Below are 56990 nucleotides of genomic sequence, written 5' to 3' on the forward strand. Positions count from 1 at the left end.
GGCGGAACGGCACGGGGCCGACGCCGAGGTGTGGACCGTACGGCAGCGGACCGACGAACTCGTCTGCCGCGTCGGCACGGTCGAGCGCCACAGCGACGTCAGCACCGGGTCGACGGCCGTCACGGTCTGGGCCGACGGCACCGAGGGCTACGCGGTGCAGAACGTCCCCGACTCCGCCGACCCCGCGCTGGTCACCACCGCCCTCGCCGTGGGCCGGGTGCTCCGCACCTCCACCACCGCGCCGCCACCCCCGGCCCCGGAGCTCCGGCCGGTTCCGGACGCCCCGGAGCCGTACCTGGACGCGGAGGTCACCGAACGCCTACGGGTGTGCAGCGAGGCCGACGACGACCTGGAGGTCGAGCTCCGCGCCCGTGCCGATCGCACCGAGGTGCTGCTGCACCGCGCGGGCTCCCGCCCCACCGGGTACCGCACCGGAGTGGTCCAGCTGCACTCCAGGGTGACCGCCCGCGGCGACGGCATCGGCTACATCGGCCACCAGTCCTACGGCCGCTCGGCGCGGTCCCTGCTCGACTCCCTCGAGCGTGAGGAACTGCCCGAACTGCGTGACCTGGCCCGCGTCCTGGCCGCACGGCCCGTACCGCGTCTGGAGCACGACGACCTCCTGGTGGACGGCCGGGTGCTGGTCAAGCTGCTGTCCCTGGTCGTCCCCGCCTTCCTCCTCGACTCCGTGCTCGAAGGCCGGTCCCCGCTGGCCGGCCGGACCGGTGAGCGGGTGGCCTCGCCCGGCGTCACCCTGGTGGACGACCCGACCGCGCCCGGCAGCCCGCTCCCGGTTCCCTGGGACGGGGAGGGCATCCCGTGCGGCCCCACGCACCTGGTCGAGGACGGCGTCCTGCGCGGCTTCCTCAGCACCCGGCGCACCGCCGCCGAGGCCGGCACCCCCGCCACGGGTTCCGGGCAGCGCGGGCCCAACGGCGAGATGTCCACCGTCCAGCCCGGCTACCTCCTGCTCGGCCACACCACGGACCTCGGTACGGAGTACCGGGAGGGCCGCACCGTCCTGCACGTCGTCCAGGCGAACGGCGCGCACACGTCCAACCCGATCACCGGCGACTTCTCCATCGGCGCCAACGCCGTGGTGGTCGCCCCGGACCGCACCCGGCGGAACGCGGGCAACATCACGCTCGCCGGAAACGTCTTCGAGCTGCTCAGGAGCATCGACGGGCACGACGGACGGGTGCGGGTCAACCGCGGCCACAACTCCTTCGTCGCGGGCCCCGGTATCTGGACCACCAGCCTCACGACCGGCCGCTAGGCCCGCTAGGAACCCGTATGTCACTGCTGAAGAGTCACGATTTCCGGCTGTTCTGGGGAGCCCAGACGGTCAGCATGATCGGGACGAACATGAGCAGGACCGCCCTCCCCCTCCTCGCCGTCGCGACACTGGCGGCGACTCCGCTGCAGATGGGGGTGCTGCAGGCGGCGCAGACTGTCGCGTTCCTGATCCTCGGCCTGCCCGCCGGTGTCCTGGTGGACCGCTCCCGGCGTCGTCCCGTGCTCATCGTCTGCGACCTGCTGCGCGCCGCCTTGATGGTGCTGATCGCGGTCGGCTTCTTCCTGGACCGGATGACCTTCGCGGTGCTGCTGGGGGCCTCGCTGCTGACCGGTTTCGCGACCGCGTTCTTCGAGATCGCCTACCAGGCCTACATACCCGTCGTGGTGGGCCGGGACCGGCTCGTCGAGGGCAACGCGCGGCTGGAGAGCACCAACGCCGTGTCCAGGACCGCCGGTCCCACCCTCGGCGGCACCCTCGTCCAAGTGGCCAGTGGCGCGGCGGCCGCGTCCGTACAAGCGGTCGGGCATCTGGTGTCGGCCTTCCTGCTGTCCCGTATCCGCACACCCGAACCTGTCCCGGAGCGGCCACCGGGACGGCGCATGGGGGCCGAGATCCGGGAGGGCCTCCGGTTCGTGCTGCGCGACCCGGTGTTCCGGGCCATCACGGGCTCGGCCGCCACGTACAACTTCTTCTACGCCGTGGCGCTGCCCCTGGTGATGCTGCTGCTCGTCGACGAGGTCGGCCTCTCGGGCACCCTCGTCGGCGTGCTCATGGCCGTCAGCGGAGTGGGCGGGGTGCTCGGCGCGGCCTTCGCCGGCCGCCTGGCTGCCGCACTCGGCCAGGTCCGGGCGATGTGGCTGGCCTACCTGTTCACCGTCCCCACCGCACTGCTGATCCCGCTGACCGGCGAGGGCTGGGCGGCACTGCTGTTCGCCGTCCCCTGGTTCGCCATGAGCTTCGGCATCATCGTCTACAACGTCGGTCAGGTCAGCATCCGGCAGGCCCTGTGCCCGCCGGACATGCTGGGCCGGATGAACGCCAGCGTGCGGTTCCTCGTCTGGGGCATCCTGCCGCTCGGCTCGGTCGTCGGCGGAGCCCTCGGCGAATGGCTGGGCATCCGTACGGCGCTTCTCGTCGCCGCCGTGGGCATGAGCTCCGGTGTTCTCTGGCTGGTCTGTTCGAGGCTGCGGACCATGCGCGACATCTCCGCGCCCGAGGAATTCTCCTCGGCGCGCACCACTCCCGTGAGCAAGTGAATGGAGAAAGACGTGTCTTCCCGTTTCGTGGTCTTCATCGACTCGCCGTGGACCGGCGCCGGTCAGGACTGTGCCCGCTTCCTGCTGGAACAGGGCATCACCCCGATCATCCTGGCCGCCGACCCCGCGGCCCTCCACCCCTCGCTGCTGCACGACTACGCCGCGCTCGGCGTCGACATCCGGGCGTGCGACGTGGACTCCGCGGACGCGATCGTCGCGTTCTGCCGTGAGCTCGCCGAACAGGGCGAGGTCGTCGGCGTGACGTCCGTGTACGAGTACTACTGCGACATGGGGGCGGAGGTCGCCTCCCGCCTCGGGCTCGCCGGACCCGACCCGGCCGCCGTCGCCATCTGCCGCTCCAAGTCGTCCATGCGGGAGGCCATGGCGGACACGCCCGGCCTCAACCCGCTCTTCCGGGTGGCCGGTTCACCCGCAGAGGCCGTGGACGCCGCCGAGGCCATAGGTTTCCCCGTCGTCGTCAAGCCGTTGGACCTGACGGGCAGCCTCTTCGTGCGCCGCTGCGAGTCCGCCGCGGAGGTCGCCGCGATCACCGAGGAGGTGACGCGTCTGGGCGAGTACCTCGGCCACACGGTGACCCCGGAGGTCATCGTCGAGGAGTATGTCACCGGCGCCGAGTACTCGGCCGAGATCGTGCACGGCAAGGTCCTCGGGCTCACCGAGAAGATCGGCAGCGAGCCGCCGCTCTTCCTGGAGATGGGACACATCTTCCCCGCGTCACTGCCCGGCCGTCAGGAACGGCTGCTCATCGAGAAGGCCGAGCTGGCGGTCAAGGCGATCGGCGTCACCTGGGGTCCCGCACACGTGGAGCTGAAGCTGACCGCGGACGGCACCGACGCCCGCGTCATCGAGGTGAACGGGCGGATCGCGGGCGACCGGATCCCCGAGGCCGTCCGGATCGCCAGCGGCGTCGACATGTGCCGGCTCCACATGACCGCGCTGCTCGGCGGCACCCCCGACCTGACCGTGAACTGCGACCGGACGGCTGCGATCCACTTCCTCATGCTGCAGGCGAGCGGCCACCTCGACGCCATCGACGGAGTCGACGAGGCCCAGGCCCTGGAGGGCGTCCACGAGGTGCACATGCGTCCGGGCGTCCAGGCAGGCATCACGTACGAGGCCAACGGATCGAACCGGGACCGTGCCGCCTGGATCATCGCCGAAGGAGCGGACCGGGACGAGGCCTTCGGGCGGGCCAGGGACGCGGGCGACAGGCTCACCTTCACCTGGTCGGCGACCGCCGCCGCACGGGCCTAGCCGCCGTGGCACCCCGACACGGCCCGGCGGACGTGGGCGGCACCCCCGCGGGGCGCACTCTCTGCGTCCCCTTCGCGGCGGGCGAGGCCCACGAGGCGCCGCTCACCTGGAGCCAGCAGTACTACTTGGCCGAGATGGACGCAGCCCGCCCGTACGGCCGCGCGCTCGCGATCCCGCGGCTCTACGAGCTGCGGGCAGGGGTGCGCGAGCCCGAGGTCACGGACGCGCTGCGTGAACTGGTGGAGCGGTTCGAGTCGTTGCGCAGCCGGGTGGTGCGGGGCGGTGCGGGGGGTGACCCGGGCCCGGGCCCGGGCCCGGGCCCGGGCCCGGGTTCGGGTTCGGGTTCGGGTTCGGGTTCGCGCGAGGGTGGGACTGGGGGTGGGGAGGGCGGCGCGCACGGTGACGCGGCCGGCACCTCGGTTCCGCGTCAGCGCGTACACGCGCACGGCGCTCTTCGGGTCGCCGTCCACGGCACGGTCCCGGACGTTGCCCCGTCGGCGGGCGCGGCGGGGGCCGACGGGCTCCTGGAGGTCGCCGAACGGGTCCTCGCGCAGCTCGCCGGGAGCCCTTTCGAGGTGGACCGTGAATGGCCGGTCAGGGCCGCGATCATCGGCGACGGGAGCCGGCCGCGCTTCCTCGCCCTCGTGTTCAGCCACGTCGCCGTGGACGCGTTCGCCCTGCTGCCGGTCAGCGCCCACCTCGTCGACCGGTGCGCGCTGGCCGACCCCGTCGCCCGGACCGCGCCCCGCTCCGACGTGCCCGGCCGGCAGCCGCGAGAGCAGGCCGAGGCGGAGGCGTCCGAAGCGGGACGGCGGGCCGCGGACCGCGCGCTGCGCCACGCCGGAGACGTCCTGCGCCGCATGCCCGTGGCGCAGGACGCCCCCGGCCGCACCGTGACGGGCGAACGGTTCCGCTTTCTGCGCCGGCGCTCGGCGGCACTCGACCTCGCGGTGGGCGCACTGGCCGCCCGCAGCGGCGAGAGCCCGGCCGCGGTGCTTGCGGCCGCGGTGGCGTCCCTCGACGCCGGGCGCACCGGCACGCGGTACGGATTCGTCCAGCTCGTCACGGCGAACCGGCTGCGCCCGGAGACCGTCAACGCCGTCGTGCCCTGCTCCCAGGTGGTGCTCTGCTCGGTGGACACGGAGGACACGTCCTTCGTCGAGCTCGTGCGCAGGACCGCGTCGGCCTCCCTCCGCGCCTACCGCGCCGCGGCCGGCCCCCCGGACGAGCTGGCGCGGCTGCGCATCGCCGTGGAGGCGGAGCGAGGCGCGCGCGTGGACATGCCGACCACGCTCAACTACCGCCCCAGAGCGACCACGTTGCCCGTCCGGGAGACCGACGCCACCGAACTGTCCCGCGCCGCCGGGGACGCCACGACCCGCTGGGTGGACAGCGGCCTCCTCTGGCAGGCCGACCGCTACCTGAGCGCCGATGTGGACGCCTCGGGAATCCGGCTCGTCCTCCAGGTCGACACGGCGGTCCACGCGCCGGAGTGGGCCGAGCACTGGCTGGCCGGCCTGGAACGCCTGCTGTGTTCCGCAGCGTCGGGCGAATCCGTACCGCGTGATGCCGGGGCGGGCGGCGCAGTCACGCACGGCAGCGAGGCGCACCTACCCGGACCCTCGGCCCGACCCCCGATCCGTACGAGTCAGGAAGTGCCCACATGGCAAACAACCCACAGCAGCAGCGAACCGTCGTCCTGATCGGCGCCGGAGTCATGGCCGAGGGATACCTCCACGCGGCACAGGCGCTGGGACTGCGGGTCGGCGTCGTGGAGACGCCCGCCCGGCACGCCGCCCTGACCGCGCGCTTCCCCTGCGTCGTGGACTTCGAACCGGTCGACGAGACCGCGGCCGTACGGGACGAGTCCTGGCTGGCGCCTGCCATGGAGCTCGCCGGGCGGCTGTCCCCGGACGCCGTGTGGGGCTTCGCCGAGGTGCACGTCATGGCGACGGCCCTCGTCCAGCACCGGTTCGGACTGCCGGGCCCCGGGCTCGACGCCGCGACCGTCTCCCGCAACAAGGCGTTCCAGCGGACCGAGTTCCGGCGGGCCGGCCTGCCCCAGCCGGGGCACCGCCACACCACGCGCCTGTCGGCGGAGCGGGACTGGGCCCTCGACCGGCTTCCGGTGGTCGTGAAGCCGGTGTCGATGCAGGGCAGCCAGGGCGTGGAGCGGATCGCGACCCCGCAGGAGTGGGACGACGTCGTGGCCCGCCGCGACGGCGAGGGCGCGCTCCTGGTGGAGGAGTACGTCGAGGGGCAGGAGTACAGCGTGGAGGCGCTGGTCCACCGTGGCCGCGTCCTGTTCACCAACCTGACCCGCAAGGAGACCACCGGCCCCCCGCACTTCGTCGAGCTGCACCACGAGGCCGGCCACGGCACCGGCCACCCGCTGCTGCGCAAGGCCGCGGACGAACTGTGCGAAGGGGTCGTGGCGGCACTGCACTTCGCCACCGGAATCGTGCACCTCGAATTCCGGGCCCGCGCGGACGACGACCCGGTGATCATGGAGGTCGCGGTACGCACCCCGGGCGACCACATCCTCGAACTCGTCGCGCGCGCCCACGGTTTCGACGTCTTCGAGGCCTGCCTGCGCCTTGCACTCGGCGAGCTTCCGGCCGTACCCGACGGCCGGAGCCCGGCACGTGCCGCGGGCAGCCTGTTCCTGTCGGCGGAGCGCGCGGGGACGCTGGTATCGCTGGGTCTGGACGACTGGGCCTCCTCCCCGGGAGTCGCCCGGTACGACACCCGTCTCGACGCCGGGACACGGGTGCGTCCCGCGCAGAACTCGGGAGACCGCCTCGCCTGGGCGGTGCTCGACTGCGCCACGCCCGAAGAGCTGCGGCAGCTGGTCCGACGGCTCGTCACCGGAGCCGTCGTGGACATCGACACATCGGCCGCGTCCCACTGAGGGGACCGCGCCTCCCACTGAAGGCACCGTCCGCGTCCCGCTGAGGGACCGCACCCGGCCCCGGTCGGGCCGTTCGGCCCGCACCGCACACCTCGTCATGCGAAGGAGCTACATGTCCCGGCAGCGCGTTCTGATCGTCGGCGGGCGGATCGAGAACATCCGCAAAGCGAAGGAACAGGGGCTCGGCGTCGTCTGTCTCCAGCGGCCCGAGCTGTTCACGGCGGAGCACTCGGCCCTGGTGGACGCCGCACTCCTGGTCGACTACGCGGACTGGGACCTCCTGAAGCCCATGATCACCGCGGCTCACCAGGCGTACGGCTTCACGAGCGTGGTCACCACGAGCGAGACCGGGGTGGAACCCGCCGCACGGATCAGCGACCTGCTCGGGCTCGGGGGCGTTTCCCACGACGTCGCCCTGCTGCTGCGCGACAAGCTCCGCATGCGGCGTCACCTGGAGACCGCGGCGCCGGAGATCACCGTGGCCGCGCAGGAGGTCACCGACCGCGCGAGCCTGGAGACCTTCGCGGCGGCGCACGGCTATCCGTTCATCGTGAAGCCGGTCGACGGCATCGCCAGCCTCGGACTGCAGCTGATCGGGTCCGCGGACCAACTCGACGAGGCATGGGAGACGATCGGCCGGCTGCGCGGGGTGGAGCACCAGTTCGCCAAGGCATTCCCCCTCGAACGGTTCGTCATGGAGGAGTACGCCGACGGCCCGGAGTTCAGCGTCGAGGCGTTCACCTTCTCCGGCCGGCACGTCGTCGTCGCGATCACGGAGAAACTCACCTTCGACAACTTCGTGGAACTCGGCCACGTCGTTCCCGCCCGGCTGCGCCCGGAGGAGGCCCGGGCGGTCGAGGCCTGTACGACCACGTTCCTCGACGCGATCGGACTGAGTGACGGGCCGAGCCACACCGAGGTACGGCTCTCCTCGCGCGGCCCACGGGTGATCGAGTCCCACAACCGGCCGGGCGGCGACCGCATCAGGGACCTGGTGGAGGCCGCCTACGGCTTCGACCTCGAGCGCTACAGCGTCGCCTGGCCCAGCGGGACGCTGCCCCCGCTGGAGGAGCGCCCCGCGTTGCGCCAGGCGGCGGTGACCCGCTTCCTGAGCGCCTCGCCGGGCACCGTGACCGCGATAGAGGGGCTGGAGGAGGCCAGGGAACTGGAGAGCGTCCTGGACGTCGATCTCGGGGTCGCCGTCGGAGACACGGTGCGACCCCTCAGGTCGAGCTGGGACCGCATCGGCCAGGTGATCGCCGTCGGGCCGGATGCGGACGCCGCGCTCGCACTCTGCGAAAAGGTGTGCGCGGCCGTGGTCGTCCGTACGGAGGAGCCGGCCGATGTCCCCGAGTGACCGGGTCCCGGCCCCGCCGGAGAGCCCACAGTCGTTGAGTACGGAGGAGCCGGCCGATGTCCATGAGTGACCGGCACCCGGCCCCGCCGGAGAGCCCACGGCCGCCGGAGAGCCCACGGCCGTCGGAGTCGTACGCGGACCAGGAGGAAATCACCTCCGAGGAGGAACTGCTGGGCCTGATCGGGGAGCCGAATCCGGTGGTCCACAGCAAGGCCACCCGGGTGCTTGGCACCTTCGAACGGGCGTGGATCCGCCACACCCCCCTCTGTCTCCTCGCGACCTCTGCCGCCGACGGCACCTGCGACGTCTCCCCGAAGGGCGACCCACCTGGCTTCGTCCACGTCCTCGACGACTCGACCGTCGCCATGCCCGACCGGCCGGGAAACCGGCGGGCCGACAGCTGGCGCAACATCCTGCAGAACCCCCATGTGGGCATGATCTTCGTCATCCCTGGGCGGGGCGACACCCTGCGGATCAACGGCCGTGCCCGGCTGGTCCGTTCGGCTCCGTTCCTCGACCACATGGTCGTCAAGGGAAACCGGCCGAAACTGGCCCTCGTCGTGGACATCGACGAGGCCTACTTCCACTGCGCCAAGGCGTTCATGCGGGCCGGAGCATGGGACCCGGCGTCGTGGGCCCCGGAAGCCGCCCCGTCCAGGGCCCGGATCGCCAGGAGCACCGAGTGGACGGACGTCCCGCTCGACGTGCTCGAAGAGCGGTACGGGCCGAGCTATGAGAGCCGCCTCTACCCGTGACCTCTCGTGCCCCCCGGGTGCACACGCTGTGGAGCCAAGGCAACGACACGGTGAACATTGAAAGCCTTGCCAAATCTGTCAAGTCATTGCCAAGTCGTCTGTGGCCGATTACCGTCATCTCTCGAGCGGGCCACAACGGGGGCAAGGTGATCCGTGTCGCCGGGGGGCGGTCGAGGGTGATCGCACCCACCCCTGCCTGCACTGGTATGCAAGAACAAGGGAACGATCATCGTGAAAGCTGTACTCGGGGGACTCGTCGCGCTCGCGCTCGCACTGCTCCTGCAGGGGGGGCCGGCATCGGGCCAGTCGGCGGCGGAGATATCAATGGCAGGTGCCCCGGTCGGGTCCCCCGCCGAGATCGACTGGCCGTGAGGTGACGGGGGATCGCCTGCCTTGCCCATGAGGTGACGGGGATCGCCTGCCTTGCCAATAGTGGGCAATCTTTGCCACACTCTGTGAAGGGGGAGCTGCTGGGCGGCTTCCCCTTCCGGCGTCTGCGCGTGCGCCTCGCGGGACGAATGACGTTGAGACCCTCTAGGACGGTGGCCTTACATGCTCGAGCAGCCGGGCTTCGGCCGACGCTTGCGCCAGTTGAGACTGCAGCAGGGAAAGTCGCAGTCGGAGCTCACAGGGCCCGGCATGTCGGCGGCCTATCTGTCCAGACTGGAGTCCGGAGCCCGCCGCCCGACGGACCGTGTGGTGGCCTACCTCGCCGAGCATCTCGAAGTGCCGGTGAAGAGTTTCGCCGAACACACCGAGAACGATCTGACCGACCTCGTCATGACCCTCTCGTCGCGCCCGGACGGTGAGCGCGATGCGGAGATCCGTGACCTGCTCGACAACGCGCTGAGCGTCGCGACGGAGGTCGACGCCACGACCCGCTGGGAGGCCTTGGCCCTCTTCGCCCGTCAGCACGCGGTGCAGGGGGAGTTCAGGGAGGAGCAGAAGGTCCTCGACGAACTCGCGGTGATGAGCCGGGACCTGAAGCGCCCGGCCCTCCAGGTCCACGTTCTCCAGCGCATCGCCCGATGCAGTCGCAGCCTGGGCAACATGGAGAACACGCGCCAGGCCGCACGGGAGGCTCTGGAACTGAGCCGTCGGCACCAACTGCACGTACTCACAGCGGATCTGGTCCGCATCAAGCTGTTGCTCATCTCCGCCGAGGCCGAGCTGGGGAATCTGGCCGAGGCCGCCCGGCTCAGCGCCGAAGTGCTCGAGAGCCTGCCCCGCCGCGAAGGCGCACTCGCCGCGGAGGCCTACTGGACGGCATCCACGGTCAGCACCCGCCAGGGCAACTTCGCCTGGGCACACGAGTGCATCCAGGAAGCACTCACGGCCCTGGACAGCCACGAGGACCTCACCCTCTGGATGCGGCTGCGCCTGGCCGCCGTGTCCCTGTCGCTCCAGTCCGTACCGCCCCTGCTGGACGAGGCCCAGGAGCTGCTGGCCGAGGTGGAGCCGGCCCTCCAGCTCGCCGGAGTGCCGCGAAACCTCCAGGAACTCCACCTGCTCAAGGCCCAACTGGCCTTCCAGCAAGGAGATATGACAGGCGCTTCGACAATCGTCGAGAGCGCCGAGGGCGAGCGGCATCTGCTGACCTACCGGGACCAGATCCGCTTCAGGATCCTGCGGGAGCTCCTGGCCGGTCGCTCCGGAGACCCGGATGCCGCCCGCCGCCTTCGGGAACTCGCCACCCAGGTACAGGCGGCTCGCATGCCGGATCTCAGCGCGGAGGTCTGGCGCGCCGCAGCCGAGAGCGCCGCGGACCCGGGCAGCCCGCCCGCTCGCGCATCCGCCTGACGTGTTGCCCCGGGACCGGCCCGGCAGCACCCGGCCCTCAGGACCGACGCGAACCCCGGCAGCCTCCCGCTCCGCCGGGCTTCGCCACGTCAGCACGTCAAGCTCTCCGGCGTACGCGCAGGGAGTACGCAGTCCCTCCGGGGAGTACGGAGCCCCTCCGGGGAGCGGGTAGCAACGTGCAGATGTTCAGTTCAGGCTGTCCTTTGAGTAGGCGTACTCAGGTGCTCTTCAGGGGTGCTGCATGACGTCGCAGGATGGCCATGGAATCGATGCGGCAGGCTGCCGGCTCGAAAGCAAAGCGCGGCGGCTACATGGTGGGCAAGGCGTTGTTCCGCGCGTGGCTCGTTCTCACGTACCCCCTACCGGAGCAGGCTCGTTGGTTTCCTCTCTGGCTTGGGGCCCTGATCTGGAACGGAAGCAAACGCGGCGTCAGCTGTGTGCGTCGCCTGCGCAGCTCGACGCGTTAGGTGGGGGGTGTTTCGCCCAGAGCCAATAGGCTGCGATCGCCACGTGTCGCCTCGAAGTCGGGCCGTGCCGTCACCGGGGCTCGGTTGGATCTGGCGGCGGCCGCGATGGACCTTCCCTCCGGGGTCCTGTCGGACGGTGAGGGAGTGGTCTACCGGGACGGCCGCGGAGACGCACCGCAGCGTGGCTGAAGATCAGACATGCGGACACCGTGGACGCCGTGGTGGTGGGCTACACCGGTACCCGCGCCTACCCGGTGGCGCTTGTGGTGCGGCTGCCCGAGGGCCGGGTGACGCTCTCCCGCCGCCTCACCGCACTGGTGCGCCGCGACGTCGCTGCGCACCTGAAGAGCCAGGAGCCTGGCCCGTCCGCGCGCACCAAGGACGGCGACCAGTACACGCTCTGCCCGCCAGGGCTCCTGGTCGAAGTCCTGGCCGCCCCAGATCGCTCTGGGCACCCGTTGGGGGCCTGCTCGCTCTGCCATGCAAGACGGAGGTCTTTGCCGTTCGGCAAAGAAAGTGCATACGCCAGGCGCATGTTCAGATTCTTTGGGGGTAGCCCGGCGATCTTGTGGATTTTCTGTGTCAGGGTGCGGGTGACCGGTGGCCGCTCTGGCCGTACCGGAAACCACATTCCCTGGGGGGAAGTTGACGCTCAATCACGCCCAAATTCGGGCGAGGCGCTCACTGACGGTGGCACTTGCGGTTCTGGCTCTGGGAGCCGGTGCTCTGCCGACCGCGACGGCTGATCCGGCGGTACCGCCGCCGGTGCCCGCGAACTCGGTATGGGGCAAGGAATCGGCGAAGCTGCCTGTCCCCCCGGTGAAGGTGGGCGAAACAGCCCCGGTGGCCCCGGTCGCCGAAGCGACACCGTCGAAGGAACGCGCCGCTTGGCGCAAGGCGCAGGAGGCACGCACGGAGTCCGGTCAGAAGGCCCGCTTCGCCGCACCGTCCGCAGCAGCCGCCCCGCTGGCCGCCGAAGTCCCCGAGGGCCAGGGGGCGGTGCCGTGGCACAAGATCTCCGACTTCCGCATCACCGACTCCCTCGTCGCCCGGGTCAGCTACTCGACCGGCAACCTGATGCTGGCCGGAACCGACTTCGACGTCGCGGGAGTGGGCCAGAGCCTGCAGCTCTCGCGTACGTACAACTCGATGGACGCCCCCTGGGGCAAGGTCTCCCAGCGCTGGTGGCAGGGCTACGAGCGCTACGCGCAGATATCGGACACCGAGTTCGTCCTCTACGACGCCACCGGTGCTTCCGTCCGGTTCGCGAAGAAGGCGGACGGTACCTACACCGCGCCTGCCGGGTACTCGAAGGACCTGAAGGAGAACGCGGACTACTCCTTCACGCTCACCGACCGCAAGTCAGGCTCGAAGGACACGTACAACCAGTACGGCACCCTCACCAAGGTGAGCGACCGCAACAACGGCACCATCACCGTCACGCAGCACGACGACGGTACGGAACACAGGGGCTTCAAGCTCACCGAGACCCGCTCGGGCCGCTGGATCGACCTGGTCAAGACGAACGCCTCGCAGTGGCAGGCCAAGGACCACACCGGCCGCACCGCCGTCTTCGACCTCAACGCGGCAGGCGACCTGGTGAAGACCACCGACACAGCGAACAAGGCGACGTCGTTCGCGTACGACTCCTCACGCCGGCTGACCCGGATCACCACCCCGGACGGGCGGGTGACCAACTTCGGCTACGACGCGCAGAACCGCGTCACCTCCATGCAGCGCGCCACCGCCTACAACGGCACCGGCCACACCGGCCCCACCTACACGTACGCGTATGAGGCCGGCAAGACGAAGGTCACCGACCCTGAAGCGCACACCACCACCTACGAGCTGAACCAGGACGGCGGCGTCACCAAGACCACCGACCCGCTCGGCCACACCCGCGCCACGTCCTACGACGCGAACCACAACGTCAAGACGGCGACGGACGGCATGGGTGTGGGCACGACCCCGGGCAACGAGACGGCGTACGGGTGGGACGCACGCAACAACGCCACCTCGGCGAAGCTGCCGACCGGGGCGACCGGGCTGGCGGGCGGGTACGCGACGAAGGCGGGCATGGACGTCCCCGGCAACCAGGAGAGCCCGGACGGCGAGAAGACCAACTACACGTACGACGCGGCGGGCAACACCGAGTCGGTGGCCGTCTCGGGCACGGGCGGCGGCACGGAGAAGTTCACGTACAACAAGGCGACACCGACCTGCGGCGGCTTCGAGGGCCAGCGGTGCACGGCTACCGACGCCCGGGGCAAGGTGACCACGTTCCGTTACAACGGCCAGGGAAGCCTCGTGGAGGTGACTCCGCCGGCTCCGCTCGGGAAGACCACGTTCACGTACGACGCGGCGGGCCGCATCGAGACGATGGTCGACGGGCGCGGGGTGAAGGCGGTCTACACCTACGACAGCCGCGACCGCATCGCCGAAGTCTCCTCGACCTCCACCACGGTGTCCTACGTGTACGACGGTGACGGCAACCTCTCGCAGCGCACCGACGACACCGGTGTCATGAAGTACCAGTTCGACCCGCTCTCCCGCGAGACGATCCGCACCCTGCAGAACGGGTCGCAGACCGAGCTGACGTACACGGCGGCGGGCAACGTCGACACGTACAAGGACCCGGCGGGCCTGACCGACTACACCTACGACGCGGCCAACCGGCTCACCGCGCTGAAGGACCCCTCGGGCAGGACGACGACGTACGCCTACAACGCCAACGACAAGCGTACGAAGACCACGTACCCCGGCGGCACGGTGCAGGAGGTCACTCCGGACAAGTCCGGCCGCCCGACCCTGATCAAGGCGACCTCTCCCAAGGGGACGTTGACGAACACCTCGTACACGTACTCCTACGTCTCCGGCACGACGACCAAGGACGGCACGAAGATCCGCACCACCACCGACGGGATCTTCGGTCTCAAGCGTACCTACGAGTACGACAGTGCAGGCCGCTCCTCCTACGCCACGGAGATGAAGGGCACCACCCTCGCCGCGTCCTACCAGTACTGCTACGACGCGGCAGGAAACCTCACCTCCCAGGGCTCGGTCAAGGGCTGCCCGGTTGCGGGCACGGCCTACACCTACAACGACGCCTCCCAGATCACCTCACGGGGTGGCTCGACTGCGGGCTGGTCGCATGACGCCGCGGGCAACGAGACCGCGGGCAACGTCAGTGTGGAGCGTGCGCGTACGGGCGGAGTCTGGTCGGACCACTCTCAGCAGACGTCGCTGACGGTGGCAGGCAAGACGTACTCGGGCACCTACGGTTCCACCGACCAGTCCGAGCGCCTCTACTACGGCGACACCACCATGCACAACGGCCCCCTCGGCCTCTCCGGGAAGACCGACCCGACCGGAGACATGGGATTCAACCGGGAGCCCACGGGCACCCTCAACTCCATGACCACCGGGGGCAAGTCGTACTACTACCTCACCGATGCGCTCGGCTCCGTCCTCGCGCTCGCGGACGAGACCGGCACGAAGGTGGACGAGTACCGCTACAGCCCCCGCGGCGTCGACGGCACCTTCACCGAAAAGGCCCCCCAGCCCTACCGGTTCACCGGCGGCTACCAGGACCCCACCGGCCTCTACCACCTCAAGGCGCGCTACTACGACCCCCGCGTCGGCCGCTTCACCAGCCCCGACCCCTCCGGCCAGGAGAAGAACCCCTACCTCTACGCTGAAGGCGACCCTGTCAACCGCATCGACCCCAACGGTCTCGCGGCGGTCGACGCACTGGGCCCGGTCGGTGACCTCATCCAGGCCGGCCAGCACCTTGCTGAAGGGGATACCAAGGCCCTGTGGGGTGACGTGGCAGGTGCCGTCGTGGGCGGCGGCATAGGCACAGCATGCGGAAGCATGATGCTGGCCGCACCTCTCACGCTTGGTGCCTCCCTTGGCTTCGGCCTTGGCTGTTACGCAGCCAGCTGGGCCGGAAGCCAGATCGCTCAAATGCCATTCAGCTGAATCCGAACAGATAACCCATCGGTGGACATCCGATGATGATGAGAGGCGATGCAAGGTGCGCCAGGTAGGAGTCTCCGTGCAACGACAGGCACTGGCCAAGCGGCTGCTGACAGCCACCTACGTCTTCGGCGTACTCGGTGTCATCCTCTCGATCGCCCTGCTGTTCATGGGCATGACGGCCGGAGGGCTCACCGTCCTCGCGATGACCGTCCTCTTCGTGGGCTGGGCAGTCATAGGAGCACGAGTCAACAAGAAGAACCAGCTGTAAGCACGATGGTGGCCTTCCGCGATCCCTGCGGGAGGCCACCACTGCGTAGACCCTCACCAGTGCATCCTGCGCACCAGACCGCCGTGTGCCAGCGAGGTGTCCAGGAGGACGCAGGGAACGTTGCCTGCTACCGCGACCGGCACCCTGGCGGCGAACCGGGCCACCACATCTACCGCGCCGGGCATCGGCCGGAACGGGCAGCGCCTGTTGGCCTGCTCGTCCGTCAGCCGCCGGGAGTTCAGGCACGTCACCTTTCTCCCCTGCTGCTGGAGGGCGAGCCGACGACGATTTCCACGTCGCGGTCGGCACTTCTCTCGGTCAACGTGCTTCCGGTGGGCAGCGAGCGGATCCGCTCGGAGAGCCCTTGCTGCGCGAGCTCGGCGTACCGGACGGCAGACCGTTCCCTGACCGCGAGATAGGCCAGATGCACGAGGTGTCCCCGTACCAGCGTTACCCCCGACACCCACATGGCCAGGAGATCCATCCCAGCTCCTCCACCATCACCAAGTACGCACTCCGTGTCTCGCCTCGCAGCGCAACTCGGAGGGCGAAGCGTGAAAACTGCAGGTGAGACCGCGTCGGCAGGCGGTGAATCCCTGTGGGGTCTATCGGTAGCAACCTGGGCCGGCGGAGGGAACCGGGGGGCACTCCCGAGTCTGGGAACGGTCCCGCCCCCGTTGTGGCCACTCGCCTTGCCCGTGGGCCAGAACGTTCACCGGAGGGTGTCGACCGCAGCCGTGCACTGGGCCAGCCACGGACAGAAACGGTTACGAGGACGTATTCCGTAGGGCGAGAACTGCGCGCAGGCCAGTGGCTGAATGCCAGGCGGGGCTGCTCGGCTCAGCGGTGTACCAGCTTTGCCGCGCGAGGCAGTCAACCTCGCTCAAAGAGCCTGAGGCTCGGCGCCGTTTCCCCCCCCCGGAAGGGACGCCGCCTTCACCTCCGCCTTCCCGTAGGGGTGGGGCCGGGGTGGAGGTGTCTGTGCTGGGTGCTGTGTATGAGTAGCATCCGGCTATCCACGTGCCCCCTTTTGTGAGAGCGAGCGACGATGTCGTTGAGTACCACCCCGATCCAGGACCAGTACATGCAGCAGCTGGCGGATGACCTGGCGAGGAACGCCGAGGAGCAGGAGAAGGCCCGAGCGCAGGTGGAGGAGGCGCAGAAGCGTCTCGCCGTCCTGGCGCAGGAGTACACCTGGCTCGAGACCATGCGCGCCCAGGCCGCAGCCGCCCACGCCACCGCCGCTGAAGCTCCGCCCGCCGACGACGCTCCTGCGGCTCCCGCCGCCGAGGAAGTTACGGCCCCGGCACCGGTGAAGGCCAAGCGGGCCCGGAGGAAGGCCACGAAGCCGCAGACCCCCACCGCCGCTACGGAGGTACCGGCGTCTGCGAATGCCCCCGCGGAGAACTCCGGGCCGGACGCCGCCGAGGCGATCGGGACGGCACCCGCGGACGCGCCCGAGAAGCGGGCCGCAAGGAAGCCGGCGGCGAAGAGGGTTCCCGGCCAGCGGGCCACCACAACGAAAGCGGCTCCGGCCGGGCGGACCAAGCGGGGCCCGTCCCTGGCCGACCTGGTCGCCCCGCTGCTCAGCGCGGACACCCCCCGCTCGACGAAGGAAATCGTCGCCGCGTTCAAGGAGCACCACCCCGAGCGCTCCACCAGCGACCAGCTGGTCCGCAACGCCCTCAACACCCTGATCAGCCGGAGCAAGGCGCAGCGGCTCCAGCAGCAGAACTCCGTGTTCTACACCGCCGCCCCGCCGCAGGACGCGGGCGTGCAGGCGGCCGCACGGTAAAAGGACAACCGGCTCGGCACCGCGGCTGAGCGGAAGTGGTCAGCCGCGAGTGTGCTCTTCCTCGGCGAGGAGTTCCCTGTGCACGCGCAGTGCCGCCCTCCCGTACTCCACGGGCGTTGCGCCGTTGCTCTGCACGCTGCTCATTGCAGCCAAGAGGTGACTGGCGGCCCGTCAGTACCCGCCGGACCGAGCGCGTTGCAGTGGGAGGGGCGCCGGCGTGTGTAACGCATCAGGGGTGGGCGGTTGCGCGGTGGTGGCCGACGCCGAGGCGACGGGCGGTGCGGGTCACTAGGCGGGACATGCGGGAGGGCAGGGCGTCGGGTGCGGGAACGGCGATCGGCCGCACCCGGCCGTTGTGGATTGCGGTGATCTTCCAGCCCTGGTCGGTGTGGACCACGACGACGCTTTGCCGTGACAGGCGGCGCTTGGGCAGGCGGGAGCGCCAGGGCATGAGGACTGACGCGGTGCCGTGGATGATCGCGACGCCCGGGGCGATGTGCCGGATCGACTCAAGCTCCCCGATCAGGGCCGAGTCGGCCAGCACCCCGCGAAAGAGCCGGTCGTGGTTGTCCTGGTGCTGGACACGACCGACGGCGCGGGTGCCGTCGTAAGAGACGTAGTCGGAGTCCTCGGTGAAGCATGCGCCGAATGCCAGGGCGTCGCCTGCGGTCCAGGCCTGCATGAACTGCTCGAAAAGTCGGCGGATCTGGCGGTCGTCGTCGGTGCCGGGCCGGGTGCGCACAGGTGCCTCCACAAGGAGTATTATTTCGCTTGACGAAACTTACGGTAACAGGAAGCTTCGAATGTCGAAAGATGCCAAGAGTGACATCGCGATGCAGTTGCGGCTGCTCCAGCAAAGCTTCGACGCCTTCGATGAAGCCGTCGCCGCTCGCCTCGGGCTCAACCGCACCGACCTGCGCTGCCTGGACGTAGTGCTGGGCTGCGGGCCCCTGTCGGCCGGTGAGATCAGCACCGCCGTCAAGCTCAGCCCCGCGGCGACGACCACGGCCATCGATCGCCTCTCTCGCGCCGGCTACGTCTCCCGCAGCCGCGACGACGACAACCGGCGCCGGGTGCTCGTCACCGCCACCGATGAGGCCCGCGCCGTCGAAGCAGAGATCTTCCGACCCGTCGGCCATGCCGGAGCACAGGCCCTGAGCCGTTACAACGAGGACCAGTTGGCAGTCATCCTGGACTTCCTCCAGACAGCCCGCCGAGTGCAGCATGCCCAGACAACTCGCCTCACTATGACTCCGACCCCGCCGGGCTGACGACGGGTCGCACGGGCACTTCGGCACCGTCCAGGACGAATTCGGTCACCGAGCGACCAACTCCAGCGGCACCTCCGCGACCGCGGCGAGCGCGCTGACAGCACGCCCATCGTTCTGCCCGGCTTCCTCCCCGACGTGCTTGACTCATCACGTACGCCGAGGACACCGGAGACGTCACCTCCGGCTCGTGATCCTTCTCCTGATCGGCGCTCGCTCCATGCCCGTTGCTGCGGCCCGCCCGATATCCCTGAATGGGGCCGCAGCGAGGCGGTTACGCAGTCGGTGCGTCGACCGAACCAGTCATGGATCCTGATCGGTTCCACTGAAGAACGACCCGTGGAGACGCTCGGGCAGGAAACGACCGCCGAGATCCTCGCGCTCGCCGACGTGGTGGATCTGCCTGCCGGACCGAAGCCCAGTTGAGACCAGGGCCTGTCTGAAGTCGTGATCACTGGAGGCTCTGTAACCAGATCACGGGTCAAGGGTCATCGGAGTCGAGTTAAACCAGACGTTCCTCCAGGTCGGCGAGCATGTGGGAGATTTGCAACGCCTGTGCGGGAGGCCCAAGGGCAGGATCCGGCTCGGTCGACCTACCCAAACGCCTCGGGGAAGATCACCCAGGGACAGTTGAGTGCCTGTACTCACGTGCCGTCGATCCGGCGCGCACAGGATGTGCACATGAAGCGAATCCTCGGCATGCGCCGTTACCTCATCTCCGCAACTGCCTTGTGCGCACTGGCCCTCACCGCATGCGGCACCACCCAGGACGACGGCAGCGGCCCCGCGACGGCGGCCAAGCCCGCGAAGGGCGTCGGCGCCGCGGCGGCATCGAAGCCGGATGCCGAGCCAGGCCCCGGGGAATCCGCTCAGCTGCTCACCTTCATGAAGTTCCTGAACAAGGTCGCCGAGCCCTGCTTCCCCGGCCTTCCCAAGGAGCCGCCGCTCGCCGACGAAGCGCCCGCCACTCCGTCGGCCTCTCCGCCGCCGCCGCCCATCCCCGACGGGCCGCCCTCGCCCGACGAGTTGAGCCCGGGTTCGTACAAGAGGACCGAGGAGGACAAGAAGGCGGAGGCGGAGCTGGGGACCGGAAACAAGTGCGTCACCCAGGCGCACACCGGCCGCGTCACCAAGGCGGTGCAGGGCCTCAAGGCCCCTGCGCAGGTGCGCGGCTCGCTGAACCGCAGCGGATACGTGGACAGCGTGCTGAAGACGCGCGAGCAGCCCGGCACCGGGACGCGCTTCAGTCTGGACCTGGGCAGCGTGTGCCTGACCGGCACGGCCGACGGCAGCGCGTCCCCGTCCGTACGGGGCCACGAGGTGCTGGACCCGGAGAACCCCTGCCCCCGCCTCTGACTGGCCTCGGAAAGACCCCTGCCCCCTGCCTCCGACCGGCCAGGCGGGACGCCGGCCTCCGACCGGCCCCGTCGAGGCCCGGACGACGAGTTCCGGGTTGAGGAATGCTCCCCGGTGGGCACGTCCCGGTTCCTGACCGGCGCGATCACACTCCGACTGACCCCCAGGGCCAAGCCGGTCTGGCCGGTCTGCCGGCCTGCGGACCGTCGTCAGCGCAGGATCGGCAAACCTGCCCTCCAGTACGGGACCGCTGAGGGGCGAGGTCCGACATACCTCGCGCGGGGAGTTCGCCGAGAAGGCGCCGGCCGGTGCGCGCAGGGAGGGGCCTCAGCGGGTCGGTTCGTCCCGGGGGAGCCGGGGCGCCGGGCCGGCGATGCCGCCCTGACCGGTATGACCTCAGCCTCCGGGGAAAGGAGACTCATGTTCCCCACCCCGGGCGAGAGGAGTCCACCGATGGCAGCCGACGACGTGGGGCACGCCGAGGACGCGTGGTGGCGGTCCGCGGTGGTCTACCAGGTCTATCCGCGCAGCTTTGCCGACTCCGACGGTGACGGCGTCGGCGACCTGGACGGCCTCACCGGACGCCTGGACCATCTGTCCGGGCTCGGCGTCGACGTGCTCTGGCTGTCGCCCGTCAACCCGTCCCCGCAGGCCGACAACGGGTACGACATCAGCGACTACCAGGACATCGACCCCGTCTTCGGTGACCTGGCGGCCTTCGACCGGCTGCTGGGCGCCGTGCACGAGCGCGGGATGAAACTCGTCATGGACCTGGTCGTCAACCACACCTCCGACGAGCATCCGTGGTTCCAGGAGTCACGCGACCCGGCGAGCCCGAAGCGCGACTGGTACTGGTGGCGTCCGCCACGTGAGGGACGCGAACCCAACAACTGGGGCTCCTTCTTCTCCGGTTCCGCCTGGGAGCTGGACGCGGCGAGCGACGCGTACTATCTCCATCTCTTCTCGCCGAAGCAGCCCGACCTCAACTGGGACAACCCCCGGATGCGTCGGGCCGTGTACGAAATGATGCGCTGGTGGCTGGACCGGGGCGTGGACGGCTTCCGGATGGACGTCGTCAACCTCATCTCCAAGCACCCCGCCCTCCCCGACGGCGAGCTGCACGAACAGGGGCCGTACGGTGACGGCTCGCCCTACTTCGTCTGCGGACCCCGCATACACGACTACCTCCAGGAGATGCACCGCGAGGTGATCGCCCGGTACCCGGGCCGGCTGTTGACCGTGGGGGAGATGCCAGGGGTGACGGTCGAGCAGGCCCGCCTGTTCACCGACCCGGCGCGTGCCGAGCTCGACATGGTCTTCCAGTTCGAACACGTAGGGCTCGACCACGGACGGGGCAAGTTCGATCCCCGCCCACTGCGGCTCACCGACCTCAAGGCCTCGCTCGGCCGCTGGCAGTCCGGCCTCGCCGACGTCGGGTGGAACAGCCTGTACTGGAACAACCACGACCAGCCCCGGGTGGTCTCTCGGTTCGGTGACGACGGACCGAGCCACCGGACCCGGTCCGCGACGATGCTCGCGACCGTGCTCCACCTGCACCGGGGCACGCCGTACATCTACCAGGGCGAGGAACTCGGCATGGCCAACGCGCCCTTGCGCACCATCGAGGACTTCAGGGACATCGAATCCCTGAACCACTACACCGAGGCGCTGCGCGCGGGGGCGGAACCCGAAGACGTCCTCCCGGGACTACGGGCAATGGGCCGCGACAACGCCCGCACACCCATGCAGTGGGACGCGTCCCCGCATGCGGGGTTCACCACGGGCACCCCGTGGATCCCCGTCAATCCGGACCACACCGAGGTCAACGCCGAAGCGGCCCTCGCGGATCCCGGCTCCGTCTACCACCACTACCGTCGGCTGATCGCCCTCCGGCACCGGGAACCGGCCGTCGTGCACGGGGACTTCACGATGCTGCTGCCGGACGACGAGCGGATCTACGCCTTCACCCGCCGGTACGGCCGCACGGTGCTCCTGGTCGTCGGGAACTTCACCGGCGACACGGCCTCCGCCGTGATGCCCGCCGGATGGGACGGCGCCGAACTCGTCATGGGCAACGGCCCGTCGGTCCCCCCGAGGCCCGGCCGCCTGGTGCTTGCCCCGTGGGAGGCGCGGGTGCACCGGCGCAAGGACTGAGCAAAGCGGGCAGGGACGGCGACCGATGATCCCTCCCGTGCCGGGTACGCGTATCCCATGACCGTCTATGGATTCCACGCCTCCCATGAACAAGTACCTCCCGCCGACCTGCTGGCAGCCGTCGTACGCGCGGAAGGCGCGGGCTTCACCGCCGCGATGTGCTCGGACCACTTCTCACCGTGGAGCGTCCGGCAGGGTGAGTCCGGCTTCGCCTGGTCCTGGCTCGGCGCGGCGCTCCAGGCCACCGACAGAATCCCCTTCGGAGTGGTGAACGCCCCGGGCCAGCGCTACCATCCGGCGATCGTCGCGCAGGCGATCGGCAGCCTCGCCGCAATGTACCCAGGCCGCTTCTGGACGGCGCTGGGAAGCGGTGAGGCGTCCAACGAACACATCACCGGCGACCGTTGGCCGCGTAAGGACGTCCGGAACGCGAGGCTGCTCGAGTGCGTCGACATCATCCGGGCGCTGCTGCGCGGCGAGGAGGTGAGCCACGACGGGCTGGTGACCGTGGACCGGGCCAGGTTGTGGACCCGTCCGGAGACGGTGCCGCCGTTGGTGGGGGCCGCGTGCAGCGAGGCGACCGCGCGGTGGTGCGCGGAGTGGGCGGACGGCCTGATCACGGTGAACGCGCCGCGCGAGACACTGCGCCGGATCGTGGACGCCTACCGTTCGGCGGGCGGAGTCGGCCGGCTGCACCTCCAGGTGCACCTCAGCTGGGCCCCCGAACTGGAGACCGCCCGGGAACTCGCCCATGACCAGTGGCGCACCAACGTGCACGGGCCGCCGGCGAGCTGGGACCTCGACTCCGCCGAGCTGTTCGACAACGTCAGCGAGCACGTCTCTCCGGACAGGGTCGCGGAGTCCGTCAACATCTCCAACGATCTCGGCCGGCACGCGGCCTGGCTCCAGGAGTACGCCGACCTCGGCTTCGACGCCGTCATGCTGCATCACGTCGGCAAGGAGCAGAGCGCCTTCATCGACGCGTTCGGCGCGAAGGTGCTGCCGCAGCTGGACGTCACCCGGCCCCCGGCCGCCGTCGCGGAGGGTGTCCGATGAGGCTGACCCGCACCTCCGACCTGTGGTGGAAGAACGCGGTCGTCTACTGCCTGGACGTGGAGACGTACCAGGACTCCGACGGCGACGGCACCGGCGACTTCGCGGGCCTGACACAGCGCATCGACCACTTGGTGCGCCTCGGCGTCACCTGCGTGTGGCTGATGCCGTTCTACCCGACGCGGGAGCGCGACGACGGCTACGACATCACCGACTTCTACGCCGTCGATCCCCGGCTCGGCACGCTGGGTGACTTCACCGAGTTCGTGCGCACCGCCCGCGACCGGGGCATCCGGGTCATCGCCGACCTGGTCGTCAACCACACCTCCGACCACCATCCGTGGTTCCAGGATGCCCGCTCCAGCCGCACGTCGAAGTACCGCGACTGGTACGTCTGGTGCGACAGCCCGCCGGAGGAAGGCCCCGAGGGCGTCGTCTTCCCCGACGTCGAGAAGAGCGTGTGGGAGCACGACGAGACCACCGACCAGTACTACCTGCACCGGTTCTACAAGCAGCAGCCCGACCTCAACGTCGCCAACCCGGCGGTCCGTGACGAGATAGCGCGCATCATGGGCTTCTGGACGCAGCTCGGACTGTCGGGATTCCGGGTCGACGCGGTGCCGTTCCTGCTGGAGACCGACGGCCAGCAGGACGCGGACCAGCTGCCCGACCCGCACGAGTACCTCGCCGACCTGCGGGCCTTCCTGGGACGTCGCAGCGGAGACGCGGTGCTGCTCGGCGAGGTGAACCTGCCCTACCCGGACACCGCGAAGTTCTTCGGCGACTCGGAGTCTTCCCGCGGTGACGAGCTGACCATGTGCTTCGACTTCATCGGTATGCAGCAGATGTACCTGTCGATGGCGCGGGGCGAGGCGGCTCCTCTGGCGGCGGCCCTCCGGGAGCGCCCCGCGGCGCCCCGCGACGCGCACTGGGCGACGTTCGTCCGCAACCACGACGAGCTCACGCTCGACAAACTCGACGACGACGAGCGCGCCGAGGTGTTCGCCGCCTTCGGCCCCGACAAGGACATGCAGCTCTACGACAGGGGCCTGCGCCGCCGCCTGCCGCCGATGGTCGACGGCGACCGGCGGCGCGTGGAACTGGCCTACAGCCTGCTCTTCTCCCTGCCCGGCACACCAGTGCTGTTCTACGGCGAGGAGATAGGCATGGGCGAGAACCTCGCCGCCGAGGGCCGGCAGGCCGTCCGCACCCCGATGCAGTGGACGCCTGACAAGAGTGGCGGATTCACCGCGGGGGAGGGAGTGGAACTGCCGAATCCCGTCGCGACGGGTGCGTTCGGCCCGACGAAGGTCAACGTGCACGACCAGGCGCACGACCCGGCTTCACCGCTGGGCCGGATGCGGACGCTGATCGAACGCTACCGGGAGACCCCCGAGCTGGCCTGGGGCGACTACCTGGTCATCGACGCGGACGATCCGGGCGTGCTGGCCCACCTCAGTTCGCTGGAGGGCGGCGCGGTGCTCGTGCTGCACAACTTCTCCGAGCGGTCCGTCACCGCCTCCGTCGAGGTCCCGGGACTGAGGGGCGGCCGGCTGCTCACCGACGTCTTCACCGGTGACACCCTCAAGTCGGCGGCCGCCGGCCTCGTCGATGTCGCGCTGGACCCGTACGGCTACCGGTGGCTGAGGGTCAACACCCCCCTTGACGACCCGGATCGGGCGACAGCGGTGTGACCCCGCGCGCGAGGTGTCCGGCCGCACGGACGGGGAGCAGGCGGAGGCGGTCTTCGACCTGGTGCCGGTCGGCGAACGGCGCCCGGCCCGCTGCCGGCGCCGCCTGATGGCGCGGGCCGCCCGCCGGGGGCCGTCCGCGTACGGCGAGCGCCTGACCGGCGGCCCGGGCGGAGGCGGCTTCCGGGGCTCGATGACCTCGGCCTGGTCCGGTGGCGCCGACGCCTCCAGCCCCTGCGAGCGGATCCCGCGGCAGACCGATCTGCGCGACGGCGTCGGCAAGCTGCAACCCGCCGCGGGGGTGGTGTTTGCTGTGCAGATCCTGCTGCGTACCGAGGCCGCCCATCCGCAGCTGGCCCTGGCGCGGATGCGCCAGTTGACCGCGGCGCTGTCGATGACCTCGGGGGAGAACCACGTCAAGGTCCACCGGCCCCGGCCCCGGCGCTGGTCGATCGGCCGGTCCGAGCGCCGCACAAGTCGTGCCGCCGATCCGGCTGGTCCCGGGTCGTGGGTGCGCTGACGCGGTGCTCAGGATTGTCCCCCGGTTCGTGGATACTCACGCTGCCGCAACCCCCCTGTGCCCCTCAGCACGCCCGTGGCGGGAGACGGGTCACGGACGCTGGCTGGCCTGCCTGATCGGGCTCGTGCGGGTGGAACGGGTGGCCCACCGGGCCCCGGGGTGGCCAACGTCCATCCGGGGGACGCGGCTCTGTCGCTGCCCGCGGGCCGTCACTCGATGGGACTGCGCAGGCTCGCTGCGGTGGAAGCGGCCCACACGTCCGCTACGTCCTGGACGAGAACCCATAGGTTTCTGATCAACAGCGCCGCTCTGAGTGCTTCCCGATCAGTCGTGCAACTCCACGGCATACGCCTCGATCCGGACCTCTAGGGTTCGGCTGCGGGTGCAGGGGTAATCGGAATGCCATGACGGCAGGGGAGAGCTCCCAGGGGACAGGGAAGTTGGTCACGGCCTTTCTGAACCTTTTCTTATTCCTAGTCCTTATTGTGGCGGCCGTGATATTCGTGATCCATAAGCTCCGGGGGCGAACATAGCCCCCGGTCCTGCCGGGAGGCAGGTCAGGGGCGGTCCTCAGGAAGCACCCACGGTTCACCCTCCGCGAAGCCCCCATCTCCAAGACCGAGTGAGCATGTGGGATGGGCCCCTTTCATCGCGTCAGGCGCAACGGGTACGAGGTCTGCTTCGTACCTGATGCGGGAGAAGACCGCGCGTCCAGCACCGCTGTGGACAAGAGCGCGAAACGCAGCCTGAGCCCTGACGGTGTACCCAGTGGATCACTGGTGAGTTCGGTCGGTGGAGGACCACCCGCCGACGGCGCCACTGCACCCGGCACCCCCGGCTCACCTCCGAGGGCGACCGGTTGCGGACCGATCTCCAAGTCCTGCTGCCCCAGCTCGAAAACGCGCTCCAGCCGACCGAGCCGCAGCCCTCGCTGCGGCTCCGCTACGCGTGGGGCTTCCCCCGCCGGCGCGGCCGGCAGGCGCAGGCCATGCTGGAGGAGCGGCACCACGCCCTCGTACATATCGGGCGCAGGGACGACCGCACCGCGGGAGTGCGCGACGACCGCACCGCGGGACTGCGCGACGGCTGCGTCCGCGGGACTGCGCGACGAGTGCGTCCGCGGGACCGCGCGACGGGCCCGTCGACGCGGCGCTGCTCCGGGTGACGGTGCGCGACCCGCGGCTGGTGCCCACCGAGATCCTGCGGGAACCGCGCAGCGCGACCGTCTCCCGCAGCTTGACCCTGGCCGCGCGCGACCGGGTCGTCTGGCGCGACCCGGGGGCGCCGCTGTCTGGTCGTCAACACCGTCAGCTGCTCGCTCACCCCGCAGGACTGGCCCGCCGGCGCCACCCCCCGAGATCGGCGCCGAGGCCGCCAACATCGAGGAGTACCTGCACGCCATCGCCGCCCGGCGCGGGGCCGGCCTGCTCCCGGTGTCGGTGGCCGCGCAGCACCCGGACCCGGACATCCTGTACCTGCCGCTGACGGGGACCCCGCCCGCCGTCCTCACGTACGCCTGTCCGCGCAGCAACCCGCACCCCTCGGCGGCTGTCTTCGGCCGCGCGCTGCGGGAGGGCCGGACCGCCGAACGGGCCCCAGTTCGGCCCGATCTGCCGGAGGCCCGGCTGACGGCCCCGGCGGAGGCGTGAGGGGAGCGCCGGGCCGGGGCTCGCGTGCCTCACCCCGCAAAGCGTTCGGACGCCCGGCTTCCGCGATGACGGCGCTCAAATCGCTCGCAAGGGCGCGATCAGGACGACCGGTCGCGCATCCGATGGTCGTACAGGCATCCGCCCCTCCCGCCGTCCCGGCCGGCCGGGGAAACCCGCAGTTGGGGCCCGGTGCCGCCGCCGAACGATCGCCATCGCGAAGAACGGGTGTGCGAGCGAGGGGAGTTCCCCGCCCGCCGGCCTCCGTACGAGCCCTGTCCTGATCTCCACGGCGGTCCTGTCCTGAATCGCGTTGTTGATAGTTGGTGGGCACAATCGTTTCCGCAGATCAGGCGCATCGCTCCTCACGTACGCCTCTCCCGTGCGCCCGCCCGGCCCGCGTTTGTGCTGGCAATGGCGAGTTTCCGTCCTGTGGAGCCCAAGATCCGTCCGTCAGGATGATCGTGACGGGTCGGCGGCAGGCACGCCGACGAGTGGAGGAACGGTGCAGCACTCGTCCGGGTCCGCAAGGAAAAGGGCTGAGGAGCCCTTCTTCCCCCGGTCCGACCCGTGCATCGACCAGTTGCGTTCCCGTTCCATTTGCTCGGCAAAGTCGTTCCGTCAGTCAACCGCGCCTGAAAACAGAGTGGACACACGAATGACAACGTTTCCCAGCACGGCCATTCACGACTCGGTCACCACGCTCATCGACGATCTGGACCGGCACCCGGTCTACGAGAACGAGTACTTCAAGCTCCTTGAGGGAACGCCCTGGACCGGTGACGCGTTCGACTTCCACCGGGCGAACTTCTACCACCGCACCGAAGGCACCGTGAAGGGCATAGCCCACGTGTGCGCCCAGGCCGCGGCGCACGACGACATGGACACCCTCGTCCTGTTCTCGCACATCCTCAACGAGGAGACCGGCGACGGAAACCGGGCGCACTGCCACGAGGTGCTGATGGAGAACACCCACAACCTGCACGGCCAGGTCGAGTTCGGGGTGACTCCGATGCTGGTCAAGGAGGCACGGGAGAGCAAGCTCGTCATCCCGGAGACCCTGGAGTACCGGCAGCGCACGTTGGACCTGCTGATGGCCGGCTACCACAGCATGCTGGGCGTCGCGATGGCTTTGGAGTCCCACGCCGACCGGATGCTCAAGATCTGCCGCACGGCGTTCCGCAACACCAACAAGAACCTGCCGCAGGACAAGTTCGTCCACGACGTCGAGGTCTACTTCAACGTCCACGTCGGCGACGCGGGCGTCGAGGAACGCCACGCCGCGGACGCCAAGAAATGCGTGGTGAACAACTGCCACAGCGACGCGGACGTGGCAGCCATCGCCGCCGCCGCGACGGAGACGCTGGACATCCAGCTGCGCATGTGGAACGCGATGCACAAGGCCGTCACCACCTGAGTCCGCGGTTCCCCGAGGCTGCCCGCACGACTCCAGAGAGGTAGACCGCACGACTGTGCAGAAGAACCGAGGAATCTCCCGCGCCATCCTGAACATCCCGGAATCGGTGACCCACGGCACCGCCGCGAAACTCCTGGCGATGAACAGCACGCTCGCCCCGGAGGACCAGGTCATCGACCTCAGCATCGGGGCCCTGGACACACCCGCCGACCCCCGGATCGACCGCGGCGTGATCGACTTCATCCGTACGCGGCCCGAGGTGCTCCACGCGTTCGCCCCCATCAAGGGGTTCCCCTTCCTGCGGGAGTCCGTCGCGGCGCGCGTGAACCGGCTGCACGACATCTCCTACGACCCGGAGAACGAGATCCTGGTGACGCCCGGCGGCGTCAAGGGCTCCATCTCCGTGGCCTTCCACGCCCTGCTGGATCCGGGCGACGAAGTCGTCGTCCCGGTGCCCAACTGGCCCCACTACCCGGACATGGTGCTGCTCCACGAGGCCGTGCCGACGACCGTCCGCGTCACGGCCGGGGACGGGCTGACGGCGCCGGCCCTGGAGCAGGCACTCAACGACCGCACCAAGATCGTGGTGCTCGGCGACTGCGTCAACCCGACCGGCAAGATCTACTCCACGCAGGAGCTCTCCGCGCTCGCCCAGGTTCTCGCCCGGCACAACCAGCGGCGCGAGTCGGACGGCGCGAGCCCGGTCTACGTCCTGTTCGACTGTCCCTACGAGGCCCACGTCCTGGGCGAGCGCGCCCGGACCTTCGCCGCCATCGAGGCCACCCTGCCCGACGGGACCCCCGCCCCGATGCGGCCGTGGACGCTGACGGTGACCGGCCCCGGCAAGACGTACGGCATGCACGGCGACCGGATCGGCTACCTGTGCGGACCGCCCGACATCGTCGAGGCCGCCGCCCGTGCCCAGGTCAACCTCACGTCGTTCGCCTCCACCTACGGCCAGGTCGCGACGCACCTCGCGCTCCAGCCGGACATGGACGAGGTGGCAGCCGAACGGGCCAGGTCCGCGCGGGCGAACCTGGAGGTCATGCTCCGCGAACTGGAGTCCGTGCCCGCACTGCGGGTCAGGCCCCCCGACGGCGGCTACTTCCTCTTCGTCGACCTGTCGCACTACGCCCACGCCTACCAGCAGCACGGGTACGTCACGGCGGACCAGTTCCTGCTGGAGGAGGCGAGGGTCGCCGCCATCTGCGGCAACCACTTCGCCCAGGAGAAGGAGTTCGACCACTACGTACGGATCAACTGCGGCCGTACGGGTTCCACCCTGAGCCAAGCCGGCACACGCATCAGGGGTGCCCTCAGCCGTCTGGAGTCCTGAGCTGAAAGCCAACACGGTGGGAACTGTCAGGTACTGCGTCATCGGCACCGGATTCGCCGGAACCTGCGCGCTGTGGCATCTGGTCCGAGAACTGACCGATCCCGGCCGTCGGTCCCCGCTCTCCCGTCCGGCGGTCTCGATCGCCACGGTCGAGCGGGGGCCGGTCAGCGGCCCCGGATACCCCTACGCCAAGGACAACGCCCAACTCGGGCACCGGTGCAACAACGAGGCGAGCACCATGGGCATCCATGGCAACGACTTCGTCGACTGGCTCGCCGAGAACAAGCCCCGGCTCGTCGCCGACCACCCGGAACTCGTCCTGGAGACCCACCCCGGGATCGACCTGGAGCAATGGCGGCCGGAGAACGGCGAGTTCTATCCGCGGGCCCTGTTCGGCCTGTACCTGGAGCACCGGTTCCAGGACGCGGTGCGGACCGCCCGGGAGCACGGCATCGACGTGCGGCAGTACACGGAGCACGAGGCCGTCGACGGGTGGAGCGCGCGGGACGGATTCTCCGTACGGCTCCGCGACCTGGCGACGGGCCGCGAGTTCGACCTGGACGGGCTCGACCGGGTGCTGCTGAGCACCGGGCACTGGCAGTCCGCGCAGGGCGACCCGCTCGCGGAACACCCGGGGTACCTCGCGGCGCCCTACCCACCGGGCAGGATCCTGCCCGCCGTCGCCGACCGCGTCCGCTCGCGGCGCGGTGCGGGCGACCGTCCGCGGGTCTACGTCCAGGGCATGGGGCCCAGCGGCATCGACGCCGTCATGACCCTCTGCGACGAGGGCGCGTTCACGTACACCGCCGACGGACACATCGACTCCTACCGACCCGCCCCGACGGCATGGGGGACGGAACCCCTGCACATTGTCGTCGGGTCGCGCTCCGGCTTCTTCCCGCCCGTCCGGGGCCCGCTCACCGGCCACGAACTGCACCATCTCAACCCCGGCGCCCTGGCCGGCATCCGGAGCGAGAACCGCGGGCAGCTGCGGCTCGAACCCGTGCTGGACCTGCTGGACAAGGACCTGCGCCGGGCGACCGACGGGGCGCTCGGGTGGCGCGACGTGGCGAAGCCCCGCTTCGCCTCGGCCAGGGAGAAGCTCGAAAGCGACCTCCACGACGCACGCCACGGCAACCTCGTCCACACGCTCGTCCTGAAAGCACGCCGCATGTGCTTCTACCGGGAACTGACATCCGCCGACAAAGCCCTGTACGACCGGCACTTCGACACGCACTTCATCCGCACCGCGGTACCGATGCCGAAGGCCAACGCGGAGAAGCTGCTCGCCCTCATGGACGCCGGGGTCCTGTCCACCGTGCAGCACGGCTACGCGGACCCACCGGTCGGCGTGCACGAGGACGGCGGATTCGTGATCGCCTACGAGACGGCCGACGGCGAGCGGTCCCGGCTGCGGGCCGACTGCGTCGTACGGGCCAAGGCGCACGACTTCGGCCTGGAGCGCCACCCCTCGCCCCTCGTGCGCAACCTGCTGCGGCGGGGCGAGATCGTGCGTCACGAGGAATCGGGCTATGCCACCGGCGGACTCGCCCTCGACCCGCACGGCGACTACCGGGTGACCCGGCGTGTGGGAGGAATCACCGGCGCCTCGCCGCACCTGTCGTCGTACGGTTCCCCCGTCAGGTTCTGGCAGACCGAGAACAATTACGCCGGGGCCTTCGTGAGAGCCGCCGAACAGGTCGCCGCCGACTGGGCCGAAACCGCGAGAGGCATTCCGCAGCAGACCGGGAACCTTGAGAGCGCCACCGTCCCGGACGACTCAGAGCTGATCACCACCGAAACACGGAGCTGAATCATGGAAATGAAAGAGTTCTACTACCAGGACGGTCTGCGGGTCAGCGTCTTCAACCTCGATCACGAAGCGGTGCCCTACCACTTCCACAGCGAGGTCTCCGACATGGTGTACTGCTCCCGGGGGCAGGTAGCCATCGAACTCCCCGAGGCCGGGGAGGTGTTCACCGTGCATCCCGGGCAGGTCTTCCAGGTGCCCCGCACGAACAAGCACCGGTTCGTCAACGGAGCACCCGTCGGAACCCACTCGCGGTACGTCCTTCTCCAGATCGGCGCGTTCGACATCAACTTCGTACCGCCCGCCGAAGGGCTCGCGGAGAAGGTCGCCGACCGTGAAGCCACGCACGTGGCGGACGCCGAGGTGTACATCGAGAACCGCGAGGGGGACATCCGCAAGCTCGCCGAACACTTCGCGGCGGAGAGGCCCGAGGTCCTGACCGAGGAGGAACAGAGCGACGTGGTGCAGGCGCTGCGCTGCTTCGTGGGCCGCGGGATCGCGGCCGAGCACCCGAGGGCCGCCGTCCAACCGTGACCGACGCCGCTCCCTTCTCGTTCGGGCCGGCCACCTTCGTACTGATCGTCCTCACGTTCTTCGTGGGCGGCCTGTTCAAGGGACTGACCGGTCTGGGCCTGCCGCCCGTCGTGCTCGGTGTGCTCACCGCGACGATCGGCATCGAGCCCGCCAAGGCGCTGATCGTCATCCCGACGTTCCTGACCAACGTGGCCCAGGCGGTCCGGGGCGGCCACGGCCAAAGAATCATCCGGCTCACCTGGCCGTTCCTCCTGGCCGCCACCGTGTTCACCCTGTCGGGGGCCCTGACGCTGAGCTACTTCCGGGCGAATGTGATGTCCGCCCTGCTCGGCGTCGGGCTCGCCGTCTACGGAATTCTCGGCCTTTTCCGACTGCGGGTGAACATCAGGGGAAAATGGTGGAACCACCCGGTCGGCGTCTTTCTCGGAGCGGTCAACGGATTCCTTACCGGAATGACCGGATCCTCGGCCGTACCGGGAGTTTTCTACCTCCAGTCGATCGGTCTGCTGCGGGACCAGCTGATCCAGAGCATGGGGATCCTGTTCACGCTGTCGACGGTTTCCCTGGCGTGGTCGCTGCGCACTCAGGACCTCCTGGAAGTGAACCTCCTCCTCATGTCGGCGGCGGCCCTGGTACCGGCGTTTCTGGGAATGGCGCTCGGAAACAAGATCCGCCACAGCATTCCCGAGGAAAAATTCCACACGGTACTCTGTACCGCTCTGGTGCTGCTGGGCCTCTACATCACGGTCCAGAATTTTGCCAAATGACACCGGACCAGTTCATTGACGAGGAGACACACATCATGGAACAGGCCTTGACCGAGTTACTGCGCGAGCTGGAGGAATTCGGCGAGGCCAACGACTCGTCCACGGCACTGCGCAGCCGGAAGATGCTCAACATCACGCACGACACCGGCGCGTTCCTCGCGGTGCTCGTCAAGGCGTGCAAGGCGCGCAACGTCCTGGAGATCGGCACCTCCAACGGCTACTCGACGCTCTGGCTCGCCGACGCCGTGGGCGAGGGCGGCACGGTGACCACGGTCGAACTGGCCGAGGAGAAGGCGGAGATGGCCGGAGACAACTTCCGGCGCGCCGGACTGGACTCCCGCATCCGGCAGATCACCGACGACGCGGGCCGTTTCATCGCCGGGCGCGACGCCGGCGAGTACGACTTCCTCTTCCTGGACAGCAACCGCGCGCAGTACGTCGGCTGGTGGGACTCGCTGCGTCGGATCCTCGCGGACGGCTGCCTGCTCGTGATCGACAACGCCGTCTCGCACGCGCACCAGCTGGAGGAGTTCAACAAGTTGGTCGAGGCGTCGGACGACTTCTCCGGGGTCCTGCTGCCCGTGGGCAAGGGCGAATTGGTGCTCCTCAAGGAGTCCGGGGGCGCGTCCTAGCCGCACTCGTACCCGATTTCGTACTCGTACTCGTACCCGATTTCGTATCGGGCCCGTATCCGCAGCCTCATCCGTACCCGGATCCGTACTGAGGAGTACCTGCCTTGGACGTCATGACGGCCATTCTGACGCGCCGCAGCATCCACGAACTCGCCGGTCCGGCACCCTCCGACCAGGAGTTCGCCTACCTGCTCAAGGGAGCTGCGGCCGCCCCCGACCACGGCGGACTGCGCCCGTGGCGCTGGATCCTGCTCCGGGACGCGGAACTCGCGGCGGTGGGCGACCGGCTCGGCGCCGACGCGGAGGACTGCGGGGACTCCGCGGAAGGAGCCCCGGCCGGGGAGGAGTCCGTACAGGCGCCCCTGAAGGCGGTGCTCGTCTTCTCGCCGAGCGCGGAGTGCGGGGTGCCCGAGTGGGAGCAGCTCGCCGCGGCGAGCAATGTCGCCTACGGCCTGATGCTGCTGCTGCACGCCCGCGGCTTCGGCAGCGTCTGGCGCAAGGGGCGGTGGTGCCGGAGCGAGCGGAGCCGGGAGCTGCTGAGCATCGGCCCGGACGAACAACTGCTGGGCTCCCTGGACATCGGGACGCCCGGTGTCCGGGTGCGTCCGGACCGCCGGAGGGTCGAGGACGTCACGGACCGTATGTGCGTCCTGCGCACCTGACGCCTGGGCGTCCCGCTTCCGTGCCACCGGGGCGGGCCGGGCACGCTACGACGCTCTGTCCCGGGCGACGGCCCGCAAGGACTGGAAGGCCATCCTGATCGCCTTCACCAAGGGCCCCAACAACGGGAACGACATCAAGGAGGGCTGCGCCGCCCAGCCGATCCGTGACGCCCTGGAAGCCCGCCGGACCGGGCTACGCCGGAAGGCCGCAGAACAGGCCGGCTGCACCTGCGGGTGAGCCGGCCCGCGCCAAGGTTCGGGCCAAAGGGCGATGAGATGATGCGATGGTTCTGGGTGCTCGCTCGCTCACCCTGTACTTCCACACCGAAAACGAAGGAGTCCGGCTGTTGAGTCAGGAACGGCCGGTAAGCACGGCTGCGAGGAACTCGTCGCCGATTCCGTGGCTCGTCGTGGGCGGGATCGCCGCGATCGTCCTGGCCTTCGTGCTGTCCTTTGGGCAGGGCGACGGCGGCTGGTGCGTCTGGCAGTCGGACACCACGAGGGTCATGAGTGACCACCTGAGGAACCACACTGTGCCGTACGCGCCGTGCGGCACCGTCCGGGAATTCGCTCCCTGGTTCCAGATCGCCATCGGCCACGCGTGGCGGTGGCTTGGCGTCGTAGGCCTCGCGGGGCTGTTCCTGGCAGCGGTGCTCCGGTTCCGGCGCGAACCCCACGAGGTGGGTGCCTCGGAAAACCCAGACACCCCCTCACAGCCTCCTGCCCCGCCATCCCTTGGGAAGAAGCGGGGCAACAGCGCAGGACACTGCTCGGGGGTCGGGCAGCAGGTTCCTCTTCCGGACCCGCGGGGCTAGCCCCGCGCCGCTCACCGTCCTGCGTGCGGCGGGCCGGGGTACGGCTGCTCCGCGGCGCCCTGAACCTTGGCGGCCTCGACCTCGGAGCCTTCGTCTGCTCAGCGGCACCGGGATGGACACCCTGCTGCCCATCCGCCCCGACGCCGGGCCCGCACCGGCCGCATGCCTCAGCAGCCGCACACCGCGCGAAACAGCTCATGCTCGTGGCCGGCACCCCTTGTCGCAGGTGCGCAGATCTCCGCTTCCGGAGCGTGAGAGGCCCGCGGCGCGTCGCTCTCCGTTCAGTGTTCGCGTGCGCCGGTCAGGGGGTGCCCGGCCGGGCGGTCGTGCGGGGGCTCGGCGGGTGCAGGCGCCGGCTTCGCGTCGTACGTCGCGGGCACCGGGGCCGGTGCGGTGAAGTAGTCGGGGTCCCTGGGGCGGGCTCGGGTCAGTTGCATGGGGCGGGGAGCCGGTTCGAGGTGGGGGATGTGCTTGGAGCAGTGGACGTAGGCCTCGTGGAGGGTGATGTACGTCCACAGCAGGGGCTGCCGTCCCGGAGCGGGATCGGCGGGTATCCAGGGGTGGGCGGCGCGTATCTCCTGCTCTCCGAGGAGCCGGGCGGAGCCGTTGACGTGCAGTCCGATGTGATCGCGGGTGAAGTCCATGAACAGCAGACCGATGTGCGGGTTCTCGGTGATGTTCCCGGCGCTGGCCATGACGCCGTTGCCGCGGTACTCGGGGTAGGCCAGGGTGTGCTCGTCCAGAACGGTGACGAAGCCGGGCGGGCCGGCGCGGAAGGTGGCGTCGCAGTGGCCGCGGGCGTCGGCGGTCGAGAGGAAGACCATGGACTGCCGGCCGATGAAGTCACGCATGGGCGGGGTCAGGTGGGGGTGGACCTGACGGTCGTAGAAGGCGTCGGCGCGTTCGCTGGTGCCCAGGTGGGCCTGCAGCAGGCGCTCTCCCTGCGAGGGGGTGGCGTCGGGGTGGGTCACAGCTGGTCGATCTCCTGAGCGGGTCGGGGAGGGGTGAGGGGAGCGTTGAGGACGGGGGTGTCGAGCGGGTCGTGGTGGATGCGGGCCTCGGGTGTGCCCTGGTACAGCAGGGTCTGCACGGCCGCGGTGACCATGGCGGGCGGGCCGCAGAGGAAGGCTTCGTGCTGGTTCCACGGCCCGAACTCCCGCAGGACCTGCGGGAGCGTGCCCTGCTGTCCCGGGATGTCCTCGTGGGAGACGGCCCCGCGGACCGACAGCCAGTGGTGGCGCTGGGCCAGGCGCAGCATGTCGTCGAGGCCGTACAGCTCCCGGGCGGTCCGCGCTCCCACGAACAGGTCGGCGTACCGGCGCATGCCGGAGGCCGCCGCTTCTTCGAGCAGGGCGCGTATCGGTGCGAGGCCGGTGCCGCCGGCGACCAGCAGCAGGTCGCGGTCACCCGCAGCGGCAAGCGTCATGTCGCCCTGCGGCGGCCCCAGCCGTACCCGGTGGCCCGGGGCGGCGCGATGGACCAGCGCGTGGCTGACCTGCCCCCTGTGGACGGCGCGGACGTGGAAGGTGAGCGAGCGGTCCGCGCGGGGCGCGTGAGCGGGCGAGTAGTGCCTCCAGGTACGGGGGTACCAGGGGGTCTCCATGCTCACGTACTGCCCGGCGACGTAGGGGTAGGGCAGGTCGGTCCGTACGGTGATCTCGGCGATGCCGTCGCCGCGGTGCTCGTGGCGGACGATCTCCGCCTCCCAGGTGGCCGGGCGCAGGCGAGTGTCGTCAGCGGCGGCTGCGGTCATCACCTGGGCCGCGACGGTGTAGGCGTGTGTCCAGGCGGCGGCGACCTCGGCGTTCCACGCGGTACCCGCGTAGCGGGCCAGGGAGGCCACCAGACATTCGCCGACCGCCGGGTAGTGCGCCTCCAGGGCACCGAACTTGCGGTGGTCCTGCCCCAGCCGGGAGCAGAACCGGACGAGGTTGTCGACGTCGTCGACGAGATCGATGATGCGCAACAGGCCACGCAGCAGCCGGTCGCGCTGGACGTCCATGTTGTCGGGGAAGAGCGCGCGCACTCCGGGATAACGGGCGAAGAGGACGGTGTAGAAGTAGACGGTCATTTCCGGCGCCTGTGGTGCCACCACCGCCAGGCTCGTGCGGATGAGTGAGATCTCCCGGTCCGTGAGCGGCGCGGACGTCACGTCCATCTCCCGGACAGTACGGAGCGGCGGCGCACCCTCGTTCGGCGGGCCGGAACGAGGTGGGGGGAGCCAGGTGTCGTCGCATGCGGCGTGGGGGGCACCGGGCTGAGCAGTTGTGCTGACAAGAGAACGTTCGCAATCCTAGGAGAAAATCCCATTCCGTTCGAGGCGACGAGCCCCGAATGTTTGAACAGTGGACGAGTCATTGTGCATGGTGGGTGACTGAACCGAAGCCCTACCCCGGATGAGCCGGTGCGAACTCGGTGATCCGGGCGCCGATCAGGGGTTTGCCCCCTGGCCGGAGTTCAGGCGGGCTTCCGTGCGGCAGCCGGCGCGGCAGAGGTGTCCGGGGTCCGCTGCCGGCGGATACAGCGGCCCACCGCGGCAGTTCGGCTGCCCGTCGGCAGGTTCCGTTTGTCGGGGCCGTGTTGCCCACCGGCCGAGGAAGTTCGTCTTCCCCGTGGGAACCGAAGCTCGCTCCAGAGCCAGGTGTTCTCGAGAGCGGTAGACCTTCGAGTACACGCATGGCGTGTCGCCGAACGAGTCTTGCTCCTTGCGAGGGCGGCATCGGCCACGGACGTTCCGGTCGAGTGCACCCGTGCCGCAGCCGCCGGATCCTGGCCTGGGGAGCCGTGCACGGGTCTGTTACGCCCCCACTCTCACCGCTCCCGGTGAGGACGGGGTCAGGGGGCGAGGTGTAGGTGCGGGCGTGGGGCGGGGGCGGGTTCGCCTCCATCAGGGTCTGGGTCCGGGCGGGGGTCGAAGGCGGTGCCGGTGCGGGGGTCGCTGCGTCGGGGCGGGTGGATGTCACCGGAGTCGAAACGCAGGGGCCAGATGTAGGGGCGTCTCCACGTGCTCGATGTGCTTCCTCGGCACCCTCAGGCGCTCTTCTCGGGCGTGGAACGCCTGAGCCGCCGGGAGGTTGAGCATCCACTTGTCGTCCTGGGTGCGCTTCACCGACCGCTCACGCTCTTCAGCCGGACCGAGTCCGAGGGCGTTCTCCAGCAGCTACTGCTGCGCCGGTTGCAGCGTGTCCCTCTCATACCGGCGGTCCTGCACCTACCGTGTGAGGGTTTCGCCCTGGACGATGAGGGACGGCGCGTGAGTCGTCAGCGGCCGTACTGACGGCGGCAGGTGGCCATCATGGCCGCGTCGACGACTTCTTGCGCCCAGGAACAGACGATGCCCGCGTGGTTCTGCTGCCGGGGGCGGCGCTTCGCGGGCCGCCGAGGTGCCAGTGGCGCCTGCCGTACGGTGCGGGCGGGTGTGGCCCATCGCCGGGGAGCGCGGGTTCGGTGTGCGAGACAGGGGTGCGTCGGGGGAGTGGCGTTGCGGCGCGGCGGCGGGGGTCGGCCCCGGCGGGGAGTGGGCGCCGGGTGTTCCTGGGCAACGCGCTGTGCGGAAGCGGGTTTTGGCGGGGCTTTCTGCGAGGGTGTTCCGGCGGGGCCGAGGGTGGTGAGGGGGCCGGCGGACGTGTCCGATCCTGAAGCGGTGGACCGCCTCGCCGAACGGGCCGTCGCCGAGTTCGGACGCATCGACGTGTGGCTCAACGATGCGGCGGTCGCGGCCTTCGGCGCACTGGAGGAAGTACCGTACGACATCTTCCGGCAGGTCCTGGACGTGAACGTGCTGGGCTGCGTGGCCGGGGCACGCGCCGCTCTGCGCGTGATGCGCGCCCAGGGGCACGGCACCGTGATCAACGTGTCCTCAGCGGTCGGCGCGGCCGTCGTCCCGTACAACACGCCCTATGTCCTCTCCAAAACAGCGGTACGTGCTATGAGCGCCAGCCTCCGCCAGGAACTGAGACTGGCCGGGCAGCAGGACATCCATGTGTGCACGGTGCTCCCCGCCACCATGGCCACCCCCTTCTTCCGCAGTGCCGCCAACTACTCGGGGCGCCAGGTGACTCCGATGGCGCCCGTCTACACCGCCCACCGCGCGGCGCGGACCGTCGTCCGCTTGACGCGCCGTCCGCGCAGGGAGACGTGCGCGGGACCCGCCAGCCACGTACTCGGCCTCCTGTCGAAACTGGCGCCCGCTCTGGTGGAGAGGGTGCTCGCGCTCCAGACGGACCGTTCCCACCTCTCCCGGAACCATGGCGCGGAGCCTGCGCCGCGCAACGTGCTTTGCCCCCGGGACGAAGAAGCCTCGGTCGGCGGGGGCTGGCACGGGCGCAGGCGTGCGGCGTTCCGCAGAACCGGGGCGACGGCGCTCGCCGGCGGCCTGGTAGCGGTCGGCCTACGGACGTTCCGGGGGAGCCGGCGCCCCGGAAGGCCGTACGCGAAGGACTGAGAATGTCGAGATCCCGCGACCGGCTCGTCAGGTCGCCGAGGCCACCCATCTCGCTCAGTCACCTGGTGTGGCGGGGCTCTTCACCGTGGACGCCTGGGTGGGCCGCATCGAACAGGCGCTCATCGCTGGTACGCGCGGCGGGTGTGCTGTGTGCGGCGGTGTCTGGAGGGGACAGAGTGGGGAGGAGGTTGCTCTCAGTAGGGGCCTGGCGCACCTACTTCACCCGTCCCACGAACGCCTCCTCGAACAGCGTGTCGACGCCCTAGTCACCCCGGGTGAACACGGCGCGGGCCAGACGGGGGTGGAGTCAGGGTTGCCGGTGGCCGCGTGGAGACGGGCCAGGGCCTCTTCGCGTGCGGTGGTGCCCTGTATCGCTGGCAGGGGCGGAGGGGGCATGCTGGGAGGGTGAGCGGTGACGAGCAGCCATGCCTGGCGTGCGGTGGCCAGAGGTGACCGAGCATACGGAGCACACTGTGGAGACGGACGAGAAGGGAAACCAGAAGTCCGTCACCCGGCAATGGACCGGTCCGTGCAGTACCTGCCACGGTTCCGGCCTCGGATAGGGGAACAGCGCGATGCGGACGATCTATGTGTGTCTGGGATGTGCCGGGCAGTACCTGCCTCCCGAGTCCATGACCTATCCCTCTCTCGGGAGGGCAGCGAGTGCGGTGCATTGCGGAATGCCGGACTGCCGGACCACGGTCGAGGAGTCGATGGCGTTGATGGGAGTACCGGAGGACGTCGTGGCGAAGTGGGCGCGTCGTGCGGCGGGCCTCGACGGCTGGGTGCGGCGCGGGCGCCCGGGGCGGCCGTCACGGGGAAGGCGCCCCGGGGCGGCACCTACGTCTGCACGCAGCAAGCTGTGGTGAGCAGGGCTCGCAGGCATCCGTGAGCAACTCAGCTCCGACAGTGCTTCGGGCCTCCGACGCTGTGTGCGCGTCCGTGCTCGTCGTGCCGCCGCCTTCTTCGCCGTCGTTCACCGCGTTCCCAGCGCGTCTAGTGCCGCATCAGGCAACGTTCGCCCTGTAGTTCGCGGCGTGCGCCGGCGTCAGTCGTCGTCTTGGGGAATGGTGTCGAGCGTCCCGTCGCCGGAGACCTGCTGGCCGGTGGCGTTGCCGGTGTTGGCGGGGTTGAGCCAGGTCTCGCTGGCGGGTTCGACCACCTCGGTGGGCACGGACTGCGGCGCTTCTGGTGGCCGGTCGGCCCGCGTCTATTCGCTCTGCGCCGAGGTGAGCGAACCGCGTGTGCGGGCTATACCCACTGGCATGAGGCGACGGGCGCTACTTCCTGGCTGTGCCGGGGTCCCTGCCGATGGATTCTTGGTAGACGTCCGCATAGGTGGGAGAGTCTTCGACCAGGTCGTCGCAGAACGCGGCGACGTCGCTGCCGATGAGTTCCAAGACCCCCTTGCCCGCGGCGACGCCCTCCTCGAAGAAGTCGACGATCCCGGGGAGCAGGGGCCCGTCAGGCAGGTCGACCGGTCCGACCTTGAACAGGTACTTCTGCATCTCCTTGTAGACGATCTGGTAGTCCGGCGGGAGAGCCTTGACCCGAGCCATGTGCGCCCGCCACTGCTTCTTGCCCTTGATGATGTCCTGGATGCTCACGTCAGCCTCCCAGCTGGCTCAGTTTCCTTGCGACGTTCCTGTTCAACTGCTCACGCCACCGGTCGCGATAGGTTCGAACCTCTTCGCCGCCGGCCAGCGCCGCGCAAAAGCCCCGGATGTCGTCGCCGAGCGCCTCGTGGACGCTCTGCCCGTCCGCCGCTGCTTATTCGAGCAGGCCCAGGGCGGCGTCGAGGATAGGCATCAGGTTGCGGCCGGTGAAGTCCCCATGGGGAAAGAGGTGGCCCTTGATCTGCTCCCACGCCGCCCGGTAGTCGTCTGGCAGGGTCTCGCCCCGGGCTTCGAACGCCTTCCATTCCCTGGTGAGATCGCTGCCTGTGATGGTCTCCCAGAAGTTCATCTCCCGCCCTCCTTGAGCCTGTCGATGCGTGATGAGACGTACTGCCATTTCGCCCAGAACTTCGCGAGTTCCCCGCGTCCGGCGTCGTTGAGCGCGTAGAACTTGCGCGGCGGACCGACCCCGGATGGTCGTTTCGTCACCTGGACGAGTCCGTTCCTCTCCAGTCGCAGCAGGATGGTGTACACAGTCCCCTCGATGACGTCGGTGAAGCCGAGCTCGTTCAGGTGACGGGTGATGGCGTACCCGTAGGTTTCCTCACCGCCGATGATTTCGAGCACGCACCCTTCGAGCGTGCCCTTCAGCATCTCCGTCAGGTCGTCCATCGCGAGTCCTCCCCAGCCAAGCGGTACTGCGTGCTACCGAGTACCGCTATACGGTACCACCGAGTAGTGGAAGATGGCAGTGATCGGCGAACACGGACCGGGCTTTGCGGACCACGAAGTCCGGATGGCTGCGCCGGGCGACGCGTGATCGTCATCCTGTCCGGGTGGCGGAACGAGTACGTGTACGCGAGATCGATGATGACGAGGGTCGGCGGCTGCTGCGGATCATCCGCAGGGGCACCGGGTCAGTGGTGACCTGGCGGCGGGCCCAGATGGTGCTGCTGTCAGCGCAGGGCATGGCGGTGGCGAAGATCGCCGAGGTGTCGTTCACCAGCGACGACCGGGTCCGGGGCGTGATCCACAACTTCAACACCGAGGGCTTCGACTCCCTGTATCCGAAATACAAGGGCAGCCGGCCGAAGACCTTCACGCTGCCCGAGCGGCGCGAGATCAAGAAGATCGCCAAGTCCAAACCGACTGAACACGACCTGCCGTTGTCGACCTGGAGTCTGACCAAGCTGGCGGACTTCCTGGTCGCCGAGGGGGCGGTCGACGGCATCAGCCACGAGGGCCTGCGCATCCTGCTCCGCGAGGAAGGCGTCTCCTTTCAACGCCTGAAAACCTGGAAAACCTCCCGCGACCCTGACTACGCGGCCAAGGAGGCGCGGGTCGAGCACCTCTACGCGATGTCGACCGGATTGCAGCTACCGCGCCACGGCTGGTACACAGGGCAGGCGTTTCGACACTCTGGTAGCTCTGCGTAACGCCCATAGATCCATAGATAAAGAACAAGCTGAGGGACCGTGGGGCGACGTCAGGGCCGGAGGGAAAGCGGTGAAGGGGTGGCCCAGCGTGGTCCCGTGGTGCCGCCGGTGCCTCGTCCTGTCGGGAACGTGCGCTCACGACCGTACGGGAGCCAGTGCCCGCCCGCATCGGGACCACGCCTCCTACGGATGGCGGCGGGTGACAACCGGTCAGGGGCTTGGGGTCGCGCGGGAAGGGGTGGTCGGCCGCTTGTGGATGTTCGCCAGTGGGTGTGGGAACACCGCGGGGCAGCTGGACTTGCCGCAACCTGCCGCCCGGACTACCCAGGCTCTGCGGCATCTAGGGTTCCACTCCCTGCTGCGAGCCGGACTGGTCGACCGCTTCCGGGCGGTGACGTTCCGGGTGATCACCGGGGCCACGGGCGAAGAACGCACCGACGACGGCTATCCGGACGTCGGCCTCGAGATGATCGGGCACCGCACCTTCGACGGCCGCATCCAGCTGGTCGAGTACAAGCCCCGCGTGCTCGAACACCCGTCGCTCGGTGTTCCTGCATGACGTCGCCCCGTACGGCGGCCGAGCGTCGGCTGTACGAGCCGGCGGTCCGGGCGGATACGGCGCTCGCGTTGGCCTTGGCAAAACTGCTGGTGGTGCCGGAGGGCAGGTGAGTATATCTGGGTGGAGAACGTTTGGCGCGTCAGATGGGGCGGGCCGATGTCCCGGGCGTCGAAGGAGTGTGCTTATTCGGTAACCTGCTTCGCGTAGAGCCGCGTGAGGTCGTGCATTTGATATCGGCCGTTCGTCAGCGGAGTCAAGAACCCGGCACTCACTAGTTCTTCGAGAGACCTCTCTGCCTGAATAGGGCTGGCCTCGATCAAGGTGCATGCCATATTTACCGAGATGACTGAGCTCGAGTGGGCGCCCAGCGTTCTGAGATCACGAGCTTGATCAGTCGTGAGTTGTCGGTAGCTCCAATCCAATGTTGCGCGCACCTGAAGGTCACCCGCCTGCAGTTCGTCCAGGCGGCGGTGCTCGTCACTGAGCTTGTCGGCCAGCGCCGAGACGGTCCAGGTAGGCTGGGAGGCGAGCCGGGACGCGGCCACGCGGATGGCCAGGGGAAGGTAGCCGCAGGCTACAACCACGCCCTGGGCGGCTTCCCGCTCGGCGTTGACCCGTTCCTCGCCCACAATCTTGGTGAAGAGCTTCAGGGCCTCCTCCGGTGACATCACGTCCAGGTCCACCAGGTGTGCCCCGACAAGGTCGACCATCCGTTTGCGGCTGGTGACCAGGGTCGCGCAACCCTCGGTCCCGGGCAGGAGGGGACGGACCTGGGCGGCGTCACGCGCGTTGTCGAGCAGGACCAGGATGCGGCGGCCGTCGAGGGTGGAGCGGTACAAGGCGGCGCGCTCGGCCAGGGTGTCGGGAATCGCGGAGTCGGCGGTGCCGAGCGCGCGCAGGAACGCGCCGAGCACGGTCTCCGGCTCAGCGGCGTGCGGGCCAACTCCCTGGAGATCGACGTAGAGCTGACCATCGGGGAAGTGCGGGCGGGCCGCGTGGGCGACGTGCACGGCGAGCGTGGTCTTGCCGACGCCGCCGATGCCGGCGAAGGCGGAGACGGCCATCAGCGAAGTGTCGGCCGTCGCCAGCAGGTCGCCCAGTTCCCGTACGAACGACAGTCGACCGGTGAAGTCGGGGACCGTGGCCGGCAACTGGGCAGGACGCGCGACGGTGGGGGCTGCAAAGGATGCTGCGGGAAGTTGGTCGAGTTCGCTGTCGGCGCGCAGGATGCTCATCTGCAGGCGGGACAACCCGGGGCGCGGGTCGACGCCGAGTTCGTCGGACAGCAGGCGGCGAGTGTCTGCGTAGACGGCCAGGGCCTCGGCCTGGCGGCCGGAGCGGTACAGGGCGAGCATCAGCAGTTCCCGCAGCCGCTCACGCAGTGGGTGCGCGGCGGTGAGCGAAGTGAGCTCGGTGACCGCCTCAGCATGCGCGCCCAGCTCCAAGTCCATGTCCAGGCGCGCCTCGGTGAGCTGAAGCCGCCACTCCTCCAGGCGGACGCGCTGGTTCTCAGCGTAGGGGCCGGGTACGGATGCAAGCGGTTCTCCGTCCCACAGTGCCAGGGACCGGTTCAGCAGGTCACGAACCTGGAAGCGGTCACCGACAGCGCGGGCCTTCTCAGCCGCGGCAGCCAGCTGCTGGGCCCGGTGCAGGTCGAAGGTGTCAGGGTCGATGCGCAGCGTGTAACCGCCGGACTCGCTGACCAGGACGCTGGGGCCGAGCGCCTTGCGCAACCGGGAGGCGTAGGTGCGCAGGGCCGCGAGAGCTTGGGAGGGGGACTCCGCGCCCCAGAGGGCGTCGATGAGTTCAGGCGCAGTCAGGGTGCGTCCTTGATGTAGTAGGAGGACGGCCAGCAGGGCGCGCTGCTGCGGCGATCCGCAGGGCAGGGCCTCGTCGCCACGCCAGGCGCGCACGGGGCCGAGGACGCCGAAGGCGAGTCCGGTTCGTTCCTCGGCGGCAAGCGTGCCCGGGGCAAGGAGAGTTGACCGTGGCAGGGCGGGTGTTCTGGGGGAGTTGGCCGGCGCTACGACGCGTCTCCACGCGTCGGCCCAAGGGCGGTGTTCTTCTTCGGGAACATCACAGGCGATGAGGAACGCGATGAGCTGGCGCTCGTCACGCGGCATGGTCTGGCCCCGCACGATGCGGTGCGCAGTGCTGTGCGGCAGCCTCCCCCATCGGCCTGCCCGCCGTTCCATGTCGCGCACGGCGGGTCTGCCGGCCAGGATGTAGAGGTCCTGCAGACCAGCCGTCAGCTTGCCTGGTCCGTTGATGTAGAGAGGGCTTGACCACCATCGCGCCGCTGTGCCGAGGTGCTGATCGACCCGAGCTCGCTTCCATAGGTCCATAGCTGTAGTGACCGAGGCGTCACAGGCGCGCGCGTACGCCTTGACGACGCTCTCTCTGGGCACCCGCTCTCCCGATGCCGCGCGTTGCAGCGTCGTGGCGTGCAGGCCCGTTCGTTGGGCCAGTTGCTCGTAGGACCACCCGCTGGCTGCGCGCTGAGCGCGCAGCCAGCGGGCCAGCCTTGCCAAGGCCTGGTTGGCCGTGGTGATTGGTCTTTCCTTGCGTCCCACGACAGTGCTGGCTAGGGCGCTGAGATCGCGTGCAGCACCCGCAGGAAGCGGTGCCCCGTCGCAGGCCTTGCCCCGCGAAGGAGCAGCAGCGCGCTCGTCGCCACCAGGCCGGCGCCCGCCAGTACCGTCAGGGTCGAGGTGTTGTCCATGCCGCTGCGGGACATCGCGCAGGCCAGGACCGCGATGACGATGATGACCACGGCGTCGGGTGCAGCAAGCTGGGAACGCGGGGCGTCAGGTACGACGCAGACCAGGGAATGAGACGTTCGGGGCATGTCCTGCCTCCTGAGTACTACGCCACACGCGTTGCGTGTCAGGCGTTTGCGGGCTCCAGATTTTGGCGCGCAACTGGCGCTTGCCGGCGCCGAGATGAGCCCTTGTATCGTGGCACCGTGCTGCCGCGAAGGGCGAGGGCCTCGGCCGGATTGATGCGCCGGTGTCCACGCAGCGATCGTGTGCATCAAGCGCTCGCAGCAGACGCATGCCTCTATGAGCTGCCGATAGACGCGCTCAGGCGATCATGAGACAGGGCACACTGGCGAAAGATGCAGATCCATCTCAACCGAACTGCTTGCCCAGGTCCTCGTAACGGAATGCCAGCTCAAGCCCCCGTCAGGCCCGTAAGGCTTCTGAGCAGGTAAATCGCGTCCTAGCCTCTGGCCGTCGACGAAGCGAGCGTCAGAGGAGCCGACAGTTCAGCGGACGTTTTCCCCGGCGCGAGAATGTAGGGGAGTCGCCTGACCGTTGCGGGCTCCACCCTCACGAACAGGCACCTGGTGGTCATACGTTGCCGCGTTGGCCACACAAGATCGGCGCTCTTTGAGCGCCGATCTTGCATGTCATTCCCTCCTTCTCCTCACCCGCCTGGAACCGGCTGTCTGCGTCTCAACTCACATGTGGCGGCTCCCGCAGCACCGCACCGGACGACCCGGCCGACAGCGGCCCGCCGGTGAAGAAGGACCGGGGCGTCTGTTCCGCGCGTGCAGGCATCGGCCACCGGGGCGCACCCCGGGCGGCACCGGAGAACACCCTCGCTTCCCTTCAGGCAGCTGCCCGTCTTGGGGCGGATGTGGTGGAGACGGACGTCCGGTACACCGGGGACGGCACACCGGTGCTCATGCATGACGAGCCCCTCGACAGGATGACCAACGGCTCCGGGCGTACAGACCAGCTGACCGACGCGCAGATCTCCCGGCTGACGGTCACCGGCGGAAGCCGCATTCCCACCCTGGAACAGGCGTTGCAACCTTTGAAGGCGGGCCCGGCCAGGCTGTTGCTGGAGATCAAGGGGCCGCAAAACGACTGGCCGCGCCCAGCACGGTCGGCTGGCGCCGACGCCCCGCGGTTTCGTACAGCGGTGTCTGTCCCGGAGGTGGGTTCGGCTGGATGTAAGGGTCCAGGTTCAACGGACGGCAGGCCCCGCAGCGCGGTGGGACGCTCTCGCAGTGTCCGGTTCTATCCGGGACCGTGGTGGTCCTGTCGTTCGAGCGTGGTGGCGTGACCAGCGAGAGACCGGTTCGTGGGCGGAGTTGGGCATTTTGGGGCAACCCGGCCGGGCGGGCGGGGGATCAATTGTCATGTCCGAGGTGATGGCGGAAGTGCCGGTGACTTGCATGGCTTCGTGGCGTGGAATCTTACCGCTGTCTGTCGTGCACGAGCGGCGGGATCCCGGCAGCAGTCCGGCCCCTCTCCGCCGCGGGGGAGCAGGTGGGCACGACAGCGGCGCGCCCGGGTTCCGGTCGCGCCGCTGTCGAGCTGTGGTCAGCCCTCGGGGGAGCCCCCGGGTCAGTGGAGCTTGTTGACGGCGGTCTTCGTCGTGGTGCGGAAGGCGGTCAGCGGGGCGTCCTTGAGGTCGCCCATCTGGCCCCAGCGGACGAGGGTGACGGTGCGGCCGTCGCGGCCGACGGAGAACAGGTGGATGTCGGAGATGCCGATCTGCGGGTCGGCGGTGTCCAGGCTGTAGGCCCAGGCGCCCTCCTCGACGGCGAGCTTGCCGTGGGAGGAGCTGACGGCCTGCAGGCCCGGGTTCTGCTGCTCCAGCAGGGGGCCACAGCCGGCGAGGGCCCCGCGGAGGGTGTCGACCAACTTCACGGCGTCGGCCTCGGTGCGGGCGACGGTGGTGACCTGGACGCCGTTGGTGTCGAGCTCGGTGCTGAACTCGCGGTAGCGGGTGTTCTGCGCCGGGATCTTGTACGGGGCGCAGAGGACGCCGCCGTTCTCCGGGACGCCGGTGAAGACCTGGGTGGCGGTCCACGGCGTCGACGACGGCGGCATCTGGGAGGCGGCGAGGAAGGCGGGCTGGGCAGCGGCCTGCGCCGGGGCTGTGGCGAGGGCCGCGAGGCCCAGTGCGGCAGCGGCTGCGGTGGCGAGTGCGGTGCGGAGCTTGTTCATGGTGGTGGATCCCCCGTCGGGTCGTTCGTTCGGTCAGTGCTCAACCAGCGTGGGGCCGGTGCCCGCCGGCTGCAACGATCACGCGCCCACCAGCCGTCCCGGAACCATTCCACCCCCGCTGACGTGCAAGGACGTGAAGGATGGGACGCAGGGTCGAGGGGGATGGAATGCTGAAGGACGCCGCCGTCGAGGAGTTCGCGGGGCTCGTGCGCGCGCTGAAGGCGCGGGACGGGAGGAGTTACGAGGCGCTGGGCCGGCGGCTGAGCGTCAGCGCGTCCACCCTCCACCGCTACTGCTCGGGCGCGACCGTCCCGGAGGAGTTCGCCGTGGTCGACCGCCTCGCCCTGCTGTGCGGGGCGGACGAGGAGGAACGCCGGGCCCTGGAGGCGGCCTGGACGGAGGCGGACCGCGCCCGCCGCCGAGCGGCGTCGCCCGCGCCCACGCCTGTGCCGGCCGTGTCGGCCGCGCCGGAATCGAACCCGGAACCGTCCGCGCCGGAACCGGACCCCGGCCCCGGCCCCGCCCCGGGCCCGAATGCGCCGGCCCCGTCCGCCGCGGATCCGTCCGCGCCGGACCCGTCCGCACCGGGCCCGTACGCCGCGGATCTGTCCGAGCCGGAGGCGCCCCGCGCCCGTCCCCGTCGTGGCGTCCCCGCTCCCCTCCTCGTCGCCGTCGCCGTCGCCCTCGTCGTGCTCGCCCTCGCCGCCGCCCTGCTCGGCCACCCCACCCGTACGGCTTCCGCCCCCGCTCCCGCTTCCACCGCTCCGGGGCGGACCGCGGCCCCCCTTCCCTTCACCTGGAGCATTGGTTCCCAGCTCTGGGAGGGCGGCTGCGGGCACACCTACCTCGTGGACCGGGCCCCCCGCGCGGTCGGCCCGCCGCCGGTCGCGGCCGACTCCGGGACGTGGGCCGGGACGCACGGTGCCGTGCACGGCGGGGAGGCGCTGGTGCGGATCACGGTCCAGGGCCGGTCGCCGTCCGACGCCGTCGTCCTCCATGCCCTGCACGTGCGCGTGGTCGACCGCGCCGCGCCGCTGCCGTGGAACGCGTACCGGATGGACAACGGCTGTGGCGGCGCCGTCACCCCGCGCCACTTCGCCGTGGACCTCGACCGGCCGCGCCCGCTCGCGAGGCCCGTCGACGGCCTTGACGCCTCCGGCGCCGAGGTCCGGAAGATCCCGGCCGTCTCCTTCCCGTACAAGGTCACCTCCTACGACCCCGAGGAGCTGCTGGTCTCCGCGCGGACGGCGGGCTGCGACTGCCGCTGGTACCTGGAGCTGGAGTGGAGCGCCGGGGGCCGTACGGGGACGGTGCGGATCGCGGACGGCGGGAAGCCGTTCCGCACGAGCGGGACCAGGGGGAGGCCGGCGTACGTGCACGACTCCGCACAAGGGCGCTGGATCACAGACTCGGACTCTGGACAGACCGGGTGACCGATGAGCAACTTCGACTATCGTACGCTGAGCAAGCGCTTAGCCACCCCTTTCTCCCTCTCGGACACCGCACGCCAAGCGGTGAAGCTCCTCGGTGAGGACTGGCACGCAGAGTCCGGCTACTGGGGCGCGACTGGCGAGATCACCACCCTGGACGGCGCCCGGTTCATCGTGGGCGTGGACCACGAGGGCGACCTCTACGTCCACGCGGACAAGCGCGCCGAGCCCACCTCCCTCACGGAGTACTTCGACTGCACCAGCGCCTTTGACGGCCTGGAAGAGGTCGCCAAGCGCGTTGTCGCGTTGATCCTCGACATCGATGAAGCCACCCCTCCTGTCCCCACCCGGGGCGCGCCCACCACGGGCGCGCCCCGGCCTTCCAGGACCGCACAAGGGACGTCAGAGAGGCAAGCAATGATCAAGATCTTCTGCGGTGAATGCGATGCCCTGTACGGGCTGCGGGCCGATGGCAACTTCCAGTGCGACGGATGCCGACGCCTCCTCTCACCCGAGGGCATCGACCTCGACAGCGGAGAGGTCTGGGTGGTCAACGCGGCCGGGACCCTGGGCCGCGGCACCGACCCCATCGCCTCCATCGAGGGCATGGAGCTGGCCATGGACGGCTACACGGACTGCGACAACGACTCGTACGGGGAACTGGCCGCGCTCCGGCAGTTCCGCGAGCACGTGTCCGGCCTGCAACTCGCGCTCTACGCCGGACTCCCCTACCCCCGCGCCACCCTCTGAAAGGCGGCACCATGACCACCCAGAGCCGCATCCACGAGATGCACACGCTCCTCTGCACGCCGTGTGACGGACTGGGGGCCCTGTACGCGGTCAGCGACGGCGGCTTCGCCTGCGAGACCTGCGGAGGACGCCTCACCGAGCGCGACGTCCTGTGCAGGCTGGAAGACCACGAGATCTGGACCGTCCACCCCACCGGGGAGCTGGGCTACATGGAGAACCCGGTCATGCAGTGTGGGACAGGCCACCTCGTTCTCAGAGGCTGACGATCACTACCTCGAGCTGTCTCGGGCCGTGTACGCCTTCGACGCGGTCGAGTTCGATGTCGCTGGTGGCGGAGGGGCCCGAGATCCATGTCTGAGGGCGGGCCGGATCCAGGCGAGGGAGGGCCTGCAGCACGGAGGCGACGACCTGGTCGGCGAGCACGATGCAGAGGTGCAGGCCGGGGACGAGAGTGAGGGCGCGGCGACCCTGGCCGGGGCTGCCGTCGAGGATGAGCGTGCCGGTCTCGGCGATGGCCAGCGCGCAGCCGGACACCACGGCGTCCGTGGTGTCCAGGTCGTGGGGGGTGAGCGAGGCGTCCTCGTCGTGGCGCTGCTTCGCCGTTGACGCGCCGAGCCATGCGGCGGGCAGTCCGGACGGCACGGCGACCGTGCGGGCACCGTGCCGTTCGAGCAGCTCCGCCGTCAGGGCGGGGAGTTGGGCGTGCGTGGAGCGGTGGACGATCGCCCGGTAGTCGGTGAGGTTCTCGTGGAGGAGAGCGAGGACCGGGGCAGGGTCGTCCGGGGTGTGGGTGGCGAGGTAGTCGCGGGTGGGTTCGGGGGCGAGGGGCGCCTCAACGAATGCCTGGCGGATGCGGTCCAGGACCGCCCGGCAGGAAGAACAGCGCCGCGCTCTGGCCTCCTTCGTTCGAGGCTGAGGCGCGCCGGGCGGGGCATCGGCCTCACGCTGCACGGGGGCCTGTGCGGCCTGGGCGAAGTGCATGACGATCCCCTTCGTCCCCGGGCGGCCTTCTGGACCGTGAGCAAGTCCTGCCCATTTTCAGGGAGTTGGCCGGAATTTTTGCCGACGCGAGGTCCACGTGTGGTTCAGTGGTGTTGCCGAACAATGGCAGCAACGTTCACTGCCCCGATCCGAGACGGTCGCCTCCGGGCGACGGTGAGTACGTGGGTTGCGACACCCGTTACTCGAAGAACCTGGGAGGTTGTCATGGATGGCTGGGACTGGTGAGCTTGAAGGGCAAATCGAAGGTGAAGAGCGGCACGAGGAAGGTCAGCGTGGCCGTGACCGCAGTCGCGTCGGTTGCCGGGATGGCCTTCGCGGCGACGCCCGCGGCCGCCGCCGGCTCCGCCACCTTCTCGATTGACTATGGGGCGAGCTACTACAAGGGCGTGGCCACCTGGTCCAACCGGACGGTCGACGTCGCCGGATCGTTCAAGGCCGACATCTGTCGGCGGGTCTACGTGCGGGCGTTTGCAGGCAGCACCACACTGGACGTTAAGAGCACCAGCGGCTGGTGCAACCGATCGGGGCCGGCGAACTTCACCCTTGACGCGAACGTCGTCGGTGGGTCCGACAACATCTGGGTCTACATGACCGACGAAAACGGGACGTACCTCGAAGGACGGACCTGCTACCGCGCCGGCTACTGCGTCGACGGTCGGGTCTAGCCTCGAAGTAGCTTCGCTCTTTCGTGACGGTCCGTCGGTTTCGTCGGCGGGCCGTTTCGGTTGTTCGGCGTCGGTCTCGCCGCGCGTGAAGTTCGGCGAACGCGGCTTGGCCGCCGTGCCGCCCCGGTGGTGCGCACCGATTGCGGGCACGCCAGGTGGCCGGGCTGCGTCCCAGCGCACCAACCAGTCTGGCGAATCGAGCCGACGCTCGACCGCGCCGCACCTGGCACTTGCAGCGGAGGGGGGTGCGGGTTGGCTCAGGCCCGGCGCGAGCGGTTCGACACGCGCCCCCAACAGGCGCGACCCCGCCCGGCGGTCGGGGCGGCGGACGATAGAGCTGAACGCGCGGAGGTCACAGCCCAGCCGGGCTGACCGGCATCCGCCGGCCCGCCGGCCCGTCGGCCCGAACGGCAGCGGACCGCGGACATTTCCCCTGGCACCAACAGAGGACGAACAACTCAGCTTCGTCGCAAGTGGAGTTGCGGGAGGCAACCGTGGATGTGACCACGCCTCGATAGGCATCCGCCCGTCGAGGGGTCTGGCCGCTGATGGCCGGACCCCTCCGCGATGCACGCGTCCCCGTGCTGACCCCGCGCGGCCGATCCCGGGGAGAGTCACACGGGGAGGGGGCGAAACAAGCCAGGACGACTGCTGGCGCCGGTGGGCCGGCCGGGTGCTCCTGCGCAGACAGGGCCCGCTCTCACCGCGGAGCAGCGGAAGTTCATCGAGGACGGGATGGGCCCAGAGGCCCTGGCCGAGATCGCGAAGGCCATGAGCGAGCAGCCTGCCGACCCGGGCGGCCGTCAGGCCCGCGCCTATCCCATAGCGGCCGTCGCCATCGGCGCCGCGGCATGGTGCGCGAAGGGCGCGCTGTGTTCGACGCCGCGAAGCTGCCCCAGCACCGCTTCGCCGCTCCCGACGAGAGCGGGACAGTGCTCGGCTGGGCCGCCGCGAGCAAGGTCTCCGACCGGTGCGCGTACGCGGGCGTGGTCACGGCACTCCGTCTACGTCCACCCCGCCGCCCGCGGCCGCGGTATCGCCTCCACCCTGCTCAAGGCCCTGGTCGCCTCCACCGAGCAGGCCGGGATCTGGACCATCCAGGCCGGGGTCTTCCCCGAGAACACCGCCAGCCTCGCCGTCCACCAGCGCGTCGGCTTCCGCGTGATCGGCACCCGGGAAGGGGCCCTGGTGGCGCTGCTGGTCAGCACCGCCACAGCGTTCGCCGCTTTCCTCGCTCGCGTCACGCCAGCCTTCCGTTCGGGGAACAGTCACTGCGGCGCGCCGCGGCCGCTCACGCCACGCCGTAGCGGTGCAGCCGCCTCACACGACGGGTGAGGCGGGGGAACCGCCCGGCGGCGGGGCGGACTGCGGTGCGGACTGCGGTGCGGACTGCGGTGCGGGCGAGGCCGGAGGCTCCTCGGACGGCGGCGGCGGGGGCTCGGACGTGGGTGCCTCCGTCGTCGGCGCTTCCGTGGAGGGGGCGGGCGACGGGTCGTCGGGGGGCGGTGCATCCGAGGACGGCGTGTCCGACGGCGGATCGGACGGGGAACCGGGGTCGGACGGTGAGTCGGGGTCGGACGTGGACGGGGAGGGCGAGGTGGTGGCCGGCGGTTCGGTCTTCTTGTCGGCCTTCCCGGTGTCGCCGGGTTCGCGCGCGAACCAGTCCCCGGCCTTCGGATCGAAGACGACGAACACGTTCACGACGGTGGTGGACGGGGTCACTACCACGACGTCCGACGAGCGGTAGCCGGGCCAGGCGGCGCCTTTCAGCTGCGGGGCGTTCTCCTGGGCGGCTGGCGGAAGCAGCGGATTGCCGCAGGCGCACCGCACCCGGGGCACTCCGCGGTCGTCGACGAGGACGGCGGTTCCGGCCTGCAGCACCGCCTGGTAGGGGGTCGCGGAACCGTCCTTGTACCCATGGTTGGTGACCCGGGTGTCAGCCCGCAGCTGGACTGGCGTCAGCGAGCGCAGATGCCCCGGGACCCCGGAGGGCTCGATGCTCAGGGCCGAGGCGAACGCGCGGTTCCTGTCCGGTGCGTCGGAGAGCGCGGTGATCTGCTTCTCCACGTCGCAACTGGCGGTCTGACGGGTCCCGCCGTACAACCCGGGGGCCGACCCCTCCACCACACGGGTGGTGTCCGATGTGGCGGTGGAGCTCGGCACGGCGGTCGGTGTCGCGGACGCCTCCGGCTGTCGTGCGGCAGTGGACTCGGTGAACGGGTCCTGGCCAGAGGAGCCCGCGGCCTGGAGGAACACCTCGCCGCCGCCCGCTTTCGTACTCCCGTCGGGACGGGTCAGGACGACGGCGACGGCGACAGCTGCCACCAGGGCCAGCGCGATGACCGCGACCCGGGGCGCGGACCGCCACCAGGCCCGGCCGGGACCACCGCCGGCCGGCTGTCCGCCGCCGCTGGTACCGCCGCCACCGGAGCTCCCGCCGCCCGAACTGCCACCGCCGGAATCGTCACCCCCGGCATTGCCCCTGCCGCCGTAACCGCCGGTCGAGCCGGGCGCTCCCAGTTCTCCGCCACTGGGCGGGCCCGGTGGCGGACCGGTCGGGGCGCCCGGCGGGGTCGGACCTGACGGGGAGGGGCCCGACAGCGGGCCGGAGGGGGGCCCTGCCGGGCGGCCGGACGATGGTGTCTGCTCACTCACAGGCTCTTCTTCCCACGACCGGGAACCAGTCCCCATAATGATGGGTATACGCGTCATTGTGTGCCTTGTACCCCAGCGGCCCGCAAGCGGACGCGGTCGGCCCACACCAGAGAGCGGAGTCCTCCGGCGCTGCATACCGTGGCAGCGTGAGCAGCCCGCGAAGCACCGGCAGAACTGGCGTGTCCCGTCCCCCGCACGGCTGGGCCCACGCCCTCGTGGCGGTGCTCGCCGGGATGCTCGCCATGATCGTCGTCGCGGCCCTCGGCCTCTGGGCCGCCGGGGCCGGTCAGCTCCCCGGAGGCGCCTTCCCACACGTCGTCGCGGCCGTCGTCGTCATGGCCGCAGGCGGGTCGGTCGCGGTGTCCGGCAATGCCGGGGCACTCGCCGAGACGAACGCAGACCTCTCGGTGCTGCCGCTGTCCGTGACGCTCGTCGGCGCCCTCGCCGTCGCCACGGGCTTCCTCCGGCCGCTGCGCCACCGGGCTGTCGCCGGTACCCGCGAGCTGGCCGGCTGGGCCGCCCGGGTCGCGGCGCTCTGGCTCCTCGCCCTCCTCGTGCTCTCGCTCCTGGCCCGGCAGACCTTCGCCCTCCCGCTCGAGGACCCCACGGGCGGCCTCCTCGACGACGTACTCGATGCCGCGCCCACCGTCGGCTTCAGGGCCGACATCCCGCTCACCCTGCTGTTCGGTCTGCTGTGGCTGGCCGGTGTCCTCGTGCTCGCCCTGCTGGTGTCGCGCGGAGCCCCCCTCCCCGCCCGGCTGCTGCGCTTCCAGGAACCGGTGCGGCCCGCGGCCCACGCCATGGCCGTGCTGCTCCTCGGTTACGTGGCCCTGGGCCTGATCGTCGGACTTGCCGTCGTGGTGACACGCGGACACCCCGCCGAGACGTTCGCCGTGATCGTGCTGGGGCTGCCGAACCTGGTGTGGTTCGCCTTCACCCTGGGGCTCGGAGCATCCTGGGAGGGAAAGGCCGACGGCCCGTTCGGACTGCCGATGCCCCAGGTCCTCGACTCGGTGCTCCGTACGCCCGACATCTCGACGATCAACGTCCGTACGCTCGCCGCACAGGACGGCCGAGCGTGGTGGCTGGTCGCCGTCGCCGCTGCAGCGGTCCTGGCGGCGGCCTTCCTCATGGCGGTCCGCTCACCGGCCCGTACGCGCGCCTGGCAGCACGCAGCGCACATGGCGCTCGCCCTCGCCCTGACGGTGCTGTTCAGCTGCCTGGTCGCCCGGGTCTCCGCCCATCTGGGCCTCTCACTCCTGGGCCTCGGTGACGTGGGCGGCGGCCTCGGCGGCGAAGTGCTCCTGCGCCCGCGCCTCTGGTCGGCGCTCGGTATCGCCCTCCTCTGGGGCGCCGTCGCCGGGCTCCTGGGCGGCCTGCTCGCCGCACAGGTCCGCCGAAGGGTCCGTGACCGCTCGGCCTAGGGGCTTCGAAAGGCGCTAGGGGAAGACCGGCACAGCCCAGCGGGGTGGCGGCGGAGGAGGTTCGACGGCGCCGGAACTCCAGGGCGCGGGGCTCCCCTCGACCCGCGTCGGTGGATGGGCGCCCGGGCCGGCACCCGAGGCCGCGGCACGCAGGGCGGCGACGAACTGCAGACAGGAGTCGTAACGGTCTTCCGGACTCTTGGCGAGTGCCTGGGCCAGTACGCCGTCGACCTCGGCCGGCAGCCCCGGGCGCTCCTCGCTCAGCGGCGGCGGAGGGTCGTACTGGTGCGCCCAGAGCAAGGCCATGTCGTCGTCCCGCCGGAAGGGCGGGGTGCCGGTCAGTGTCTCGTGGACGACGCAGGCGAGGCTGTAGACGTCGCACCGTCCGTCCACCGGCCGCCCCGAAATCTGTTCAGGAGCCACATAGTCCAGCGTGCCGACGAACTGGCCCACGGTCGTGAACCCGGTCAGCGACAGCGACTTCTTCGTCAGCCCGAAATCGGTGAGGTACACGTGCTCCGGGTGGTCGCTGTCCGTGCCCGCCGCGACGAGGATGTTGCCCGGTTTGACGTCGCGGTGGACCAGGTCGTGGTCATGGGCGGCGTCGAGCGCGGACGCCACCTGCGCGGTGATGCGGATCGCGGTGGTGAGCGGCAGCGGGCCCCGGCGGTCGATCAGGACCCGCAGATCCTGTCCCGCCACGAAGCGCATCGCGATGTAGAGCAGCCCCTCCGTCTCGCCCGCCTCGAAGACCGGCACGATGTGCGGATGGTCGATCGCGGCGGCCACCCGGGACTCGTGCGTGAACCGCTGCCGGAAGGTGTCGTTGCGCGCCAGCTCCGGTGCGAGCAGCTTGAGGGCGACCGTGCGGTCCAGCCGCAGATCCTTGGCGCGGTAGACGACGGCCATGCCGCCACGGCCGATCTCGCTCTCCACCAGGTAGCCCGCGACCTGCTTCCCCAGCAGGTCGTGCGGCCTTCCGGCGGGCAGCCCGGCCATCGCGGGTCACCCGGCCGACCGGGTCGGTGGTCCTGCGGAAGGCCCCATGGCCGGACCCGGGTCCGGGACGACGCGGGTCGGTTCCGGCCCGGCTTCCCCGGCCCTGCCCGGTCCGGGCCCCGCCGACGCCGCGTACGTACTGAGCTGCATCCCGTCGCAGTACACCCAGCGTTCGTGCTCCGCGTCGTACAGCCACACGGACTCGCCGTCGACGATCACGCCC

Annotated in this window: 50 protein-coding genes and 7 pseudogenes (2 of these 57 cut by a window edge); 38 read left to right on the forward strand and 19 right to left on the reverse strand. The window is 69.9% G+C overall.

The window, feature by feature from the left end:
- The 10 genes from ACFWVV_RS20215 to ACFWVV_RS20260 all read left to right on the forward strand — a co-directional run.
- Positions 1–1276: the 3' portion of a TldD/PmbA family protein gene (locus ACFWVV_RS20215; protein ID WP_384352976.1), read on the forward strand. 68 nt of this gene lie to the left of the window's left edge; the window shows 1276 of its 1344 coding nt (coding positions 69–1344); its start codon lies off the left edge, out of view; it ends in the stop codon at positions 1274–1276.
- Positions 1277–1293: 17 nt separating this feature from the next.
- Entirely contained in the window at positions 1294–2553 is a 1260-nt protein-coding gene (locus tag ACFWVV_RS20220; RefSeq protein WP_384352979.1) for an MFS transporter, read from the forward strand.
- A 12-nt stretch (positions 2554–2565) separates the two neighbouring features.
- A complete protein-coding gene (locus ACFWVV_RS20225) occupies positions 2566–3828 on the forward strand; it encodes an ATP-grasp domain-containing protein (RefSeq protein ID WP_384352982.1) in 1263 nt (420 codons plus the stop codon).
- 5 nt (positions 3829–3833) lie between these two features.
- The gene (locus ACFWVV_RS20230) at positions 3834–5531 is read left to right on the forward strand and encodes a hypothetical protein (protein WP_384352985.1); all 1698 of its coding nucleotides are present in this window, start codon (positions 3834–3836) and stop codon (positions 5529–5531) included.
- The gene (locus ACFWVV_RS20235) at positions 5492–6739 is read left to right on the forward strand and encodes an ATP-grasp domain-containing protein (RefSeq protein WP_384352988.1); all 1248 of its coding nucleotides are present in this window, start codon (positions 5492–5494) and stop codon (positions 6737–6739) included. Before ACFWVV_RS20230 ends, ACFWVV_RS20235 begins: the two co-directional genes overlap by 40 nt.
- Before the next feature lie 112 nt (positions 6740–6851).
- Positions 6852–8096 (forward strand): ATP-grasp domain-containing protein, encoded by a 1245-nt coding sequence (locus ACFWVV_RS20240; protein ID WP_384352991.1) that lies wholly within the window; start codon positions 6852–6854, stop codon positions 8094–8096.
- Between the two features lie 56 nt (positions 8097–8152).
- Positions 8153–8851: a pyridoxamine 5'-phosphate oxidase family protein gene (locus ACFWVV_RS20245; protein ID WP_384352994.1), complete on the forward strand. Its 699-nt coding sequence runs from the start codon at positions 8153–8155 to the stop codon at positions 8849–8851.
- Positions 8852–9403: 552 nt separating this feature from the next.
- Positions 9404–10651: a helix-turn-helix domain-containing protein gene (locus ACFWVV_RS20250; protein WP_384352996.1), complete on the forward strand. Its 1248-nt coding sequence runs from the start codon at positions 9404–9406 to the stop codon at positions 10649–10651.
- Positions 10652–11808: 1157 nt separating this feature from the next.
- Complete coding sequence (locus tag ACFWVV_RS20255) at positions 11809–15099, forward strand: RHS repeat-associated core domain-containing protein (RefSeq protein WP_384352999.1); 3291 nt, start codon at positions 11809–11811, stop codon at positions 15097–15099.
- 76 nt (positions 15100–15175) lie between these two features.
- Positions 15176–15367 (forward strand): hypothetical protein, encoded by a 192-nt coding sequence (locus tag ACFWVV_RS20260; RefSeq protein ID WP_384353002.1) that lies wholly within the window; start codon positions 15176–15178, stop codon positions 15365–15367.
- 53 nt (positions 15368–15420) lie between these two features.
- On the opposite strand, the gene ACFWVV_RS20265 is transcribed toward ACFWVV_RS20260, so the two are convergent.
- Entirely contained in the window at positions 15421–15618 is a 198-nt protein-coding gene (locus tag ACFWVV_RS20265; protein ID WP_384353005.1) for a hypothetical protein, read from the reverse strand.
- Positions 15615–15851 (reverse strand): hypothetical protein, encoded by a 237-nt coding sequence (locus ACFWVV_RS20270; protein ID WP_384353008.1) that lies wholly within the window; start codon positions 15849–15851, stop codon positions 15615–15617. The genes ACFWVV_RS20265 and ACFWVV_RS20270 overlap by 4 nt, the downstream gene beginning before the upstream one ends.
- Positions 15852–16415: 564 nt before the next feature.
- Here ACFWVV_RS20270 and ACFWVV_RS20275 point away from each other — a divergent pair.
- On the forward strand, positions 16416–17162 hold the full coding sequence (locus tag ACFWVV_RS20275; RefSeq protein ID WP_384353010.1) for a hypothetical protein: 747 nt from the start codon (positions 16416–16418) through the stop codon (positions 17160–17162).
- 39 nt (positions 17163–17201) lie between these two features.
- Here the strand turns inward: ACFWVV_RS20275 and ACFWVV_RS20280 are convergent, their stop codons facing one another.
- The gene (locus ACFWVV_RS20280) at positions 17202–17315 is read right to left on the reverse strand and encodes a DUF6354 family protein (RefSeq protein ID WP_384353013.1); all 114 of its coding nucleotides are present in this window, start codon (positions 17313–17315) and stop codon (positions 17202–17204) included.
- A gap of 76 nt (positions 17316–17391) precedes the next feature.
- Positions 17392–17916, reverse strand: coding sequence for an SgcJ/EcaC family oxidoreductase (locus tag ACFWVV_RS20285; RefSeq protein WP_384353016.1), 525 nt, complete (start codon positions 17914–17916; stop codon positions 17392–17394).
- 49 nt (positions 17917–17965) lie between these two features.
- On the opposite strand from ACFWVV_RS20285, the gene ACFWVV_RS20290 reads away from it, so the two are divergent.
- From ACFWVV_RS20290 to ACFWVV_RS20370, 17 genes and pseudogenes are all read left to right on the forward strand, one after another.
- Entirely contained in the window at positions 17966–18433 is a 468-nt protein-coding gene (locus ACFWVV_RS20290) for a MarR family winged helix-turn-helix transcriptional regulator (RefSeq protein WP_384353019.1), read from the forward strand.
- A 282-nt stretch (positions 18434–18715) separates the two neighbouring features.
- Positions 18716–18856 (forward strand): hypothetical protein, encoded by a 141-nt coding sequence (locus tag ACFWVV_RS20295; RefSeq protein WP_384422747.1) that lies wholly within the window; start codon positions 18716–18718, stop codon positions 18854–18856.
- Positions 18857–19111: 255 nt separating this feature from the next.
- Positions 19112–19786 (forward strand): hypothetical protein, encoded by a 675-nt coding sequence (locus ACFWVV_RS20300; protein WP_384353022.1) that lies wholly within the window; start codon positions 19112–19114, stop codon positions 19784–19786.
- A gap of 453 nt (positions 19787–20239) precedes the next feature.
- A complete protein-coding gene (locus ACFWVV_RS20305) occupies positions 20240–21940 on the forward strand; it encodes an alpha-glucosidase (RefSeq protein WP_384353024.1) in 1701 nt (566 codons plus the stop codon).
- Between the two features lie 57 nt (positions 21941–21997).
- Positions 21998–22996, forward strand: coding sequence for a TIGR03885 family FMN-dependent LLM class oxidoreductase (locus ACFWVV_RS20310; RefSeq protein WP_384353027.1), 999 nt, complete (start codon positions 21998–22000; stop codon positions 22994–22996).
- Complete coding sequence (locus tag ACFWVV_RS20315) at positions 22993–24687, forward strand: alpha-amylase family protein (RefSeq protein ID WP_384353030.1); 1695 nt, start codon at positions 22993–22995, stop codon at positions 24685–24687. Before ACFWVV_RS20310 ends, ACFWVV_RS20315 begins: the two co-directional genes overlap by 4 nt.
- Positions 24656–25204: a hypothetical protein gene (locus ACFWVV_RS20320; RefSeq protein ID WP_384353033.1), complete on the forward strand. Its 549-nt coding sequence runs from the start codon at positions 24656–24658 to the stop codon at positions 25202–25204. Before ACFWVV_RS20315 ends, ACFWVV_RS20320 begins: the two co-directional genes overlap by 32 nt.
- Positions 25205–25274: 70 nt before the next feature.
- Positions 25275–25465, forward strand: a pseudogene (locus ACFWVV_RS20325) (ISKra4 family transposase); the annotation flags it as partial.
- A gap of 598 nt (positions 25466–26063) precedes the next feature.
- The gene (locus ACFWVV_RS20330) at positions 26064–26369 is read left to right on the forward strand and encodes a hypothetical protein (protein WP_384353035.1); all 306 of its coding nucleotides are present in this window, start codon (positions 26064–26066) and stop codon (positions 26367–26369) included.
- Positions 26370–26637: 268 nt separating this feature from the next.
- Positions 26638–26853 (forward strand): hypothetical protein, encoded by a 216-nt coding sequence (locus tag ACFWVV_RS20335; protein ID WP_384353038.1) that lies wholly within the window; start codon positions 26638–26640, stop codon positions 26851–26853.
- A 655-nt stretch (positions 26854–27508) separates the two neighbouring features.
- Positions 27509–28267 (forward strand): iron-containing redox enzyme family protein, encoded by a 759-nt coding sequence (locus ACFWVV_RS20340; protein WP_384353041.1) that lies wholly within the window; start codon positions 27509–27511, stop codon positions 28265–28267.
- A 55-nt stretch (positions 28268–28322) separates the two neighbouring features.
- On the forward strand, positions 28323–29603 hold the full coding sequence (locus ACFWVV_RS20345; protein ID WP_384353044.1) for a pyridoxal phosphate-dependent aminotransferase: 1281 nt from the start codon (positions 28323–28325) through the stop codon (positions 29601–29603).
- 16 nt (positions 29604–29619) lie between these two features.
- On the forward strand, positions 29620–31416 hold the full coding sequence (locus ACFWVV_RS20350; protein ID WP_384353047.1) for an FAD/NAD(P)-binding protein: 1797 nt from the start codon (positions 29620–29622) through the stop codon (positions 31414–31416).
- A 3-nt stretch (positions 31417–31419) separates the two neighbouring features.
- Positions 31420–31947: a cupin domain-containing protein gene (locus ACFWVV_RS20355; RefSeq protein WP_384353050.1), complete on the forward strand. Its 528-nt coding sequence runs from the start codon at positions 31420–31422 to the stop codon at positions 31945–31947.
- Complete coding sequence (locus ACFWVV_RS20360; protein WP_384353053.1) at positions 31944–32714, forward strand: sulfite exporter TauE/SafE family protein; 771 nt, start codon at positions 31944–31946, stop codon at positions 32712–32714. Before ACFWVV_RS20355 ends, ACFWVV_RS20360 begins: the two co-directional genes overlap by 4 nt.
- 35 nt (positions 32715–32749) lie before the next feature.
- On the forward strand, positions 32750–33346 hold the full coding sequence (locus ACFWVV_RS20365) for an O-methyltransferase (RefSeq protein WP_384353056.1): 597 nt from the start codon (positions 32750–32752) through the stop codon (positions 33344–33346).
- Between the two features lie 113 nt (positions 33347–33459).
- Positions 33460–34008 (forward strand): nitroreductase family protein, encoded by a 549-nt coding sequence (locus tag ACFWVV_RS20370; RefSeq protein ID WP_384353059.1) that lies wholly within the window; start codon positions 33460–33462, stop codon positions 34006–34008.
- A gap of 352 nt (positions 34009–34360) precedes the next feature.
- Here the strand turns inward: ACFWVV_RS20370 and ACFWVV_RS20375 are convergent, their stop codons facing one another.
- The 3 genes from ACFWVV_RS20375 to ACFWVV_RS20385 all read right to left on the reverse strand — a co-directional run bounded on the left by ACFWVV_RS20375 (position 34361) and on the right by ACFWVV_RS20385 (position 36981).
- A complete protein-coding gene (locus ACFWVV_RS20375) occupies positions 34361–34516 on the reverse strand; it encodes a hypothetical protein (protein ID WP_384353061.1) in 156 nt (51 codons plus the stop codon).
- Positions 34517–35104: 588 nt separating this feature from the next.
- Positions 35105–35794 carry a pyridoxamine 5'-phosphate oxidase family protein gene (locus ACFWVV_RS20380; protein ID WP_384353065.1) on the reverse strand — a complete coding sequence of 230 codons (690 nt, stop codon included), beginning with the start codon at positions 35792–35794 and terminating at the stop codon, positions 35105–35107.
- On the reverse strand, positions 35791–36981 hold the full coding sequence (locus ACFWVV_RS20385) for a globin domain-containing protein (protein WP_384353067.1): 1191 nt from the start codon (positions 36979–36981) through the stop codon (positions 35791–35793). Before ACFWVV_RS20385 ends, ACFWVV_RS20380 begins: the two co-directional genes overlap by 4 nt.
- A gap of 1176 nt (positions 36982–38157) precedes the next feature.
- Between ACFWVV_RS20385 and ACFWVV_RS20390 the strand changes: the two genes are divergently transcribed.
- Positions 38158–39267: an SDR family NAD(P)-dependent oxidoreductase gene (locus ACFWVV_RS20390; RefSeq protein ID WP_384353069.1), complete on the forward strand. Its 1110-nt coding sequence runs from the start codon at positions 38158–38160 to the stop codon at positions 39265–39267.
- A gap of 1048 nt (positions 39268–40315) precedes the next feature.
- Here the strand turns inward: ACFWVV_RS20390 and ACFWVV_RS20395 are convergent.
- From ACFWVV_RS20395 to ACFWVV_RS20410, 4 genes and pseudogenes are all read right to left on the reverse strand, one after another.
- Positions 40316–40441, reverse strand: coding sequence for a hypothetical protein (locus ACFWVV_RS20395; protein ID WP_384353071.1), 126 nt, complete (start codon positions 40439–40441; stop codon positions 40316–40318).
- 106 nt (positions 40442–40547) lie between these two features.
- Entirely contained in the window at positions 40548–40874 is a 327-nt protein-coding gene (locus ACFWVV_RS20400) for a DUF1048 domain-containing protein (protein WP_384353074.1), read from the reverse strand.
- 1 nt (position 40875) lies between these two features.
- Positions 40876–41232, reverse strand: a pseudogene (locus tag ACFWVV_RS20405) (DUF1048 domain-containing protein).
- Complete coding sequence (locus tag ACFWVV_RS20410; RefSeq protein ID WP_384353077.1) at positions 41229–41555, reverse strand: PadR family transcriptional regulator; 327 nt, start codon at positions 41553–41555, stop codon at positions 41229–41231. Before ACFWVV_RS20410 ends, ACFWVV_RS20405 begins: the two are co-directional and overlap by 4 nt.
- A 164-nt stretch (positions 41556–41719) precedes the next feature.
- Between ACFWVV_RS20410 and ACFWVV_RS20415 the strand changes: the two are divergent.
- A pseudogene (locus ACFWVV_RS20415) lies at positions 41720–42274 on the forward strand (transposase); the annotation flags it as partial.
- A 397-nt stretch (positions 42275–42671) separates the two neighbouring features.
- A pseudogene (locus tag ACFWVV_RS20420) lies at positions 42672–42878 on the forward strand (deaminase); the annotation flags it as partial.
- Positions 42879–43063: 185 nt separating this feature from the next.
- Here the strand turns inward: ACFWVV_RS20420 and ACFWVV_RS20425 are convergent.
- From ACFWVV_RS20425 to ACFWVV_RS20435, 3 genes and pseudogenes are all read right to left on the reverse strand, one after another.
- Positions 43064–44872 (reverse strand): annotated as a pseudogene (locus ACFWVV_RS20425) (BTAD domain-containing putative transcriptional regulator); the annotation flags it as partial.
- Between the two features lie 372 nt (positions 44873–45244).
- A pseudogene (locus ACFWVV_RS20430) lies at positions 45245–45451 on the reverse strand (multiprotein-bridging factor 1 family protein); the annotation flags it as partial.
- Between the two features lie 11 nt (positions 45452–45462).
- The gene (locus tag ACFWVV_RS20435; protein WP_384353080.1) at positions 45463–45726 is read right to left on the reverse strand and encodes a hypothetical protein; all 264 of its coding nucleotides are present in this window, start codon (positions 45724–45726) and stop codon (positions 45463–45465) included.
- 674 nt (positions 45727–46400) lie between these two features.
- On the opposite strand from ACFWVV_RS20435, the gene ACFWVV_RS20440 reads away from it, so the two are divergent.
- Positions 46401–46952, forward strand: a complete 552-nt coding sequence (locus ACFWVV_RS20440; protein WP_384353083.1) for a glycerophosphodiester phosphodiesterase — start codon at positions 46401–46403, stop codon at positions 46950–46952.
- A 284-nt stretch (positions 46953–47236) separates the two neighbouring features.
- Here the strand turns inward: ACFWVV_RS20440 and ACFWVV_RS20445 are convergent, their stop codons facing one another.
- Positions 47237–47842, reverse strand: a complete 606-nt coding sequence (locus tag ACFWVV_RS20445; RefSeq protein WP_384353085.1) for a hypothetical protein — start codon at positions 47840–47842, stop codon at positions 47237–47239.
- Positions 47843–48009: 167 nt separating this feature from the next.
- On the opposite strand from ACFWVV_RS20445, the gene ACFWVV_RS20450 reads away from it, so the two are divergent.
- Genes ACFWVV_RS20450 through ACFWVV_RS20460 form a run of 3 tightly spaced genes read left to right on the forward strand, consistent with a single transcriptional unit; the run spans position 48010 to position 50285 of the window.
- Positions 48010–49275, forward strand: a complete 1266-nt coding sequence (locus tag ACFWVV_RS20450; protein ID WP_384353139.1) for a helix-turn-helix domain-containing protein — start codon at positions 48010–48012, stop codon at positions 49273–49275.
- Between the two features lie 3 nt (positions 49276–49278).
- Positions 49279–50022, forward strand: a complete 744-nt coding sequence (locus tag ACFWVV_RS20455) for a hypothetical protein (protein WP_384353088.1) — start codon at positions 49279–49281, stop codon at positions 50020–50022.
- Positions 50023–50033: 11 nt separating this feature from the next.
- A complete protein-coding gene (locus ACFWVV_RS20460) occupies positions 50034–50285 on the forward strand; it encodes a hypothetical protein (RefSeq protein WP_384353091.1) in 252 nt (83 codons plus the stop codon).
- Here ACFWVV_RS20460 and ACFWVV_RS20465 read toward each other — a convergent pair.
- The gene (locus ACFWVV_RS20465; RefSeq protein WP_384353094.1) at positions 50275–51003 is read right to left on the reverse strand and encodes a lactate utilization protein C; all 729 of its coding nucleotides are present in this window, start codon (positions 51001–51003) and stop codon (positions 50275–50277) included. The genes ACFWVV_RS20460 and ACFWVV_RS20465 overlap by 11 nt on opposite strands.
- Positions 51004–51245: 242 nt before the next feature.
- Between ACFWVV_RS20465 and ACFWVV_RS20470 the strand changes: the two genes are divergently transcribed.
- Positions 51246–51689 carry a hypothetical protein gene (locus ACFWVV_RS20470; RefSeq protein ID WP_384353097.1) on the forward strand — a complete coding sequence of 148 codons (444 nt, stop codon included), beginning with the start codon at positions 51246–51248 and terminating at the stop codon, positions 51687–51689.
- Positions 51690–52564: 875 nt separating this feature from the next.
- Positions 52565–52868: pseudogene (locus ACFWVV_RS20475) on the forward strand (GNAT family N-acetyltransferase); the annotation flags it as partial.
- A 141-nt stretch (positions 52869–53009) separates the two neighbouring features.
- On the opposite strand, the gene ACFWVV_RS20480 reads toward ACFWVV_RS20475, so the two are convergent.
- The gene (locus tag ACFWVV_RS20480) at positions 53010–54344 is read right to left on the reverse strand and encodes a DUF6777 domain-containing protein (RefSeq protein WP_384353100.1); all 1335 of its coding nucleotides are present in this window, start codon (positions 54342–54344) and stop codon (positions 53010–53012) included.
- A gap of 146 nt (positions 54345–54490) precedes the next feature.
- Here ACFWVV_RS20480 and ACFWVV_RS20485 point away from each other — a divergent pair, with 146 nt between their 5' ends.
- The gene (locus ACFWVV_RS20485; protein ID WP_384353103.1) at positions 54491–55768 is read left to right on the forward strand and encodes a streptophobe family protein; all 1278 of its coding nucleotides are present in this window, start codon (positions 54491–54493) and stop codon (positions 55766–55768) included.
- Between the two features lie 15 nt (positions 55769–55783).
- Here the strand turns inward: ACFWVV_RS20485 and ACFWVV_RS20490 are convergent, their stop codons facing one another.
- Both ACFWVV_RS20490 and ACFWVV_RS20495 read right to left on the reverse strand, forming a co-directional pair.
- Positions 55784–56767, reverse strand: coding sequence for a serine/threonine-protein kinase (locus tag ACFWVV_RS20490; RefSeq protein WP_384353106.1), 984 nt, complete (start codon positions 56765–56767; stop codon positions 55784–55786).
- 6 nt (positions 56768–56773) lie between these two features.
- Positions 56774–56990, reverse strand: the final stretch of a protein-coding gene (locus ACFWVV_RS20495) for a hypothetical protein (RefSeq protein WP_384353109.1). 374 nt of this gene lie beyond the right edge of the window; only the last 217 of its 591 coding nucleotides appear in the window; its start codon lies beyond the right edge, outside the window; the stop codon is at positions 56774–56776.

It is taken from the genome of Streptomyces sp. NPDC058663 (assembly GCF_042716745.1).
Classification (GTDB): Bacteria; Actinomycetota; Actinomycetes; order Streptomycetales; family Streptomycetaceae; genus Streptomyces.

Excerpts from the sequence above, each read along its gene's own strand:
- ACFWVV_RS20220 (WP_384352979.1), top strand. The coding sequence starts at position 1,294 with ATGTCACTGCTGAAGAGTCACGATTTCCGGCTGTTCTGGGGAGCCCAG.
- ACFWVV_RS20235 (WP_384352988.1), top strand. The coding sequence starts at position 5,492 with ATGGCAAACAACCCACAGCAGCAGCGAACCGTCGTCCTGATCGGCGCC.
- ACFWVV_RS20240 (WP_384352991.1), top strand. The coding sequence starts at position 6,852 with ATGTCCCGGCAGCGCGTTCTGATCGTCGGCGGGCGGATCGAGAACATC.
- ACFWVV_RS20245 (WP_384352994.1), top strand. The coding sequence starts at position 8,153 with ATGTCCATGAGTGACCGGCACCCGGCCCCGCCGGAGAGCCCACGGCCG.
- ACFWVV_RS20250 (WP_384352996.1), top strand. The coding sequence starts at position 9,404 with ATGCTCGAGCAGCCGGGCTTCGGCCGACGCTTGCGCCAGTTGAGACTG.
- ACFWVV_RS20270 (WP_384353008.1), bottom strand. The coding sequence starts at position 15,851 with ATGGATCTCCTGGCCATGTGGGTGTCGGGGGTAACGCTGGTACGGGGA.
- ACFWVV_RS20275 (WP_384353010.1), top strand. The coding sequence starts at position 16,416 with ATGTCGTTGAGTACCACCCCGATCCAGGACCAGTACATGCAGCAGCTG.
- ACFWVV_RS20290 (WP_384353019.1), top strand. The coding sequence starts at position 17,966 with ATGTCGAAAGATGCCAAGAGTGACATCGCGATGCAGTTGCGGCTGCTC.
- ACFWVV_RS20300 (WP_384353022.1), top strand. The coding sequence starts at position 19,112 with ATGAAGCGAATCCTCGGCATGCGCCGTTACCTCATCTCCGCAACTGCC.
- ACFWVV_RS20305 (WP_384353024.1), top strand. The coding sequence starts at position 20,240 with ATGGCAGCCGACGACGTGGGGCACGCCGAGGACGCGTGGTGGCGGTCC.
- ACFWVV_RS20310 (WP_384353027.1), top strand. The coding sequence starts at position 21,998 with ATGACCGTCTATGGATTCCACGCCTCCCATGAACAAGTACCTCCCGCC.
- ACFWVV_RS20315 (WP_384353030.1), top strand. The coding sequence starts at position 22,993 with ATGAGGCTGACCCGCACCTCCGACCTGTGGTGGAAGAACGCGGTCGTC.
- ACFWVV_RS20340 (WP_384353041.1), top strand. The coding sequence starts at position 27,509 with ATGACAACGTTTCCCAGCACGGCCATTCACGACTCGGTCACCACGCTC.
- ACFWVV_RS20355 (WP_384353050.1), top strand. The coding sequence starts at position 31,420 with ATGGAAATGAAAGAGTTCTACTACCAGGACGGTCTGCGGGTCAGCGTC.
- ACFWVV_RS20365 (WP_384353056.1), top strand. The coding sequence starts at position 32,750 with ATGGAACAGGCCTTGACCGAGTTACTGCGCGAGCTGGAGGAATTCGGC.
- ACFWVV_RS20370 (WP_384353059.1), top strand. The coding sequence starts at position 33,460 with ATGACGGCCATTCTGACGCGCCGCAGCATCCACGAACTCGCCGGTCCG.
- ACFWVV_RS20375 (WP_384353061.1), bottom strand. The coding sequence starts at position 34,516 with ATGACCCTCGTGGTGTCCGACTGCCAGACGCACCAGCCGCCGTCGCCC.
- ACFWVV_RS20385 (WP_384353067.1), bottom strand. The coding sequence starts at position 36,981 with ATGGACGTGACGTCCGCGCCGCTCACGGACCGGGAGATCTCACTCATC.
- ACFWVV_RS20390 (WP_384353069.1), top strand. The coding sequence starts at position 38,158 with ATGCCCGCGTGGTTCTGCTGCCGGGGGCGGCGCTTCGCGGGCCGCCGA.
- ACFWVV_RS20410 (WP_384353077.1), bottom strand. The coding sequence starts at position 41,555 with ATGGACGACCTGACGGAGATGCTGAAGGGCACGCTCGAAGGGTGCGTG.
- ACFWVV_RS20435 (WP_384353080.1), bottom strand. The coding sequence starts at position 45,726 with ATGCCCCGAACGTCTCATTCCCTGGTCTGCGTCGTACCTGACGCCCCG.
- ACFWVV_RS20445 (WP_384353085.1), bottom strand. The coding sequence starts at position 47,842 with ATGAACAAGCTCCGCACCGCACTCGCCACCGCAGCCGCTGCCGCACTG.
- ACFWVV_RS20450 (WP_384353139.1), top strand. The coding sequence starts at position 48,010 with ATGCTGAAGGACGCCGCCGTCGAGGAGTTCGCGGGGCTCGTGCGCGCG.
- ACFWVV_RS20455 (WP_384353088.1), top strand. The coding sequence starts at position 49,279 with ATGAGCAACTTCGACTATCGTACGCTGAGCAAGCGCTTAGCCACCCCT.
- ACFWVV_RS20460 (WP_384353091.1), top strand. The coding sequence starts at position 50,034 with ATGACCACCCAGAGCCGCATCCACGAGATGCACACGCTCCTCTGCACG.
- ACFWVV_RS20465 (WP_384353094.1), bottom strand. The coding sequence starts at position 51,003 with ATGCACTTCGCCCAGGCCGCACAGGCCCCCGTGCAGCGTGAGGCCGAT.
- ACFWVV_RS20490 (WP_384353106.1), bottom strand. The coding sequence starts at position 56,767 with ATGGCCGGGCTGCCCGCCGGAAGGCCGCACGACCTGCTGGGGAAGCAG.